The following is a 57,671-nucleotide window of genomic DNA, read 5'->3' as shown; positions in this document are numbered from 1 at the left end:
CTGTCCAGGAGAAGAAAGGCGAAGCATGATCTCGCCCATTGTTACTACTTTAGCCATTTGTTTTTGATAAATTAATTATTTAAGAATGTTTTTGCCTAATTTTTCGTTTACAAAATTACAGTTTTACACCCATCCACACAAATAAAAATTGAAAAAATTGCGATTTTGTCAAAAATGAGCTTTAAAATAAGGTATATTTAAATTATTCTTCTTATTTTTGCAAATGAACAATCAAAAAAGTAGTTGACTAAGACCTCATTTATAATGACAGAAAAGGTTAGGATAAAAGATATAGCTGAAAAGTCTGGCGTATCGGTCGGAACTGTTGACCGAGTGCTTCACAACCGTCCAAACGTATCAAAAAAAGCACGTGAGAAAGTAGAAAAAGTGCTAAAAGAAATAAACTACCAGCCCAACATGTATGCAAGCGCTCTTGCATACAACAAATCATATCAGTTTTACTGTATTATCCCCCAACATGAATCAGAAGCATATTGGGAGGAAATTGAAGACGGAACAGCAAAAGCCTGTGAAACGAGGCGGGATTTCCATATAAGCACGGAAATTATGTATTACCAACGTTATGACATCAAGTCATTTGTCCAGACAACGAAAGAATGCCTGGAGAAGAAACCGAATGGGGTAATTGTCGTGCCTGCTGATATCAAGGTCACAAAACATTTCTGCGAGATGTTGCATGAAAGGAAAATTCCGTTTATTCTGCTCGATTCTTATATTCCCGACGTCAACCCCCTGACATTTTTTGGCCAGGATTCATTCTCGAGCGGCAAATTCGCTGCCAAGATGCTGATGCTCCTGGCTGTTAATGATAAAGAGATAATGCTTTTCAAACGCATGAAAAACGGCAAAGTGGCAAGCCGTCAGCAGGAGAACCGTGAATTGGGATTCCGTCATTATATGAATGAACATTTTCCGAATGTCAGGATTGCCGAGCTTGACGTACCCGTTGAAGGAAGTCCAGAGAGCAACGAGAAGAAACTGGAACAGTTCTTCTCTGCCCATCCCGGAATTAGAAACTGCATCACCCTCGGCTCAAAGGCCCATATCGTTGGTGAGTTTCTACTCAAGACCAATAGAAGAAGTGTACAGATAATGGGATATGATATGGTAGAAAAAAACGCTCAATGCCTGAGGAAAGGCTCCATTTCGTTTTTGATAGCCCAGCATGCTTACATGCAAGGTTACCACTGCGTTGATTCTCTTTTCAAGGCAATAGTGCTTCACAAGAAGGTGGATCCGACCAACTACATGCCAATAGAGCTGTTGTCGAAAGAAAACGTTGATTTCTACAGAAGAACTCAGTTGTAAGCCTGATGTAATGCATACTGAATCGACATCATTATGTGAACTGTTAAAAGACGGAAATTCAATTATAAAAACAAAATAATACAAATCAAAAAAAACATCATGAATATTTCAGCATTCATCAAAATCAACCCTGCAGACTCTGTAGTGGTTTGTCTGCGCCCTATTGATAAAGGTGAGACAATCAATGTAGATGGAAAGGAGATAACCGTGCTCCAGAATACGCCTGCCGGCCACAAAATTCTGATCAAGGATACGCCTGCTAACGTGAACATCATTAAATATGGTTATCCTATCGGTCATGCTAAGGAGGACCTGAAGCAAGGCCAATGGGTAAACGAGAACAACCTGAAAACAAACCTTTCAGGTACGCTTACATATGAATATTGCCCCGTAAATGAGAAACTCGACATAAAGAAAGACAATCGCACGTTCCAAGGCTACGTTAGAAAGAACGGAGAAGTGGGCGTAAGAAACGAAATTTGGGTTGTGCCGACCGTGGGATGTGTCAACGGCATTGCCGAGCGCCTCGCCAACATGATTGAAAAGGAAACAAACTTAGAGGGAATCGACGCTGTTCATGCCTGGCATCACAACTTCGGTTGCTCACAGTTGAGCGAAGACCACGAAAACACCCGCAAGGTGCTGCGTGACATCGTTCTCCATCCTAATGCGGGAGCAGTGCTTGTCTTGGGTCTCGGATGTGAGAACAACCAGCCTGACCAGTTTGAAAAACTACTTGGCGACTACGACAAGGAGCGAATAAAGTTCATGGTTGTACAGAACGTGAAGGGAGACGAAATAGAAGAAGGCATGAAAATTCTACGCTCGCTTTACAAAGTCGCCAAGGAGGACAAGCGTACAGACTGCCCGCTGAATGAACTCCGCATCGGACTCAAGTGCGGAGGAAGTGATGGCTTCAGCGGAATCACGGCAAACCCACTTGTTGGTGAACTGTCCGATTATATCGTAGCACAGGGTGGTACGTCAATTCTTACTGAGGTGCCAGAAATGTTTGGTGCAGAAACTATACTGATGAACCGTTGTGAGAATGAAAATTTGTTTGAGCAAACTGTAAAACTCGTAAACGATTTCAAGGAATACTTCCTCAGCCATGGCGAACCTGTTGGTGAGAATCCTTCACCAGGCAACAAGGCTGGTGGAATATCCACTCTCGAGGATAAAGCTCTTGGGTGCACACAGAAATGCGGACGCGCACCTGTTAGCGGAGTACTCGGATATGGCGACAGACTTCAGGTTAAGGGGCTGAATCTCCTTTCAGCACCAGGCAATGACCTTGTGGCAGCAACGGCTCTTGCAGCTTCCGGTTGCCAGATAGTTCTCTTCACGACAGGTCGCGGTACGCCTTTCGGCACATTCATCCCGACAATGAAGATTTCGACAAACAGCAACCTGGCCAATAACAAGCCTAACTGGATAGACTTCAACGCTGGCGAACTTGTAGAAGGTACAGACATGCCTACATTGCTTGATAAATTCATTGACAAAGTGATTGCTGTGGCAAGTGGAGAAAAGGCCAACAACGAGAAGAATGGTTATCGAGAGATAGCAATTTTCAAGAATGGCGTTACGCTGTAACGAAAGATTATCCATCCGTTTTTGTAGCTTTGCATTGACTGGATGAGAGATTACGAATAAGAAGGAGTCAACAGAGCGTCAAGTTCTTGACTCCTTCTTGTAAGTATATAATCAAGGCGGATATCAACAACAGGTCCCTGAACCTACAGTCAATTCGGAAGCAAAATGCAATTGGCCACACCATTCAAGAAATTGTTATGCTCCAATTATAATCCTACGGATTTCAATGCTTAAAGCAGCTGCTTGCAAACAAAAAACAGCGGGGTTTTAATACCTAACTCTATGAGTTGTAAATTCAAAGCGGCTGTTCACTATTTTCAAATAACAGAATAGTTCAGATTCTATAGTTAAGGAGTATTTGGAATGAACATGTTATAATAAAGTTTAACCATTAATATAAAAGAAGATATTTCCTAAAAGTCATAATAAGAATGCAAAACGAGAATTTAAACCATAAGAAAGGGCTTTTGGCGTTGTCACCGCTTATTCTCTTCGTGATAGTTTATTTCGTGTCGTCATTAATAGCAGGCGACTTCTACAAGATGCCTATCACTATTGCTTTCATGACAGCCTGCATATATGCAATAGCCGTGTCGAGAGGCAAAGCCTTCAAGCAGAGAATAGATTCCTTCTGCATCGGAGCTGGGGCAAAAGACATTATGCTTATGGCATGTATATTCATTATGGCCGGCGCTTTCGCAAATTCGGCCAAGACAGCTGGATGTATTGACGATACTGTGAATTTCACATTGAGCGTCCTTCCTGACAACATGATAATGCCAGGCCTCTTCATTGCGGCTTGCTTCATTTCGCTTTCCATCGGAACAAGCGTAGGAACAATAGTGGCTCTCACTCCTATCGCTGCAGGACTCGCCCACTCCACCGGCACGAGCGTCCCGTTAATGGTGGCAGTCATAGTCGGTGGGTCGTTCTTTGGCGACAATCTCTCGTTCATATCCGACACGACTATTGTTGCAACCAATACTCAGGTATGCAAACAAAGCGACAAATTCCTTGTGAATTCATATACCACAATTCCTGTCGCGATAATAGTAATGGTGGTATATATGTTTGTTGGCCAGGGAGTGAACTCACCAACCAACATCCCTTCGGCAAATATAATAAAAATCATACCTTATCTGATTGTCATCATATCAGCCATCTGTGGACTAAATGTTCTGATAGTTCTTACGTTAGGCATACTTTCCACAGGTGTTGTGGGCATGGCATTCAATGCGTTTGACTTCTTTGGCTGGTGTCAGTCGATGGGCGACGGCATTACGGCGATGGGAGATCTCATAGTAGTTGCCCTGTTAGCGGGAGGATTGCTCAAAACGCTGAGCGACAATGGCGCACTTGACTATCTGATACGCTTGATAACAAACAAGATAAGCAACAGAAGAAGTTGCGAGCTTACAATTGCTTCGCTCGTAAGCATAGTGAACGTGTGCACGGCAAATAATACTGTAGCCATTCTGACCGTTGGCTCCATATCAAAGGATATTGGCGACAAGTTCGGTGTAGACAACAGAAAAAGCGCCAGCATACTTGACACATTTTCCTGCTGCATACAGAGCATACTGCCATACGGCGCACAGATACTTATGGCTACAGGACTCGCAGCCGTGAGTCCGATGGATATCATCAGCCATCTATATTATCCATTCGTACTTTTTGCCGTTTCTGTAGGTTCGATATTGTTCAGATACCCTAAAAAATACAGTTAACATGAATACCGTACTTGATAATCTCATATCATTGTTGGACGATGGCGCATTCGGATCAAGACACGAGATTGAGCCAATGACAGCATTCAAATGGGGAGTTCTTTATAAAATATCAGTCATTGAAGACGTTGTCCCAATCGTCTTCAAGGCGATTGTTGCCCACGAAAGTGACAAGCATCTCGACATGCCATACGAAATAAAAGTACTATTCGCCAAAGGCACATTCTCTGAAAAAGACGGGGTGTGCTCGGATTTTGACTTTGAAGACCTTGAAATGCAAAACCTTAACTATATCGTCAAGAAGTATGTACTGAAAGACATCGTCTACAAGGAAAGACATAGCATTGACACGTCGAAGATATCTCTGGATTTTCTCGGTTTGATACTTCAAAACTCGAATATCATACTGCGTCATGGGATACGTTTGAGAGGCATGATAGAGTTAGGGGTGTTTCTAAAGACAAAGGGACAGCTCGTTGACTTTGTGAAAGTGGAAAGCTGGATCCAGCGTCTGAAACTTAAGAAAATGGCAAGTCTCCAAGCAAGCGTATTGACGGAATTGTTTTCGTTCGAGACAGACGAGTTCCCATATATAAAGAAGTTTGACAAGCGTGCACGACTGTTGACAGACCAATCGCTTATGAGAACATACAAGGCAAACAAGTTTGGTCGCTCGTTCGGTAAATATAACATCACCAATTGCGTAAGATTCTATAGCTATTCACATTCTGAATCCTTATGCAAAATAATGTCGAACATATCAAAAAGTCTTTCAGAAATAGAGGAATAACTAATTAAGTTTAATTTATTTTGTCAAGCCTGAAGAATGAAGTAACTTTGCAAATCATGAAAATATTCAAAGAAATTAAGATTCTGACGTTGGGCATAATTTCATTCTGTTCCACTTCAGTCAGTGCGCAATCATATGAATCATACGTGCAATGTGAAGACACATGCCGCCACATACATGGTATAGACTTGAGCCACTATCAAGGAGAGGTGTTTTGGGAAGCAGTTGGTGACAACAGCAAAATGGCATACGTTTATCTGAAAGCTACAGAGGGCGGGACACGTATAGACCCTACATACAAAAAGAACATCGAATTGGCTCATCGTTATGGGCTGAAGGTTGGTTCATACCATTTCTTTCGTCCAAAGGTGGATCTGGTTCAACAGATGGAAAACTTCAAATCTCAATGTAGACCAGGCGATCAGGATCTTCTACCGATGATTGACATAGAAACGACAAGCGGACTTGGTACAGAAGAATTCTGCGACTCGCTTATGAAGTTTCTGATTCTCGTTGAAAAGGAATACAGACAAAAACCGCTATTATATACTGGTACGAACTTCTACAACAAGCATCTGAAGGGAAAGATAGACGGCTACAAGTTGATGATAGCCCAATACTCCTCAAGAGAACCCAAACTTGCTGACAACAGAGATTTCGACATGTGGCAATACACAGCTAAAGGAAGGATAAACGGAATCAACACGTATGTAGACAAAAGCCGGTTCATGGGACGTCATAGCATGAGAGAAATACGTTTCAGGCATCATTAACGGCAGTACACAGAAATAATCCGATTATTGGGAGTATTAATAACAAAACATAGAAATATTCATTAAATAACAATAAATCATCATGGCTATTATAAAATGTCCAGAATGCGGCCATCAAATCAGTGACATGGCTGCCAGTTGTCCCAATTGTGGTATCAGAATACAGGGCAATATTCAGAGATGCCCACATTGTGGAAGCGTATATATCAAAGGACAACCAGTTTGTCCTGTATGCCATATGGCTCCAGACACTCCGGCAAGCCAAGGCAACACTGCTTTCACTCCGCAAGGCAACCAAGCCTATCCACGACAAAACAATACAACCCAGGGGAATGTTCCAGCTAATCAAGAAGCTATAGTTACGCCACAGCCAACACAAAGCAATAAAAAGAATATGATTATTGCTATTGTTATAGGTTTGATAGTGATACTCGGAGCAGGAATCTGGTATGCCTCTTCTATGAATACTCTTCATGGAGATGAGCAGGAGGCATATCTTAATGCGATGGAAAGTTCTGACCCGGCGGTGCTACAAGATTATCTTGACAGCTTCAGAGACGCTCCTCAGGAACACAGGGACTCCATTGAAGCGCACTTGAAGATTCTACAAATGAATGACGCAGAGTGGACTAACGCATTGTTGAGCAATTCCAAGAGTGCGATTCAGGCATATCTTGAAAAGCATCCTGACACTATGCACAAAGCAGAAGCTGAGCATAAGATAGACTCTATAGACTGGGCAACCTGTGTAAGACAGAATACTCCGGAAGCATTCCAGGCTTATCTCTCTGAACATAATGACGGAGAGCACGCTGTTGAAGCACAAGAAAAGCTGGACAAACTGGATGCCACAACTGTTAATGGTGAGGATAAGCAGTTGATTACTAGCATATTCCGACAGTTTTTCAACGGTATTAACAGTAATGATGAGATGGGACTGACGTCTGCTGTGAGCAGCACACTGCATTTCCTCAATAATGCTAACGCTACAAAGAATGATGTAATAACGTTCCTCCACAAACTCTACAAGGATGAAGTGAGGAGTCTTACATGGCGTCCTAACGGAGACTACAAAATAAAGAAAAAGGATATGGGCAACAACACATATGAGTATGACGTTGAATTCACGGTAGACGAATCTGTAAGTAATATCGATTCATCAAAAGACAAATTCAACCAATATAAAGTTGTAGGCCACATCGATTCAGACGGTAAGATATCAAGCCTGCAGTTAATCAAAATCGGATAAAGCCGCAATGTATCCCCACTGCAGGAAAACAGAATATGCCTGATGTAATAATAAAAATTATACAGACTGGTGACATTCACGGTTGCTTCTTTTCCTATGATTTCATAAAGCGGAAAGAAGCAACCGCTTGTTTATCACGCATTTCATCATATATAGCTGGCGAAAGGCAGAAACTTGGCGACAAACTTATTTTGCTCGACCTCGGAGATATACTGCAAGGTCACCCTACATGTTATTACTCATCATTCGTAAATCGCTCTCATTCATGTCTTGCAGCCAGAGTTCTTAATCATTTAGGCTATGATGCCGTATGCATTGGCAACCATGATATAGAGACAGGTCATGCGGTTTACGACAAATGGATAGCAGAGACACAAGCTCCAATACTTTCAGCCAATTATATCCAGAAGAAAGATAATAAACCTTATTTCAAACCTTACACCATTATTATAAGAGATGGCATACGCATAGCTGTGTTAGGAATAACTACAACGGCTATTCCATATTGGCTCAGCAGTTCGTTATGGCATGGCATAAGCCTTGAAAATCCTATTGAAAGTGCCAGACGTTGGATTAACACTATTAGAGAAGAAGAACCAGACCTCATTGTCGGTCTCTTTCATACAGGATGGACTGGTGGCATCAACGATGGTGATATGATTGAAAACGCATCCAGAGCCATTGCTGAAGAGGTTGATGGCTTCGACATCATCTTTTTCGGACACGACCACAAAAGCTGCAAAAAATGGATACGCAATAGAGAAGGGCGTGAAGTGCTATGCCTCAATGCCTCAAGCGACGCAATACAATTCAATGAAGTGGAAGTGACATTCAGTTCGGATGAAAAGAACTCAAGCGTGAAACATAAATGGTGTAAAGAACTCATACAGGAACGACAATTATTCTCAGAGAATTATCCTGTCAACAGTGATTTTGAAAAGCTTTTCAAAATTGATATCAACGAAGCGAAAGCACTCCTCGACGAAAGAATAGCTAATATTGATATACCATTACGCACTAGAGATTGTTTCTTCGGTGCAGCACCTCTGTCCTCGCTTATCCATAAAGTACAATTAGAAACAACAGGTGCTGAAATATCATTTGCCGCTCCGCTTGCCTTTGATGAGGAGATAGGACCGGGTGATGTGAGAATAGCTGACATTTTCAACATATACAAATACGAGAATTCTATATTCGTATTGAAAATGACAGGAAAAGAAATCAAAAGATACCTTGAATACAGCTATGACTTATGGATAGAAACCATGTCGTCACCCTCTGACCACATAATGAAGATAAAGACATACGAATACGAAGGCAAGTCGTTTACATTCTTCAAAAACTTAGTTTACAACTTCGAGACGGCTGCAGGCATCAACTATACTGTTGATGTTACCAAGAACTATGGCAATCGGATAAATATAAGAAGCCTTTCTTCTGGCAAATCCTTTCGCTTTGACACATATTACCTCGTGGCAATGCATAGCTATCGTGGCAATGGCGGAAACGAATTTTTGCTCAAGGGAGCAGGAATTTCTCATGAACAACTTAAAAGGAGAAAAGTTGCCGAGAGTAAGGAATGTGAAAGAAATTATCTGATAAAAGAATTCAGGAAGAAACTCGTTTCTAATGATATATCATTCACAGCCAACTGGCACTTCGTCCCATTCGAATGGACTAGAGCAGCCATTGAACGGGACAAAAGATTATTATTTCCTGATGAATCATCTGAATGATATAAGATGTTACATTTTCTCAACTATATCCTGCAATGCGCTGCGGGCAATCTTGCCGGTAGCAGTCATAGGAATCTTGTCAATTACGACATAGCGTTTGGGTTGCCAATACATGGGCAAAGTGGCTTCTATCTGTTCTCTGATGTTAGGTAAATCCGCTTCTGTAAATGGCCTCTGTATTACCATCACAACAATTTCTCCGAACTTCTTATCCGATTTTTTTGTTATGGCAAAGGGAGGGGCAATAATGGGCTCTAACATCTTTTCCACCTCCTCAATATGTATTTTGACACCACCGCTAATTATTACATTGTCTATCCTGCCAAGGACTTTAAATCGGTGTCCTTCAGAATCAAACTTCACAATATCATTGGTTTGCAACACTTCCGGACATATCTTCGGGGCATCTATGCAGAGACACCCCATTTCATTTACAGACAAATGAATTCCATCAAGTGGAATGTAATATTCAGAAGCAGTGGGGCCATTCAAACGCCTCATGGCTATATGCGACAAAGTTTCAGTCATGCCATAAGTACTCCACACGGCATTAGGGAAATGCTGAAGTTTACTGTATAGAAGATCATTGACTGGACCACCACCAATAATCAGGTTCTTTATTCTTTTCAGTTTGTCAGCCTCTTCAGGAACAGACAACGAGTTGAACACCTGCATAGGTACCATTGCGGCAAATGTGGGAATATCTTCCAGATCTTTAAGCGGATGACTTGTTGGAGGGATGGAAATCAGTCTCATGCCAGAAACAAGAGTCCTCACAACTACCATCTTGCCGGCTATATACCGCAACGGCATACAAAGCAAAGCAGAATCGTCAGAAGTAAGCCCAAGGAAAGAGCATGTCATCTTAGCACTTTCAATCATCCGTGACTTCTCGACTCTCATTGATTTCGGTTTTCCTGTAGACCCACTCGTGTTCACTATAACTGTGGACAATGCGCTATTCCATTCTTTATAAAACTCATCAAGAGTCATTTCTTTCCTGTCATCCATATCTTGTCTCCACGTATCTCCGTCTGTGATGGCAGGTTGTCGGCAAACAAGGCACCTGTTCCGAGCCCCTGGGCCATCGTTATGTCATTACCGTAAATGTCGGATGTGAGCTGAGCTATGGCACTCAGACCAACACTGCTCTCCAATGCACTTGTTATCCAACTACCTACATTCCTTAATCGAGACTTTTCTATCCACTCACGTGTACCCTTCATTCCACCATGCAATGTGGGTTTCAGCACAATATATTGTGGCTTGATAAAATCAAGAAGATCATCCTTCATCTTTGGAATATTTACACCTATAAGTTCTTCGTCAAGAGCAATTGGCACTGGAGTATTTGCACACAGGTACGACATCTCATGCCATTGCTTCTGTCGTATAGGTTGTTCGATTGAATGAATATCGTATTTCGATAGCTCTTCTAGACGTGACATTGCATCATCAGCAGTGAATCCTCCATTGGCATCTACCCTTAGCTCAATGGCAGACTTCGAATATCTCTTCCTGATACTCTTTATCAGTGTCATTTCACTATCAAAGTCGATTGCCCCGATTTTTAGTTTTATACATCTGAAGCCTTCTGATAATTTGTCCTCTATACGCTTGTTCATCTCATCGAATGATCCCATCCATACGAGTCCGTTGATAGGAATACCAATCTCTCCTCGCGAAAATGGTGTATCGAAAAGCTTATCTCCATTCTCAAGATTCAGAAGAGCTGTTTCCAATCCAAACAAAGCCGACGGATAGGGTCGCATGAGGGAATAATCAATCCTGCCATTCTGCTTGAAAATTGAGCACAATTCCAGCAATCTTTCATCAAAATCGTCTGAAGCATCACAACTAAGATCAGGAAGCGGAGCACATTCTCCGATTCCCAATCTTCCTGGAATTTTATCGGAAGCAAGCTTTATCAGCCATATATCTCGTGTGGTGTAAATGCCACGAGATGTGCCAGCAGGCTGTTTGAAATGTAATCTCTTCTTCTCAATACTAATCTTATACATATCTACTGATAGCTTTAACTTCTAAAGTTTAAAATCAAAAGTATAGAAGTATGTATTAAAAAAATGGATACTCACTAATACTTGTAAATCAAGGCAGTTTAGGATACTTCCCAAAATCAGGCTTACGCTTCTCCAAGAATGCCTTGCCACCTTCCTGTGCCTCATCAAGGAAATAATAAAGCATGGTTGCATCACCCGCTAACTCCTGAATACCTGCCTGTCCATCGAGCTCCGCATTAAGTCCTGCCTTTATCATTCTCAGAGCCAATGGACTACGTTCCATCATTGTGTGGGCCCACTCCATACATTCGTCCTCAAGACTATCGAAAGGCACTACCTTGTTTACCATTCCCATTCTCTCTGCCTCTTCCGCAGAATATTGTCTACACAAGAACCATATCTCTCTAGCCTTCTTCTGCCCAACGATGCGAGCTAAATAAGAAGCTCCGAAACCTGCATCAAATGATCCCACCTTTGGACCTGTTTGCCCAAAAATGGCGTTTTCGCTGGCTATCGTCAGGTCACACATCAAGTGAAGCACGTGTCCTCCTCCTATCGCATATCCGTTTACCATAGCGATAACAGGTTTTGGCAAGGAGCGAATCTGCTTCTGTACATCGAGCACATTCAGACGTGGCACTCCGTCATTACCTACATATCCGCCCCTTCCTTTAACATTCATGTCGCCACCAGAACAGAAGGCTTTGTCGCCTGCTCCTGTGAGCAATACGACAGAGATATTCTGAGCCTCTCTACAGTAAGCGAAGGCAAGGCTCATCTCATGTGTGGTAAGTGGAGTGAAGGCATTTCTATATCGTGGGCGATTTATAGTGATTTTTGCCACGCCTTCACACTCTTCGAACAATATCTCCTTAAAATCGAATCCTTCGATTTTGTTCCAAATTCTATTTGCCATATATTTTTAAAATTTACTTTTTATCATTTTTTTCAATCCAACGAAAGCTTGCCGATCATCATCTGGAGATGTAAACACCTCAAGCACTATTGGACGATTTGTTTTTTCAATCAAGAAATGTGCCATTGAAATGCGCAGTTCCTCCTCATCTCGCACAGCCATGTATCCTATGTCATTTTGTTCGCATATACCCTTGGCCGTAGCGGTGTGTCTTCCCTCAACATACTTCATGATGTCATCTGGAATATTTAAGCCTTTCAACTGGGAGAATATTCCTCCACAATTATTATTAAGGATCATCACTCTAAAATTACCTTTCAGGTGATTATTCCAAAGTGCGTTCTGATCATAGAAAAAGCTCAAGTCGCCAGTAATGCAGAACACCATCGAGGATGTAGTAAGTGAGAAGCCAGCAGCAGTAGACACACTGCCCTCTATACCATTCACCCCTCTGTTACACCATATGTAATGCGGTGAATACAGGCATCCTATGCGTATTTCCATGCTATTTGCATAATGAACTTCACTTTCATACTCCATGTCTTCTAGAGACTGCTCGAAACAACGTATCGCAAGCATTTGAGAATAAACAGGCACATAATCATCTATACACATTTCAATATGTGTTATAGCTTTATCCCAATGCGTCTTCAGAATGTCTTGTGAAATTTCATTGTCAGCATTTCCTGTTTTTTCTGTTTGCTTTTCTTTGTAATTCTCTTTTGTCAAACGCAGTAGTGCTTTAAGGAAAAGTTTACAAGAACAGTCAATAATGCCAGTCTGACTCATAAACGTGTCGTGTATTATTCCATTATCGTTGATTTCCCAAAGAGATGATATTTTCTTAGTACGCAAATACCTCTTGGTATTTTTGCTCACCAAGGTATTGCCAAGAGAGAGCACCATATCAATATTCTCTATGGCGGAATTATCTTCGAATATATCTACTATGGCGTCAATCGGTTCAGCAGAAGCCGTGGACAATTGCTCACACATAACGATATAATACATCTTCAATTCTTTGACAATCATGTCGATTTCTTCATCATGGTATGGTAGTTGTCCAATGACAATAATCTTCCTTTCCGAAAGGATAAAATCTTTGATTATCTCCATTGCCCTGTATGGCAACACTTTTTCAGCTTGTAAAAATTCTATATCTTTTTTCACTGGCAAAGAAGTCTTGTTAAAAACAAATAATGGCTCATGCAGATGAATATTGATATGAACTGGCCCCCTATTGTCTCTAAGTGCTGCATTCAGAGCATTATTAATCAGTAGAGAAGAATAATTTTCTGCCTCGCCATTACTAATGTCATTTACATCAACCTCAGAATTGAAGAGACCATATGTCGGACCACATTGAACCATGGTCTGTCCATCATTTCTCTCTATCCATTCTTGCGGACGGTCTGCTGATATGAGGATTATAGGAACTTGCCTGTAATGTGCTTCTGCAATGGCAGGTAGTGTATTAAGAAAAGCGGAGCCTGAAGTAACGCACACTATGGTGGGTGTCCCTGTAGCTAACGACACACCAAGAGCATAGAAAGCTGCACTTCTTTCATCAATCACAGAGATGCATTCTATCTCCTTGACAGTTCTGAGATTACTTATAATAGGTATATTCCTTGAACCAGGACATACTACGGCTTTTTTGATTCCTTTTGCAATCAAAAGAGATGTTAGCAAATTGACTATGTTTTTGTCAGAATACATGTATTTTTAGTGTTTAATTCAATTAACAGGTCGTTGCAACCTGTCTCAGATACAGTCCATCATTGTCTTCATTTTCAGTTCCGTTTCTCTCCATTCTTCCTCCATATTGCTTTCGGCAAGGATTCCGCCTCCTGCATATAGTTTATAACAATCGGAGAAAATTTCCATACATCTCAAGGTAACAAACAAATGACTGTCTCCATCTGTATCCACTACTCCACAGAATCCGCTGTAATATCGACGGTCATTATGTTCTTTGCTATTGATAAGACTGTATGACTCACCTGCAGGAACACCGCAAACTGCCGGCGTTGGATGTAATTGCCGTACTATATCACCAGGGCTTATTCTTGCAATACTATCTACTTCTGCGAAAAAATCACTTCTTAAATGCACTACATTGCCTGCAGATACTGTCGTAGGTCCAAGTTCTTCTATTTCAGAAAAAAAATAGGATAACCGTTTTTTTATATAAGAAGAAACGTATTGTTGTTCCCAGATGTTCTTGTTGCTCCAACAGGATATATCTATATCTGAAATCTTGCCAATCGCTTTTGATTCGTTATCGGATATAACCAGTCGTTTGTCCATCGTTCCGGCAAGTGCTATGGTGTGAAAGACATTTCCACAACGTTCTAAAAGAACTTCAGGCGTTGCTACAAGCCATACTCCAGTTTGGTCTGACGAAATGAGAACGATGTATGAATCCGAATTGTTCTCACATGCTTTCAGAAACATTCTTATCACATTCTTCTTGTTGTCGTCCTTTAAAACTAGACTTCTAGACAGAACGGCCTTATCAATCCTCTTCTCCCTAATCGCAGCTTTGAAACAGTTGAAATCTTCTTCGTATGATTTTCTATCATAGAGTTTTCCATTGTATGGCTTAAGTCTTTCATTTAGAACGCAACAGTTGCCATTATACATTACCTCTCTGAGGATATTATCATAATCAAGCTCCGTCACACGGCGGATAGGACTATCGAAAAGCACAGCCGGAGTGTCTTCTGTTATACAGAATGGTGCAAATACGAAACCATCAGCCTTTCCCAATTCTGAAAAGGAATGCAGCTTCTTGAGAGAACTTTCATCTTGTTTCACAATAACACATTTGTTCCCTGCTGAAGGGTAACGATATATCACAAAAGCGTCTTTCACGATAATTAGTCTTGAGAGTCTTTAGGAGTTAATACATAATTTGTGACATGAACGGTGGAAATCAGTTCCCCATGAGAGTTCACTATCGAAACCTCCCACACGTGAAGTTTATGTCCTTTGCTCACTAGGCGAGCGTTAGCAGTAACTGTGTCGCCTTCCTGCACTGCTCTCACATGTTCTCCACTTACGCTAATGCCGACACATATTTTGTCCGGACATATTGAGCATGAGCCAACGCCAGCCAGATTCTCCGCCAACGCCAAGGATGCGCCACCACTCAAGAACCCGAATGGCTGACGGTTACGCTCATCAACTTTCATTGTAGCCTTGCATGTGTCCTGTTCTGGAGTAGAAATGAAATTCATCCCGAGAGCAGTGGAGAGGTTAGGCTTACGCTCTATTATCTTTTTTACATTTTCTATATCCATTATCTGATTGCAATATATATACAAAGGTAATGGAATTATGTTGAACCTACAAAAAAAGGTGTGCAAATAATGCACACCAATTCATATAATGTAGAATAATGAATCGTCATATTCTATAAAAAGACAAATCCGGCCTGTCTTTATTTCTCTATGGCAGCAACTCCAGGGAGCTCCTTACCCTCGATGGCTTCGAGCAAAGCACCACCACCAGTTGATATATAAGACACCTTATCGGCAAGACCGAACTTATTTACACAAGCTACAGAATCTCCACCTCCAATCAGAGAGAAAGCACCTTCTGCGGTTGCCTTTGCGATAGCTTCACCAATAGCGCGTGAACCAGCTGTAAATTCATCACACTCGAAACATCCTGCAGGACCGTTCCAAAGAATAGTCTTCGCTCCTTCGATGGCTGCAGCAAACTTGGCACGACTATCCGGACCAGCATCAAGACCATCCCAACCATTCTCAATCGCATTTGAAGGGAACACCTTGACCTGAGCGCCATCCTTGACTGAGAACGTCTTGAAATCATAGCCAGTGCAACATACAGAATCTGTAGCGAGCACAAGCTCTACACCGTTCTCCTTTGCCATTTTCTCCACGTTGAGTGCGACATCCAGTTTGTCAAGTTCAACAATAGAGTCACCTATCTCACCACCATGAGCCTTAGAGAATGTATATGTCATACCACCGCAAAGGATGAGCTTGTCAACCTTGCCAAGTAGGTTCTCGATGATGCCAATCTTAGACGAAACCTTTGAACCTCCCATAATGGCAACGAAAGGACGTTTTATATCCTTCAGCACATTGTCAACAGCATGAACTTCCTTCTCCATCAGATATCCAAGCATCTTATTGTCCTTGCTGAAGAATTCATCAATTACAGCTGTTGATGCGTGCTTACGATGTGCTGTACCGAATGCGTCCATTACATAACAGTCTGCATAAGAAGCCAATTTCTTGGCAAACTCTTTCTGCTTGTCTTTCATCTCAGCTTTTGCCTGAGCGTAGGCTGGATCTTCCTTGTCAATACCTACAGGCTTGCCCTCTTCCTCTGCGTAGAAACGGAGATTCTCGAGTAGCAAAGCTTCACCGGTCTTCAGTCCTGCAACTTCCTTGTCTGCATTAGCACAATCTGGAGCAAACTTCACGTCAACGCCAAGAGCTTCTGAAACGTTCTTGACAATCTGGCTGAGAGAGAGCTTTGGATTAACTTTACCTTTGGGCTTACCCATATGGCTCATCATGATGAGACTACCACCATCAGAAAGGACTTTCTTCAGTGTTGGGAGCGCACCACGGATACGAGTGTCGTCTGTCACATGTCCGTTCTCATCCAATGGAACATTGAAATCTACACGAACGATAGCCTTTTTACCTGCAAAGTTAAAATCTTCGATTTTCATAACTGTTTGTTTATCTATTAAAATTAAACTAAGTACCTTTGAATCAAGTCAGGACTTTACACTCGCACAATTGTGCATCAGTCCTTTCATACTGCAAAAATAATAAAAAATGATTGTTTAGAGAAACGTATCTGTGATTATTTTTCCTTTTTAATAGGCAACGAATTGTATTTGCAATATCGACCTTGCAAATACAAAGAAACGGAAAAGCCTGGCAAAGACCATTCCATCTCTATGTTGTCTTATAAATATTTGTTCTCAGTAGACATCATATCATTCCACGTTTCCGCTTTTCAACTGGTTGTCAACCAAATTTGTCAACTCTACGAATTGCAGTATCGTCAGTTGTTCAGGACGTTTTGTCATTAGTTCATGAGTAAAGAATTCATCATCATTCTTCAATTTTGAGAATATTTGCCTCAGAGAAACGCGTAACATCTTGCGCCGCTGATTGAAAACGGTTTTTACTACACGTTTGAAAAGATTCTCATCGCAACCGATATTCTGAACGTCGTTACGCGTCATCCTTATAACAGCACTTTTTACCTTTGGTGGAGGGTTGAACACATTTTCGTCTACTGTGAAAAGATACTCAACATTATACCATGCCTGAATAAGCACACTAAGTATACCATATTGTTTGTTTCCTGGCTGCGAAGCAATTCGCAGTGCTACTTCGCGCTGTATCATTCCTGTGCAGCATGGGATAATGTCGCGATTGTCAAGCATTTTGAAGAAAATCTGTGACGATATATCGTAGGGATAATTGCCTGTCAATACGAAAGGGCTGCCAGAGAATACGGTATGCAAATCCATTTTGAGGAAATCTTCACCGATTATGTTATCTCTCAGCATTGGATACGCTTCATTGAGGTATTCCACTGATTCCCTGTCTATTTCCACCACCTTGACTTCTCTTCCCTTTTGTGTGAGATATTGTGTGAGGACTCCCATTCCCGGGCCAACTTCAAGGATCGGAATATCCGGACAAGCGTCAACTGTGTCTGCTATCGCCTTTGCCACATTTAGATCCGTAAGGAAATGTTGTCCTAAATTTTTCTTTGGTCTTACAGCTTTCATCAATCAGTTTCGTTTCTATTTCAATTGTATTGTGATGCAGGAGAGGTCATTTCAGTCTAGATTCTCAAATGATAACGGCATCAGATTCTTAATCGATTCAATCACATATATAGCATTCTCACCATAAAGCACAATATGCAGTGGCTGTTGATATCTCTTTTCTATCTCTACCATCACCTGCCGGCATGATCCACATGGTGATATTGGCTGTTTAGTGAATCCGTTTTCGGTTCTTGCCGCTATGGCAATGGCCAGAATAGCCTTTCCCGGTTGTTGTGCCTGGGCGGCGAATATTGCAGAACGCTCAGCACATAGAGTGACACCGAAGGCGGCATTCTCCTGATTGGCACCGATGATGGTGCTGTCGTCAGACAATCTTATTGCTGCTCCGACTCTGAAGTGGGAATATGGCGAATAAGAATTGGCCGTAGCCTGTTTTGCCAAATCCACAAGTGCTTTGTCCTGTTCGTTGAGCTCATCATATACGCAAGACAATATCTCGATTTTTACATTGATATTTTCCATGATGTCTGTTCATTTTATGGTTTCATTTTATTCTTGTTCTTTAACTGGCTCCACATATTCATAACATCCCAAGTCTGGTTCATCGTCCCTCTTTCGTCCTTCTCTGTCAGTAGGCATGTAATAATTGTCTTCCTTGGTGCCCTTCCCGATGGCTTTGGAAACATTGCTCAGATGAAAATCAAAATGCTGTTTGTTAATATCCACCAGTTTGAAGTTTTTCTCTCCACCATAAACCGTGTCGGTAGCTACGGAATCAGCATCCTCCCATATCACATTTTTGATGTTATCTCCATTGTCGATGGAGTCAGTCCTGAGAATACAGTTCTGGAACTTGTATGTATAAGAAATTGTGGAGTCTGCGACAGAACCCATCACTACGTCATCAGCATATCCTGTCACGATGGAGTTGATGCAATCCATTTGATACAATGGGTATTTGTGGAGTGTTTCCCCGTCATTTTCACCATTGCTGAATCTTAAGGCAGCACCTCTGTTGGAGTCGAACGGATAGAATTGTGCTATGGTACAGTTCAGAAGCAATGCCCCTCCACCATGTATGGCAACGCAATCATTGAGAGTATTTGTCAACTGGCTGTTTCTCACATCGACTACACTGTTTACAGAACGTAGTCCGTAGCCTTGACAGTTATGCACTATGCTGTTATAAAATTTCAGCTTTAGTCTGCTGACATCAGAAGAGTCGCAGACGATGCCATTGAAAGTACTGTGCACATCGGTAAAGTTCATAACGTTTTCGTATGATGACGAATGGAAACGGATACCGTTCCATTGTCCGCTTACCATGTCATAGGGCAGATAGTCGAACATACGGTCGGTACGGTCGCCTCTGAACACAATGTTTTTTTCCGGAGTGCCTTCTGCCACGAGTCTGCCATAGACGTCAAGCCCGGCTTTTGAATGGAAATACAACGTTGTTCCTGGTGCTATGGTTGCAGTTGCAAGGCTATCGATGCGCATGTTGCCGTAGACTACAATCGGTCTGTCCGAAGATATCAACGTATCGTGGCTTACTTTGAGATCTTTCAATATCTCGGCATCCCACGAATATGCGTTGAGATTGATCTTCTGCTCCACGCCGCTTTCAAGTCTGAACACAAGATTGTCTTCTATTAGCTGAGGGTCAAGCTTGTTTGTCATAGGGGATGTCAGTTCCACATTGACAAAAACACTGTCCTTGTTTCTTATTTCCAGATTTGCAGTCTGAAATCCGGATTCCTTGCCGAGATATGTACCGTCGACGTTCACACGGAAACCAGACTGGTTCCCATTAGCGAGTCTGACGTTAGAGCATCTGATGCCATCGCCCGATTTGTTATATACCCAGAAAAACCTTCTGCTTGTGGGCACTCTCGAGAAGACTGTGTCCATGCTTATAGTGTCTGTAGAGAACGTGAGAAGGTGGTCTGGCGACGTCGTGAAGGAGTCGTCGTCAGTACATGCGGACATAATGACTGTCGCTGCAAATGCTAATAAGAATTTGTTAACAGAATATTTCATTAAATACATTAACGATTATTACTCTGAATTATTGTATTTTCTTTCAATAATTGCATTATTGCATAGTATGCAAAGCCTCACGCCATCCTTTTGCTTTATGAGGTCAGGGCTTTGCCTTTCGGCAAAGTCCTATATGGAAAGCTTACAAACTATCTATTTCCTGCAGCCAGAGGCTGGAATCTGCATCTGACGGCATTCTCCAATCGCCTCGCGGACTAAGACTCACGCTGCCCACTTTGGGACCATCTGGAAGACAGGAACGTTTGAACTGTTGATTGAAGAAGCGTCTTGCAAATATTGACAGCCAATGCTTTATGGTATCATCGCTGTATGTTTCCACTCTATTGTCAGTTCCATCAAATGCCTTCTTGGCAAGCAGGAATATTCTTGACGGCCGATAGCCATAGCGGAGGAAATAGTAGATGAAGAAATCATGTAATTCATAAGGACCGACAAGGTCTTCTGTCTTCTGTGCGATGTTTCCTGCCTCATCGGCTGGTGTCAATTCCGGGCTGATAGGTGTGTCGATGATGTCGAGGAGTGTATCACGCGTATTTTCATCCACCTCATTTTCTGCCACATGGCGCACCATATGCTTTATCAGAGTTTTAGGAATACTTCCATTGACACCATACATGCTCATGTGGTCTCCATTATAAGTAGCCCATCCCAATGCCAGTTCGGAAAGGTCGCCAGTGCCAATCACCATACCTGACAGCTTGTTGCTTAGGTCCATGAGTATCTGAGTGCGTTCTCTGGCCTGTGAATTTTCGTATGTCACGTCATGTATGTTAATATCCTGGCCGATGTCAGAGAAGTGTTGTTTCACTGAATCGGCGATGCCGATTTCCCGTATCGTAATTCCGAGTCCTTCCATCAGGGACATGGCATTAGAATAAGTCCTGTCAGTAGTTCCGAATCCAGGCATTGTAACTCCTACTATGCCTTTGCGGGATAACCCAAGTTTATCAAATGTCTTCACGCATACCAGCAGAGCCAATGTGCTGTCGAGTCCTCCACTTATACCGACTACCACGGTTTTGCTGTGGGTATGCACGAGACGTTTGGCAAGTCCCATCACCTGTATAGAAAATATCTCGTCACAACTATCGAACATATCATCTGTTAACGGGATGAAAGGCAATGGATTGATTTTTCTGATGAGCTCGAAATCTTTCTCTGCCACGGGTTGTGCATCTATTATTTCAGCCATATGGTCGCGTTGAGCGTTGGCATAAGTACTGTTTGAACGACGCTCATTGCGCAATTTCTCCACATCGATCTGAGAAATGACGGTCTGTGGGTCAAGGCTGAAGCGTTGGCCTTGAGTCAGAATGTTTCCGTTCTCGCAGATGAGGGCATTACCGCCATACACCACGTCTTGTGTGCTTTCGCCAAAGCCACAGCTACTGTAGACATACCCCGTTATCGTACGGGCGCTCTGTTGCGAGAGCAACTTTTCCAGATAGCTATGCTTTCCTATAAGGTCGTCGCTTGCCGAGAGATTGAATATCAGTTCTGCTCCAGAAAGGGCGAGTTCGTTGCTCGGCGGATTTGGCGACCATACATCTTCGCATATTTCCACGCCGAAAGTGACACCGTCGTATGTACGGAATACTTTATGGCTTGCCGATAGTTTCACCGTCCTGCCTGCAAAACGTATTTCTGTGGGCTTCAGGTCTTGCGAAGACGAGAACCATCTTTTCTCATAAAACTCGCTGTAGTTAGGCAGAAATGTTTTCACTACCACCCCCAGGATAGTTCCTTTTTGAATAACCATGCCGCAATTGAGCAGCAAGTCACCAGCCACGATTGGTACACCAACTATGCTTATGATGTCCAGACTGCGAGTGAAGTCAAGGAGTTTCATCACCGAAAGCTCAGCCTGTTCAATAAGGAGCCGCTGGCGGAAAAGATCCTGACAGGTGTATCCTGTAATTGAAAGTTCCGGGAACACGATTATCTCGACGCCCTTGCCTTCTGCCAGGGCTATGGCATTCTCTATCTGCTGCACATTGTATTGGCAGTTGGCAACCTTTACCGACGGTATGGATGCTGCCACTTTGATAAAGCCGTTTTGCATGTCTCTTGGTATTTTTATGAAAGAATCATCAGTGGATGGTTACCTGTGTGGCTCCGTATCCGTACTCCTGGAATGAAGCGTCCTGATATGTATACTTTTTGTACTTGTATCTTAATTCTCTGATTATGGCATTTCGCAACACGCCTTCGCCCTTGCCGTGGATGAAGATGATTTTGAAACCTTTCTTTTGCTTGAAACTTTCCAAAGTCTCACGGAACTTGTCAAGCTGAAAATTCAGCATGTCTGTATGCGACATGCCCGCTGTAGTGTCGAGAAGTTCATCGATATGTAGGTCAACGACAAGCGGCTCATTGTCATTTCTCTTGTGGGCAGTCCGGGCAGGAGCGGTAATCTCGATGCGTTGCTTTTCTATTATCTTTTCCTTCAGGTCGTCTGCCTCAATGGTGAGCGCCTTCATCGGTACTCCGTTCTCGACGACAGACATCACGAGAGCGTCTTCATCAAAGAAGTCGTTTTCTCTGAATGTGTGGAGCTTATAAAACTTTACAGGGTCTACTTTCAGTTTCACATCTAAACTTGGCTGAAGCTTGAATGGCTTGTCCGTTTTATACGCGTTGATTTGAATAGCTCCATTCTGGAAATCCTGCACATCATCTAATGTAAGCTTTGATATGAGCAGTTTGGTATTAGGTTCCAGGACGTTATGCGCAAGGAGTTTGTAGTCGTCTCCCTGCTGAAGTGAATATGTGAACGAGAGGAAAAAATTGCAGTCATTGATGAGATACATGAAGAATTCCGTCTTACTGATATTTTGCTTGTCTTTTGGAACAAAACCCAAATACAAGTTTATCTGGTCTGAATTCTCACGCTCATACACGTGTAGAGCTTTGGGAACGTTGCAATTTTGGGCAACAGGAGCGTTTGCCATGGCATTGGCGTGTGACGCCGGAATGTCTGGTTCCTGAAATTTCGGTGTTGTGGCTCCTGATAGCATTTTCGCCTGTTTGTCGTCGTTCACCACTACAAGGTCTTGCACCTGAGTCGGCACCTGGAATCCGTCTTCGTCTTCCACAATAGCAATGTTGTTGTTTTGAAAGCCAACGACAACTCCACCGCCTTTCTCACTGATGAATCTTACTTTGTCTCCTATTTTCATTTTTATTGTTTTCTTTTTTCGTTATGGTATTAATAAAGAGCTGTCGCCATAGCTCAGGAATCTGAACTCGTGTGACAATGCATAATCGTAGATTGATTTCCAATCGCCGTTGACGAATGCGCTGACAAGCAGCAGCAGAGTGCTTTGGGGCTGATGGAAATTGGTGACAAGCATCTTGACAATCTTGTAATCGTAACCCGGTACGATAATTATCTGGGTGGAGAAATGAATGGTGCTTATCCTCTTTGCTGACATATAGTCAAGAATCGCGTTTATCGCCTCTTGTGGTTTGAGTTTCGGCAGGTTCTCGTCGTAAGGTTCCCATTGTCCTATGTGAAGCTTGGACTCTTCAATTTCTTTATCCGCGTGTAACTTTAGTCCCAGATAATATAGGCTTTCAATGGTTCTTACGCTCGTTGTACCCACGGCAATAGTCTTGCAGTCGTGACTTATGAGCTTTTCGAGTGTACTCCTATGCACACAGATGAACTCAGAATGCATATCATGGCCTCCTATTTCTTCGGATTTTACAGGTTTGAACGTGCCGGCTCCTACGTGCAGCGTGATTTCCTCACGGTCGATGCCATGGTTGTCGAGATCGGAGAGCACAGAGTCTGTGAAATGCAGTCCTGCGGTCGGCGCAGCCACACTTCCCTTTATCTTGGAATATACCGTCTGATATGTGGTTTTGTCACTCTCCTGTGTCTCGCGGTTGAGATAAGGCGGTATAGGCAGTTCACCCATCGCCTCAAGTATATCTGCAAACGAGACCTTGTCGCCGTCCCAGGAGAAACGTATGAGATGCGAGGTATGATGTTCCTCAACATAGTTGGCGCGTAATGTCACGCAGATTCCCTTGATGTTAACCTCACGCTTCAATTCCTGTCCTTTCCATTTTTTCAGGTTTCCAACGATGCATAGCCATGAGCACTCTCTCGTGGTCTGAAACATCTGTTCATAGTCAGCGGGAGTATGGGGCTCAAGAAGAAATATTTCGATGAGAGCTCCTGTATCCTTTCTGAAGTGGAGGCGTGCCTGTATCACTTTCGTGTTGTTGAACACCATCATAGCACCCTTTGGCAAATGGCTTGATATGTTGTGGAAAATGTCTTCCTCTATCTTTCCGTGGTTGTATATCAACAACTTGCTTTCGTCTCTCTTTGCCAATGGGAATTTTGCAATCTTCTCATCTGGCAAAGGATAATTGTAATCGCTGATTCTTATCTGTTTTACGTCCATTTCCATATTTGATAAATTCTTTAAATTTGCTTTTATAACTTGGTGGATGCCATGTCTTGATGGTATAACCAAACTGTCTACATCAGGTAAATAGGTGGTTTGCATCAGACAAATAGGTTGATTACATGCAATAAACAGGCGGCTTATACCAGACAAACGTTATGTTTCCGACCTGCAAACTGGCTATTCTAACTTATAAACGATCTTAGTATGGCATAGAGAAACAAGAGTGACATTGTGAGCAATACAATGTCGATAGTAATTATTGTATAGCCTTTAGAAGTATACTGGCTGGAAATGAATTCCACATCGGGAAACATCCTGTCGTAGACCTTGAGATATACTAAATATAAAAGTAGTCCAACAAGCGCTCCCCAAGCTATGCCTACCAACACGTCGAAAGGATAATGCATTCCGAGGTACAGCCTTGTGTAGCAATTAATCAGAGCCCATGCCGTCATTGCGACAGTAAATTTCCTGTTTCTCACCAACAGTGAGAAGAACATTGTCAAGCTGGTGGTGTTTGCTGCGTGTGACGAGAAGAAACTGAAGTCTTTGTTGCTCATATCCCCTACTGTATATATTATTCCGTCAAGCATGTCATCGTTGATAGGTCGTGTCCTTCCTATCATAGGCTTGATGATAAAGTCACAGATTCCTCCAGAGAACATCACGCAACCGATTCCACACAGTATTATCAGCATTATCTTGGTCATGTTGTCATTGTTGCTTATCACGAGATAAAGCAATGCGATATAGAGCGGTATCCATGTGAACCCGGAAGTCAACGTAACCATCAGTCCGTCGAGGAACGATGATTCGCTGCCGTTGACCATCTGCAATATGGCTAAATCTATATTCCCTGTCATTTTCGATATTTAGATTTTCTGAATTTGAGAAGAATGAAGCCATCCCTCCCTATTGTCACCTAGCTTTACGTGTTTCCAGTCTTTCATCGAGTCATCTATGATGTCAACACGTGTTCCTTCATGTATTACTGTAACACTTTTCCCTTTATCATCAGGCACGTCTTTCAGCTGCAACGATGGCACTACCACGATTGCTCCTCTCCGATTCTGATACTGGCTCTTTTGTTGATATGCACAAATCTGGGAAAGTACGAACAGAACGGCGAAAAACATTCCTGCAAAGAAGCCAACTTTGCGTCTCGTTACCTTGACCGAAAGTAGATATAAAGTGAAGAATGCCAGAGTGAGCACGAGAGAAAAAATTGACAATGCCGCCCATGAGTCGATACCCATAAGATTGACCAGCGACTTATACCATTGCACCAGGAACATCTCTGCTTCCGGTGTGATCTTGTCTATCGTCTTTGACTGTGCTATCTGCAGATTCAGCTTGATGTCGTCGTCGCTCGGCGACAACAATAGTGCACGCTCATAGCTGAGTATGGCAAAAGTAATGTTGTCTGTACGGTAATAGGCATTGCCAAGGTTATAATACAAATCAGCACTCTTCGTGGTCTTCAGCAACTCGTTATAATCTTTTATTGCCTGCTGATAGTTGCCTTTTTTGTACTCGTTGTCAGCATTCTCCTTTGTTATTGCGGATGCAGGCAATGCTGTCAGTACGAGAAACATGAGGACGAGAATCAGTTTACTTGATTTTTTCTTGCTGTCCTTCAGTGAATCTTCTATCTGTGTTATCGTATTCATTGCATCTTCGAAAATAGTATTCATGTCATTCGACATAGAAGACTGTGAATATCGTTCCAGCTCACAGGCATCAATGATTCCGATGAACTTCGTTGACAATTCTTCTCCTACACCGTTGGCAAGCAAAACACTCTCCACGTTGTTCCTGTTGAGCTCTCCGGCTGAAAGATTAAACTTCTCTTCGGCATACCCCCACATGGCTTTCAGTATATCCTCATAGAATGTGGAACTATTTCCTTTCAGCATTGAGTCATTAGCTGCCTTCAAGCGCTTCAGGGCAAGCCTGTTTGCAAGACGACGCTTGCTTCTCACGGTGTCCTTGCCCAAAGAGATGTATTTTCTCGAGGCAACGGTCAGCAGTGAGAATGTCAGGATTATCATGGTGATGAGTACCCAATATCCTGTAGAACAGAAGAACATGTCGTCGAAATCATGCGAACTCTCGAAACCTTCGTGTATTGGTTGTATATCCTTGTTGCGCAGATCTGACTGATAGTCGCTCACGGACGTTCCGCTTCCATCACCTTTGCCTACTTTAATGGTGAATGGTTGGGTCTTTATTGTCTTGTATGAATTCGTGTTAGTGTCAAAATATGTGAACTCAATGGCCGGAATCGTATACTCGCCCTGATTTCTCGGCACAGCGATGAAATCGTATATCATGTTGCCTTCAAGTCCGTTGGCTGTCACCTTTGTCTTGTCGGTTATCTTTGGGTCATATTTATCGAAATCTTTAGGGAAGTTGACAACTGGAGTCTTGATGAGCTTCAAATTGCCCTTTCCGCTTACCACTACACGCAATGTGAACGGATCGTTGGCCTTGATATCAGACTTGTTTAGTTGCGCACTTATGTTGAATACGCCGACTCCTCCAGAGAACGTTGCCGGTTTGGCGGGCAGAGGCAACACATTTAGCGTTATTCCAGGTGCCACAATGTCGCGTTTCACTTCAACATAAGCCGATCCACCATTGAAAAAGGCTTCCACTGGGTCTACGTCTCTATTCTGCTGAACTACTGATCCCTTGAACACTATGCTTGGTATCTTCAATGCTCCGGACATCTGAGGATACATTATGTACTGGCTCCATGTTACGCAACGGTATGGTCTGCCATTGTGGTTTTCGATATGAAAGGATTTCTGTTGTGGCAATGGCACTTCAAGCGTGTGGAAGCCTGTAAGGTCAGGCATGTCACCCTTAAGTGCGTTGAGATCTACCAGCGTATATACTTTGTATGTCAGTATCATAGGCTCCTGTTCATATACCTTGTTCTTGCTTGCACTTACCTTTATGAAGAGATCTGAATTGCGGATTTCAGATCCTGCAGTCCTCATACGTGGTTGGTCGTCAGCTCCATTGTGCATCCTTGGCGTGCCATTTGCCGACATGCTCTTGCCCGTCACCTTTATTTGTACAGAACGTGAAGCGAATTTTCGCCCGTTAGCCACTACTGTGGCAGAAGGAATTCTATACGAGCCAGCTTTCGTGGCACACAGAATATATGTGAATGTCGTAGAGGATGAACTGCTTGCATGTCCGTTTATCACCTGATAGCTCGACTGAGACGAACGGTATGGACCCGTTATCACCTCGAGTGCTCCAGGTATGCCGCCGAGATGCAGGTCACCAACGTCTTGCGTGTCAATCACATAAGTCAGTCGGAAATTCTCTCCCGTTTGCACGTGGGAGGGAACTGAGACATGCAGCCCCTGGGCGTGACACAATGATATGGCAAATGCCAATAGTATATTCAGTATAACTTTCTTCATTTTATATGATATAAGTATTTCTGGCGTATAATATAATTATCTCTGGATCACCAATTCTTCTCCAGCCTCCTGGTCTGTTGTTGTTGGCGACTGCGGTTCAACCTTTCTTGAGTCTCACGTTCCTGCTGCATAGCTGCATTAAGAAGCTGTTCAGCGTTGTCCTTGCTCATCTGAGGTTGATTCTGTTGCGGCTTATCTTGCTTCTGGTGCTTATCTTTCTGCTTTTCCTGCTTGTCTTTATTGCCTTTATCCTTGTTTTTGTCGCTCTGGTTCTGCTGTTTGTTCTTGTCGTTCTGCTTGTTGTCCTTCTGAAGCTTCTTACAGAGTACAAGGTTATAACGAGTTTCATTGTCTGAAGGGTTGTTGCGCAAAGACTCAGAATAAGCTTTTATGGCATCTGGATACATCTTACTGCCCTGACAGATGACGCCTATGTTATGATAAGACTTTGACTTTCTGAACTTGTTCTTCTCAGTGCTTGCTGCCTTTTGGAAGAATTTTACGGCTTCCGACATCTTGTTCTGCATCATGAGGGCACATCCAAGGTTATAAAGGGCTTGCGGGTTTTCGTGATTGATTGACAAAGCCTTCCTGTATCTCACTTCCGACTCAGGATATTGCTTGGCTTTGTAAGCCTTGTTGCCCTGCCGGATATAGTCTCGGTCGGTCTGTGCTGATGCAATCACAGGAATCAGCAGGAGCAATGCTATTATGTATTTTCTTATTATCATCATCATTGGTCTCATGTTACATACTGGATGTTATTTCTTGAACAGTTTGATATTTCTGAACAGTGGGTTTTTCACTTCCAGCGTGAGTGCTTCGATTATTATAAGGAAAAGTGCCAGAAGTACAAAAGTCTGATACTGCTCGTCATATTCACTGTATACGGCATTCAACAGGTCGCCCTTCTGTAACTTGGCAAGTTCTTCGTCAAGTAACTCCTGTGCGCTGTTGGTGTTGTCAACATGGATATAAGAACCTCCGCCAGCTTTTGCTATCTGGCGACACATATCCTCGTTGAGTACAGACACGACTTCATTGCCGTGGTTGTCACGCATATATCCGCCATGCCCGTCTGGAATAAGTCCGCCTTTAGGCTGTCCGATTCCTAACACAAATACGTTAATACCCATTTTCTTTGCCTTCTTGGCAGCCTCTATGGCGCCTCCCTCGTGGTCTTCGCCATCGGTTATAAGCACTATGGCCCTTCCCAGATTGTTTTTCTTGGTAAAGCTGCTGCAGCACATATTGATGGCTCCACCTATGTCTGTTCCTTGTGTAGCAATAAGCCCGGGGGTAAGACTCTGAAGAAACATCTTTGCAGACACGAAGTCGGTTGTTATAGGCAATTGTATGAATGAACTACCCGCAAAGACCACAAGACCAACCTTGTCGTCTTTGAACCCATCGATCATATTTTCTATCAGCATCTTGCTGCGGTCTAATCTAGATGGGGCCACATCTTCAGCGAGCATGGAGTTGCTTATGTCCAATGCGACCATTGCCTCGATTCCGGCTCGCTTCTCATTGCTTATCTTTATGCCTGCCTGCGGACGGGCAGCAGCAATTATAAGCAATGCCAATGCCGTGAGCGTCATATAGAACTTTACAAGCGGCCTGTACTTTGAGCGTCCTGGCATCAACCCTTCTTGTAGTGCTTTGTCTACTATGCCGTTTATTTGTTTCCTCTTCCTTCTCGTCTGCACTGTCCAGATTATCATCAGAACCGGTATGACAAGCAGAAGATATAAATATTCCGGATTTGCGAATCTCAACATAATGTTTATGTTTTTTGCTTATATGCTATTTCCTGATTGTATGATGTTGACTCTCAAACTTCTAACGCAGTCTACTAAACTCAGAAAGTTTGTTGTCTCTATCGTTTTCTTGTTTATGTCCCTACGGTTTTAAGGAAGACGCCTGAATACTGTCAACCTCAGCAACATGTCGATTATCAAAATCAATACAGCCGCTATGGCGAATGGGACAAAAGCTTCAGAACGCTTGGAGAAGTTTTTCGTATTCAAACGAGTCTTTTCCAATTTGTCGATGTCCTTGTATATTTTTTTCAGTTCTGCAGTATTTGTAGCTCTGTAGAACTGACCGTCTGAAGTATTGGCAATACGCTGCAAGGTCTGTGTGTCTATATCTGCACGCATGTTAACGTATTTTACAGTTCCGCCCACATTGATTGGATAAGGAGCAAGGGATTTGCTTCCGATGGCGATAGTGTATACGCGGATATTGTAGCTTTTGGCAATCTGAGCCGCCGTTAGTGGTGATATGTCACCCATGTTGTTACTACCGTCTGTAAGCAAGATAACGACTTTGCTTTTCGTCTTGCTGTCTTTCAGACGGGCTACTGCGTTGGCGAGTCCCATTCCTATTGCCGTTCCATCCTGTATCAGAGAACGTTCGGCCAAGTCTGTTCGCACATTCACAAGCATATTCAACAACGATTGGTGGTCGGTTGTCATTGGACATTGAGTGAAAGCCTCACCGGCAAATATAGTAAGACCGATATTGTCGTTCTCACGGTCCGATATGAAATCAGCCGCAACGGCCTTTGCTGCTTCTATTCGGTTTGGCTTGAGGTCCTGTGCGAGCATACTTGTCGATACGTCCATCGCCAACATGATATCGATTCCCTCAGTCTCTTTTTCGCCCCAACTGTTGCGTGTCTGCGGACGAGCAAGGACAATCACTATCAACACGAACACCAAGACGCGCAGCAGATGAGGCAATTCTATAAGCCGCAACCTGAGACTCTTGTGAACATTCTGATAGGCAAAGGTATCAGCCATTCGGAATGTTGGTTCGTATTTCTTCCTGTAGAGCAGACACCATAATATATATGGTATCAGCAGAAGGAGTAAAAACAAATATTCTATGTTTGCAAATTCCATGAAACTTTCTCTACACGATTAAATAAACCTTATATATCACTACAATCAACGCAAAAAGTGCAGCTGCCGTCAACACGACTATAGCCAGCTTCAATGTCCTGCGCTGACTCTTGACTTTCTTTTCTACTTCATTCTCTTCAACGACTAACTTTACAGGTTTCTCTTCCTCTTTCTTGGTGTCATTGATGAACGATAGAGCATTGACGAGATTTTGGTCGTTCTCGTTGGCCAATACAGAATACTTTGCGAATTTCACGAGGTCTGCAGTACGGAAAAGACTAACCATCTCTTCAATCGCGCCCTCATTTTCATCCCGGAGCCTTTCTATAATTTCTGAGCTTGTCATTTCCATAGCATCGAAATTGAAGCGCTCAGCTATATACTGGCGAAGGATCATTGTCAGGCGGGTGTAATAACTCTTCTGATCTTCTGAAACAGCCGCCTTCTCTTCTTTTAGCTTTTCTATCTCAGTGATTGCCTTCTGATGGGCAGATACTTTCTTGATGAATTTTATCGGTTTTATTACAGACTTGTTGGTATTTAGTCTGTTTATCAGATATGCAAGCAGTATTAGCAATAATACAAACAATATTGAATATCCGAAGACCGTTGCCCATTCGCCCCAGCTGAAAGGATTGTCCTGCACGTCCTTCGGACCGTAGAACTTCTCTGTGTGTACTGTATCCACAGGCATCGTCATTACTTTCAATGCGAGATCCTTAGTCTGATACGACTTTCCGTCTACCTTTATGCTCTGTGATGGAATGCAATATAATTTCTCGTCGAATGAAGTAAGCGTATAAGACTTGCTGTATTTTATGAGATTATCTTCAACTCCTAATGTGTCGATATTACTGCACTCCAGTACTTCCACTCCTGGGGTGATATATTGCGATCTTTCGAACTTAGGGAATGACACCTTATGATGCTTCTCATCAAGGGTGACACTAAGGGTCAACTTGGTCTGTTCACCTATCAATATCTGCATAGTGTCGATCTTCTGGTCTATGGTCACCTGCGACCATATCGACATTGTGAGCGACACAAACAATATAGATAGAAATAATCGTTTCATCTTTGTTATAAAATCTTATGAATAAAGTATTTACGACCTCAGCTTAAAGAGTTGTATGAGGCTCTTCACATAGTCTTCATTCGTAGCAATTGAGATATTGTCAGTATTGGTCTTGCTGAACAGTCTATCGAGTGACGCCCTCCTCTCCTGCCAATATTGGCGATGCGCCTGACGTAGCTTCTTGTCACTCGTGTCGATATACATCTCATGTGAAGTCTCGGCATCACATATCTTGATGAGCCCCACATCGGGCAACTCTCTTGCGAACTGGTCGTATAGTTGTATAGCCACGACATCATGCTTCTTGCAGCACACTATCATCTGCTTCTCATAATCACCTCTGTAATAGAAGTCACTAAGAATGAAAGCGGTACAACGATGCTTCACGGCACTGTAAAGGAACTGAAGAGCACAGGATATATCTGTGCGCTTGCTCTCAGGATGAAAGTCAAGCATCTCGTGGATTATATACAATATGTGTTTTCTTCCTTTCTTGGGCGGAATATACTTTTCTATCTTGTCAGAAAAGAACACTACTCCAATCTTATCGTTATTCTGTATCGCACTGAAAGCCAATGTTGCCGCAATCTCCGTTGCCTTGTCACGCTTTGTCTGCATGCGGGTGCCGAAGTCAAGAGATGCGCTGACGTCGATAAGCAGCATTACAGTAAGTTCTCGCTCTTCTTCATACACCTTCACATATGGTGAATTCATCCTTGCTGTGACATTCCAGTCTATATCACGCACGTCATCGCCATACTGATATGCACGCACTTCGCTAAAGGCCATTCCTCGTCCTTTGAAGGCCGAGTGATATTGACCAGCAAATATATTATTGCTAAGTCCGCGAGAATGGATTTCAATCTTGCGGACCTTCTTCAACAAATCCTGAGCTTCCATCAAGGAACCTCCACTTTATTTAATATTTTACTTATGATCTCCTCTCCTGTCACGTTGTCTGCCTCAGCCTCGTAAGAAAGTCCAATGCGGTGACGCAATACGTCATATGCTACGGAACGTACATCCTCTGGTACCACATATCCTCTGTGATTGATAAATGCATACGCTCTGGCAGCTTTGGCCAGATTGATGCTGGCACGAGGGCTTCCTCCAAAGGTTATCAGAGGTTTGATATTCTCCAATCCATAACGCTCAGGATAACGTGTCGCAAACACGATATCTGCGATATACTGCTCAATCTTTTCGTCGAGATATACTTGATTTACTATTTTCCTGGCATTGAGTATCTCAGACGCTTCAACAACTGGTTTGATATCTGCCTTCAGACCATTGAGATTCTCCCTGATAATCTGCTTTTCCTCTTCGATAGTGGGATAATCAATTATCACTTTCAACATAAAACGGTCTACCTGCGCCTCTGGCAACTGATATGTTCCCTCCTGCTCTATAGGATTCTGAGTTGCCATTACTAGGAAAGGACTTGGCAGGTCAAATGTTGTACTACCGATTGTCACTTGATGTTCCTGCATAGCCTCGAGCAATGCGCTCTGAACCTTTGCCGGAGCACGGTTTATCTCATCTGCAAGAATGAAGTTTGAGAAGACCGGACCTTTCTTCACTTGGAAGCTCTCGGTCTTCTGTGAATATATCAATGTACCAATAACGTCGGCCGGCAACAGGTCTGGTGTGAATTGTATGCGACTGAATTCCGTGTTGACGAGTTGTGCAAGGGTCTTGATGGCAAGGGTCTTTGCCAATCCCGGTACACCTTCCAACAATATATGTCCATCGCTCAGCAGGCCAATAAGCAGGCTGTCCACCAAGTGTTTTTGTCCCACAATGACACCTTCCATGCCACGCTTGATGCTTGTTATAAAAGAACTTTGCTGTTCAATCAGAATGTTTAGCTCTCTAATGTCTATAACTTCTGCCATGATTTTCGTTGTATATTTTGTTAAAATAAATGTTCCAAATCTCTTTATACCGCAAAAGTAATAATTTTAAATTCGGTTATAAGAGATTTAGAACATAAATAATATTAAAATGAGTTGACAGGCGCTTAATTTTAAGAAACTTTGTTATTCGCAGCTTTCTTCTTGAGTTTAAGTTTAGGAATATTTATAGTTTCCCCAACTTTAACCTCAGATTTGCCGTTATGCACCTGAAGGTAACATTCCATTCCCTCTCCAAGATAACGGCGTGCGAGCACCTTCATCGTTTGACCATCCTTCACTTTCACAGTTCTGTCGGTACCTTCTATCACATATGCCCCTGTCTTGACCATTCTTTTTGCACTTTGGATTTCAGAATTCTCAGTTTCTGAAATATGATCTTGTACATCTTTTATTTCAGCCTTCCCCCCTTTCTCAACATTGTCTTCCCCTGCAATATTCACCTTTGCGGCTATGGTGTCGGCAGCCTTTGATACTGCAGCCTTATGATAACCGCTTTTCTTTGATGGATAAGCCTTTTTGACAACCACAACTTTACTGGCAGGAACACTTCTTTCGTTTTTGCCTCCAAGATACAAACCCGCAACAAAAGCCGATGCAATGCTTGCCAACGCAAGCAACGACAAAAGAACAAGTTTCACATTTCCTGCTTTCTTATGCGCCTTTCTTGTGTCACCTTCAGGAATTCCTGAAGCAACATAAGCCATTTGAGATTGTCCTTGTGCATTTCGCCTCTCTGTTTCATCGCTAACCACGAATGGATCTTGTGACTTTTCCTTGTTGTCCAGGGCATTATTGTCGGAGTCAGGAAATGTCTCGTTGACAACATTCGCGCTATCACCAGCCTGCAGGGCTGACGGTGATGGCTGATTATCACTTGGATCCTTTTCCGTTTCTGATTCTGAATCTGGAGTTTCTCCAGAAACCAACGATAGTTCATCTTCAGTCTTGAAGGAAATGCGAGATTCTGCTTCATTATCAGCATGCACCAGAGCGTCTGTGTTGCCTGATTGTGAATTATGAGAGTCAAGAGTGTCGGTTGAATTATTCAATATTACTTCTTCTTCAGTAGCAGCTTCAGATTCGGCTTCAACGATCCCGTCATCCGCCCCAACTTCTTTCGCAATGTCTAATTCAGACCCGCAATGGCCATCATTCCCATAATCAACTGATAATCTGGAGTTTTCTCCACTAACCGAAGTGTTATCGACTGTTGAATTATTCTCAGATTCACTATCCTTATTACCTATATTCCCGTTTTCTGCTTCTACGTTTTCGTTTGGCATACTTCCAAACTCAACTCCATCGTTCAGCTCAACGGTTTCGAACTGTGAAAATGGCTTGTTCACCATTTCCTTCAGCGAATTCTCGGGTGTGAAAGTAATTTTCGTATGACCATCGATCAGCACCCTCTCGCCAGTATTCACGTCAACGCTCTCGCGGTCTCTGACTTCTATAAGCTTGAAAGTGCCAAATCCCTTTATCTTCACAAGTTTGTCAGCCTTTAGGCCATCATGGATTACGGCAAAGAAGGCATCAAGATAGTTCTCTGCTTCTGAAATTCGTATGTTCTTCTTTTTCGCGAGCTGACTGGCTATGTCTTTCATCAATATCTTGCCCATTTATTGAAGTCCTCCATTTTTTATTTTTTCTTTTATAGTGGACGAGGGCTTGAAGGAAAGTACCAATTTCGGTGGGACGAGCATTCTCTTCTTTGTGTTCGGCGAGACCATTATACGCTCCATACGTTTCTTGACTTCAAAAGAACCGAAGTTGCTGAATGATACAACGTCACCTTTTTGAAAACACTCGTTCATTACATCTACGAGCGTGTATGCAAACATCTGAGCATCCTCAGAATCCATGCCCGTACGATTAGCCACTTCAGAAATGAAACTTTTGTTGTTCATATAGTTTCTCCTTATACACATTTATGCCCTTCCCAATACGGTGGCATATACATCAAACTCTTCAGAACCGGTGATTTCGACAATATAGAATCCTCCGATTTCCAATTCCATCCCGTCATGGGCCTCGATAAGAACCTCCGGGTCAACCTCTGGTGAGGAGTATTCGCTGCGCGCAATGTAATAATCACCTTCCCTGCGGTCTACAATAACTTTCAGTTCTTTTCCGATTTTCTCAGCTTCGAGCTCAGCACTTATACGCTCCTGCACACGCATAAGTCTGTCAAGACGGCATTGTTTCACGTCGTATGGAACGTCATCTTTATAATGCTCTGCACTATATGTACCTTCTTCCTCAGAATATGCAAAGGCTCCCATTCGTTCGAATCTTGCCCATTTCACGAACTTCACCAGCTCGTCAAAATCCTCATCGGTCTCGCCTGGGAATCCCACCATCAACGTAGTACGGATGCAAATCCCTGGAACAGCCTCTCTGAGTTTCTCAATCAGTTTGTATGTTTCCTGGCTTGACGTGTTGCGCCGCATCGCAGTCAGCATATGGTCAGAGACGTGCTGCAAAGCGATGTCGAGGTAATTGCAGACATTATCGTGGCTTCTAATTACATCCAACAATTCAAACGGGAAGTTGTTAGGATAGGCATAATGCAATCGTATCCATTCCACTCCCTCAACATTTGCCATTCTCTCCACTAGTTCAGCGATGCTTTGCCTGCCATAGAGGTCCACTCCATAATACGTAAGTTCCTGAGCGATAATCTGGAACTCTTTCACACCCTCCTTGACGAGAGTCTCCATCTCTGCAATTATATCTTCCATTGGGCGGCTCTTGTGCTTTCCTGTGATGATAGGTATGGCACAATACGCACAATGACGGTCACATCCCTCACTGATTTTTATGTATGAATAATGAGCTGGTGTGGTCTTTTGTTTAAATGATCCGTCCGCACATGACGATACGGTTGCTTTCTCGCAGACAAATCCCTTTGCGGCTCCCAAATCATCAATCAGATCCTTGAAGTCGAATTTGCCATAAAACTTGTCCACCTGTGGAATTTCCGCAGACAATTCTTCTCTGTAACGCTGTGACAAGCAACCCATTACAAACAATTTATCAAGCAAGCCTTCATCCTTAGCTTGAGCGAATCGGAGAATCATCTCTATGCTCTCCTCTTTTGCGTCGCCTATAAATCCGCATGTATTTATTATAGCAATCTCTCCCTCAGGATGGTCGCAGTCATGGGTACATGTGTAACCGATTCTCTTGAACCGTCGCATCAGGGACTCCGTATCAACAAGATTTTTGGAGCACCCCATGGTTATGAAATCTATCTGATTGCGTATCACTTGTCTGTATCGAATAATGAGTCTACGAATTGTTTCTTGTCAAAAATCTGAAGGTCGTCAACACCCTCTCCGAGTCCTATGTATTTCACTGGCACTTTGAGCTGGTCTGATATTCCTATCACTACGCCGCCCTTTGCAGTACCATCGAGTTTCGTTATGGCCAGGCTCGTAATCTGAGTAACGGCAGCAAACTGTTTTGCCTGCTCAAAGGCGTTCTGTCCTGTAGAGCCGTCGAGCACGAGCATCACCTCGTCCGGTGCGGTCGGTATGAGTTTCTTCAGCACATCCTTTATTTTCTTCAGCTCGTTCATTAGTCCCACCTTGTTGTGTAGCCTTCCTGCCGTGTCAATAAGCACCACGTCAGCATCATTAGCCATAGCAGAGCTTAACGTGTCGTAAGCTACGCTTGCAGGGTCTGCACCCATCTGTTGTTTTACTACAGGCACTCCGACTCTCTCTCCCCAGATGCACAACTGCTCTACGGCAGCAGCCCTGAACGTGTCGGCCGCTCCGAGATAGACTTTCTTTCCTGCGTTTTTGAACTGTTTTGCGAGTTTTCCGATTGTCGTGGTCTTCCCCACTCCATTCACTCCGACAACGAGCACGACGTATGGTTTGCGACCCTCCGGCAGGTTCCAGTCCGTCACATCATTGCTGTCATCGAGGAGCTTTGATATTTCATCTCTCAGAATACCGTTCAGCTCAGAGGTGGAGACATACTTGTCTCTTGCCACACGCTCCTCTATACTGTTTATTATTTTGATGGTAGTGTCTACCCCCACGTCGGAAGTTATCAACACTTCCTCCAGGTCGTCAAGCACTTCGTCATCAACCTTAGATTTGCCTGCCACCACATGAGCGAGTTTTGAGAACACGCTCTGTTTTGTTTTTTCGAGTCCTTTGTCAAGGGTCTCTTTATTTTTCTTTGTGAATAGTCCGAAAAATCCCATAATGATATTTTATATTATGCTACAAAATTACGCAAAAAAGCTCATTTCCACAAATAAAAAACCAACAAGCTAACGAAAAAAGGGCTGCAACCTGTAATTGCAGCCCTTAATATCATTTAAGAGATAGATTTATTTGAAGAAATCTTTCACAGCCTCATTGGGAACCATACGCTCATCGAAACAATAGGCACCTGTCTTGGGGCTCTTTACCATCTTTATAACCTTTGTATATGCGCGACCATCGTTTGAACCATCACGAAGGGTGGCGACTGCTTTCTTTGCCATTTTCTAATGTATTTTATTAGATTATTTAATTTCTTTGTGGAGAGTCATTCTCTTGAGAATAGGATTGTATTTCTTCAGCTCCATTCTCTCAGGAGTGTTCTTGCGGTTCTTGGTCGTTACGTAACGACTTGTTCCCGGCATTCCGCTCTCTTTCATCTCAGTGCATTCAAGGATTACCTGAACGCGGTTGCCTTTAGCCTTCTTTGCCATTGTATTATTCTCCTATAACTTTTATATCTTTCCAATCACAATAGCCCTTAGATACAGCCATCTTGAGAGCTGCATCGAGACCAGCCTTGTTAATCAGACGAAGACCTGCAGCACTAATCTTCAGACTAATCCAGCACTGCTCTTCTACATAATAGAATTTCTTATTAAACAGATTTACGTCAAAGCTGCGCTTTGTGCGATGCTTTGAGTGGGATACGTTATTACCCATCTGGGCTTTCTTTCCCGTGATTTGACAAATTTTAGACATTTCTATCTACGTTTTTTGTTGTTTCCTTTTGATACTTATTCCAAACAGGGTGCAAAATTACAAACTTTTTCCGATTTAGCAAAGTTTTCCTACTTCACAGTTATTAAATTAAGTTTTTTTTACGTTTAAACGCTGCTAATCCATAACTATTCAAGTTATCAAGCGATTATAACCATCTGACCGGAATAGTGTCATCAAAATATAATGGACAAAGTATATGTCAATATCAGTAGATTGCAGCGCTCCAACTTACTCTTTCAAGCCTGTGCATCACAGGCAAGGAGAATTACACCTCTACCGCGGATATCGTAACGTCGGTAAACTGGTCCATATAATCTATGACGCGTAGTTTGTCGTTCGACCCACGCTTTACTTTAAGGTGAAGGTTTGCCTCTAGGAATTCTCCCTGTGATGTACGCCGCTCCTTTATCTCATACGACCTCACGTCCATGCCGTCGTGCCGCATTTTTGCTATAAGCTGTCGGATGCTTTCTATCGAAGGTGCGGAAAAGGACAGATCAACCACCGTAGAGCCGAGTTGCGGAATCAGGGCATTTATCACTTCGAGACCGAACAACACCATTACCGTGGCAATGGTGGCGGCCAGATACATTCCCGTACCACAAGCCAGTCCTATGGCCGCCGTCACCCACAAGCCGGCTGCCGTTGTGAGTCCGCGCACCACGTTTTTCTGAAAGATGATTGTTCCTGCTCCAAGGAATCCGATGCCCGACACGACCTGCGCCGCCACACGTGATGAATCCTTCAGGTCGAAGCCGAAACCGAACTGCGACACCACGCAAAACAGCGCACTACCCAACGCCACGAGGAAATGGGTGCGGAATCCTGCCTCCTTGGCTCTATACTCCCGCTCTATGCCTATCGCTCCTCCCAGCACAAGGGCGAGCGAAAGACGGATGGTCAAATCTACATATGAAGCTTCCATAGCTAATATCAAGAGTTTATCAAATCAAAGCCTGCCACAATCGACATGGCGAGCATCCAGATGCAAATTTACTAATAATCGGGAACAATACAAACTTTCATGACGTGAAAAAGAACGACACGGTCGAAAAGCGAATCGAAAAAAATGCGTTTCCATCGGCAGGCTGCCAGAGGTTGCTGTTGTCAGAATACCCGATGAAATCAAGCAAAAGCCAATATGTGGCCGAGCATCAAGCATAACCGCATATTGGCTTAAACCATTATATTTCACAATTGTCTGCAGGATTTCGCCTGCAAGTATTGTTCTGTCAATCCAGTCCGAGAGATTTCTTGATTGCCTCTATCTTTTCGTCGGCAGCCTTGCTGCAGCGCTGGTAGCATCCAGCACACTTCATCGTGTCTTTAACTTCAAGATAGAATTTGATTTTAGGCTCTGTGCCGGAAGGACGGACGCTGACCTTTGTCTTGTCGTCGCAGAACCACTGGAGCACGTTGCTTGTGGTCGGCATATCGAGTTTCTCCACGGTTCCGTCTGCCTTCTTTGCCTCCAGTGTCTTGTAGTCTTTCCAGAGCACCACCTTGCTACCTCCGAGCTCTTTAGGAGGATTGTTGCGGAAGTTCTCCATCATCTGCTTGATTTCATCGGCTCCGCTCTTTCCCGGGCGAACCACATTGACTGTGAATTCCTTTGAGAATCCGTATTCGAGATATATCTGCATGAGCAGGTCGTAGAGCGTCTTGCCCTGGTCTTTTGCCCATGCTGCGATTTCACAGATGAGGCATATTGAAGCAGGAGCGTCCTTGTCTCTCACCTTGTCGTAAGGCAGGAATCCGAAGCTTTCCTCTCCTCCTCCGATATAGTCTTGCTTGCCCTCAGAGATGGCTATTTCGCGTGCAATCCACTTGAATCCGGTGTAGCAGTCTCTGAGTTCCACATTGTTCTTCTTTGCTATCTCGGCGATGACTTCTGTCGTCACAATAGTCTTCACGAGATAGTCTGTAGGCTTCAGCTTGCCCAGTTTCTTCTTGTTTTCTATGATGTAGTAGCAGAACATCATGCAAGTCTGGTTTCCGTTGATGATCACCCACTCTCCCTTGTCGTCGCGGCATACTATAGCGAGGCGGTCGGCATCAGGGTCGGTGGCCACCACGAGGTCGGCATTGAGCTTTGTTCCGAGTTTCATTCCTAGAGTCATGGCCTCGGAATTCTCCGGGTTTGGCGACACTACAGTGGGGAAGTTTCCGTCTACCACCATCTGCTCCGGCACGACGTTGATATTCTGGAATCCCCATGAGCGCAGGCAGAGAGGCACAATCACCCTACCCGTTCCGTGCATTGGCGAGTATACGATATTGAGGTCTTTCTGTCGGTTGATGACGTCCTGGTCAATCATTGCCGTGTGAACAGCCTGCATGTAGTCATAGTCCATTTCTCCGCCGATTATCTTGATGAGATCTTTGTTGGCTTCTGCCTTCACGTCTTCCATCTTCACTTTGTTCACCTCTTCGATGATTCCTGTGTCGTGTGGCGAGAGCACCTGTGCTCCGTCGCTCCAGTAAGCCTTGTATCCGTTGTACTCTTTAGGGTTGTGGGATGCTGTCACATTCACTCCTGCCTTAGCTCCGAGCTTTCTTATGGCGAAAGATATTTCCGGTGTCGGGCGCAGGCTTTCGAAGAGGTAAACCTTTATACCGTTGGCTGAGAATATTGCCGCCACGGTCTCGGCAAAGAGTCTGGAATTGTTTCTGCAGTCGTGGCCTACCACCACGCTCAGTCCCTCTTCGCCGGGGAATGCTTTCAGGATATAGTTTGCGAATCCCTGTGTCGCCATTCCTACAATATACTTGTTCATGCGGTTTGTTCCGGCTCCCATGATGCCTCTCAGCCCGCCTGTACCGAATTCCAGGTTCTGATAGAAAGCGTCAATCAGCGCCGATTTGTCTTCAGCGTCGAGCATAGCCTTGACTTCTGTGCGTGTTTCTTCGTCGAAAGCCGGAGAAAGCCACTGCTTGGCTCTCTCTTCACACAATGCGATGAGTTCTTTGCTATTTTCCATAATTGCTATTTTGTTTTAGATTATTGTTTTTAGACTGTCTGAAAGTTGCCGTCTCCGAAGAGTGGCGGTAAACATGCCCATTGCAAAGATAGTGCATTTTATCCAAGTAGAAAAACAATTATGCATGCAATATTAAAAAAAAATGCAAAAAGAAAGGGCGCCCCGCATTTCTGCGAAACACCCGGGATGCATCATAGTATATAAAGGTTAGTTTCGTTAAGGCAGCCCAACGCTTGTCCTTGGGGCGTCGTCATACGATTCCCTGTTCCGTCATCGCCTTTGCCACCTTCAGGAAAACCAGCCGTTCGATGATATTGGGCCTGTCGAACTCAGGACGCTTGTTATATGCTTGGTTACTGAAAAAAATCTCACTTATATATATGTAGTCATGTTTTTTATAGTGCAAAGATACACTAAATACCCAAAACACCAAACATTCTTCAAGTATTTCATGGCAATCAACATGAAAGCGTAAGTATATTTGACTGATTTGATAAATTAATTTACAAAGTGCCTTGACAACGTGCCATTTTTCAACTAACCGACGCTAAGAGAAACAGAATAAACTGATTTGACATACAAACAGACGGGGTAAACAAACTGGCGGGAATCAAGACATGAAAAACGCCAGAGAGAGAATAACCAGAGGGCAATGGATAGAAGTAGCCAAGAGACCACCGTAGAGCAGGGACCAGCAGACAACTGACAGAAGAAATAAACAAGCTGGGGGAGAGGACCAGCCAAAGGGGTATTTACGAAAAAAGGACGAGGGGCAAAATAAACGCCCTTCGTCCTTATAGCAAATATCAATTTTCCATGACAGACCCCACTGTCGCTTGCGCCTGCATGGCACGTCTGTCAGAATCCTTTATCATTCTTACAGAATAGTCTTCACAGCCTCGAGCATACCCTTCTCCTGGATGAGGTCGAGGTCTTTCTTCACGAGCTCTGCAAGTCCTGGAACTGTCTTGTTCAGGTCCTCATGCCAGATGTAGTCGAATGCGAGCACGCCTTCAGCCACCTTCTGTGTGTCACCAGTAGCCCAGAGCTCCTGCAGCTTCTCGATTATCTTAGCGTCATCGTTTGGCTTGATTTCTGCTCCGTCTTCGCGCACTCCACCTTTATAATATGTGATGATGGCAGCCAGACCGAACACGAGTCCCTGTGGGAGTTCTCCCTTTCGTTCGAGGTAAACCTTCACTCCTGGCAGGTCGCGTGTCTCATACTTAGGGAATGAGTTAAGCATGATGCTTGTCACCTGGTGGTCAACGAATGGATTCTCAAAGCGCTCCAGCACGTCAGATGCGAACTGCTGCAGCTCGTCCATAGGCAGGTTTAGAGTCTGCATGAGTTCTTCAAACTGCACTTTGTGTATATACTTGCCGAGCACAGGATGCTCGCAAGCGTCGCGCACGATATTCACTCCGCTCAGATAAGTTACAGGGCTCAACACGGTGTGAGGGCCGTTGAGCAATGTCACCTTGCGCTCGTGGTATGGTTTCTCGTTGTCTGTGATGAGCACGTGGAGTCCAGCCTTGTCTGCCGGGAATTCTTCCTTCATCTGCTCCACGGTCATGTTCTCTGCCTTCTCGATTACCCAGAGGTGGAAGCTCTCAGCCTTCACCACGAGGTTGTCCTTGTAGCAAACCTTCTGCTGGATTTCGTTGATGGTATCGCGTGGGAAACCAGGCACGATACGGTCTACGAGTGTTGCGCATACGAAGCAATGGTCGGTAAACCAAGCTTTGAATCCCTCGTAGTCTGCACCCATGTCCTCTTTCCAGAGTTCGATATACTGGTAGATGCATTCCTTGAGATGGTGTCCGTTGAGGAAGATGAGCTCGCAAGGCATGAGAATCATTCCCTTTGATGGGTCTCCGTCGAAGAACTTATATCTGTGGAAGAGCAGCTGCACGAGCTTGCCTGGATATGAAGATGCAGGAGCGTCGGTGAATTTGCAGCTGTCGTCGAAGGCTATACCTGCCTCTGTGGTGTTCGAGATGATGAATCTCATCTCCGGCTGCTCAGCGAGAGCCATGAAAGCCTGGTTCTGTGAGTATGGGTTGAGGGCGCGACTGATCACGTCGATGCGCTCGAGTGTGTTTACCGGCTGTCCGTTTTCCTTTCCCTGAAGGTTCACGTGATAGAGGCAGTCCTGACCGTTGAGCCAGTCCACCATGCCGCCTGCCAATGGCTGAACCACTACTACAGAGCCGTTGAAGTCTGTCTTCTGGTTCATCTTCCATACGATCCAATCAACAAACGCACGGAGGAAGTTTCCTTCGCCGAACTGGATGATTTTCTCTGGCATTACACTTTTTGGTGCAGTCCTTTTGTTTAAAGCTTGCAATTTCTTCATGATTTGTATTTAGTTAATTGATTATTAGTTTCAGATTAATTGCCGGTTTCAGCTATTCTTCTTTGAAATCCTTTGCAAATTTAATGTTTTTATAATTGAGCCGACATGGATTTGCAATCTTTTCGTCGAAAAAAATACGAAAAGGTTTGCGCAATCCATGCCGGTCGGCCTTGTCGTTACATGGCAAACACGTTGAAGCCTCCGTCTACCACGGCTACCGTGCCCGTGACGAACTTCGCCGCATCGCTCATCAGATAGTGTATCGTGCCGCAGAGCTCCTCGGGGTCGCCCATTCTTCCGAATGGAGTCTGATGTATCACGTCTCTGCCTCGCTGCGTGTATGTTCCGTCGGGATTGGTGAGCAGGTTGCGGTTCTGCTCCGTGATGAAGAATCCCGGGGCTATGGCGTTCACTCGTATTCCCTCTCCGAATTTCTTTGCGCATTCAGTTGCCATGAATTCGGTGAAGTTGCTGATACCCGCCTTTGCAGCTGCATATCCGCAGACGCGTGTGATTGGTCTGAAGGCTGCCATCGACGAGAAGTTGATGATGGAGCCCTTTCCCTGCTTCACCATCGGCTCGAGGAACACCTGTGTAGGTATGACGGTTCCCGTGAGGTTCAGTTCCAGCACTTTCTGGAAGTCTTCCACCTCGAGGTCGAAGAAGTTTCCTTCTGGCGCTATCACGGCTCCTGCCATGTTTCCTCCTGCGGCATTGAGCAGCGTGTCGATCCTTCCGTATTTTTCGAGGATGTCCTTGCAGTTCTGCTTCACGGTCTGCTGACACATCACGTCGGTCTTCATGAATTCACAATGTCCTCCCTCTGCCGTAATGTCGGCAACGATTTCGGCTCCCACATTTTCCTTTCTGCCGAGGATTATCACTTTCGCGCCTTCTTTGGCGAGATATTTTGCTATGGTGCGTCCGAGCACTCCCGTGCCTCCTGTTATGACCACCACATAGTCTTTGATGTCAAATAGTTTGTTCATGCCTTTGTCGTATTTTATGCTCCAGGCGCCATTACGGCCGGTCTGGAGCTTGATTTGATATAATGATAAGAAATGTCTTAGTTTCCGCTGCTGCGGTTTACCACAATCCCGGCTGTCGGTATTCCTTCCCGAGCTCTCTGTCAACGGTTGCTATGATTCCCTGCACCTGTCCCATGGCGAACATCCGTCCCAGGAAGCTGTATCCGGCGTTGTAGCCCCGGTTTTCGTCACCGAGCATCGTCATTCCGTGGTCCACTCTCATCGGCAGCTTCCCGATGTTCGGGTTGCCGGAGCGTCTTGTCTCCTCTTTCTCGAAGATGCGCGCCAGTTCTATCAGGTCTGCGCGGCCTCCCAGATGCGAGGCTTCGGTAAAGTCGCCGTTGTCGAACACGTGGCATGAGCGCAGATGTACGAACCACGTGCGTGAACAGTATTTCCTTGCCAGTTCCACCACGTCGTTGTGTTGTCCTGCCGAGAGCGACCCTGCACAGAAGGTGAGCCCGTTGTGAGGATTGTCCACCGCCTCGAGAAACCACCTGATGTCCTCGTCAGAGGTCACGATTCTTGGCAGTCCGAGTATCGGGAATGGAGGGTCGTCGGGATGCACACACATATACATGTCATACTCCTCGCATGTTGGCATTATGGCATTGAGGAAGTATTTCATGTTCTCTCTGAGCTGCTCTTTGGTGATTCCCTTATACAGGTCGAGCAGCTGGCGGAAGAGCTCCACGGGATGTTCGTCGTCCTCCTTTATGTTTCCGCTCACGAAGCCCTGTGTCTTCACTATGATGTTCTCCACGAGCTTGTGGTTGTCTTCAGCGGTCATGGTCTGCTTCATCTTCTCCACCTCTGCCGCCACGTCCTGCCAGTCCTTCTCTGCCCCCTGGCGTTTCAGTATGCAGATGTCGAAGTAAGCAAATTCCGCCCTTGAGAAGAAGAGGTTCGTGGTGCCGTTAGGGTTGGGGTGGCTGAGGTCGGTCCTCGCCCAGTCGAGCACGGGCATGAAGTTGTAGCAGATAGTATGTATGCCCTCGAGCGAGAGGTTCTTCAGGCTCTCCTTGTAGTTTTCTATCAGCCGGTCGCGGTCATCTCCCGCATACTTTATGCTTTCCGACACAGGCAGGCTTTCCACCACCGACCACCTCATGCCGTAGCTTTCGATATATTCTCTGAGGTCTCTGATTTTCTCTCTTGTCCACACCTCTCCGTTTGGCACGTCATGAAGCGCGGTGACGATTCCTTCCACTCCTATCTGCCTGAGCATGTCGAGTGTTATCTTGTCGTTCTTGCCGAACCATCTCCAAGTTCTTTCCATTTTTTGATTATGTTTTAAATTTGCTGAATAGCTATTTTAATATTGGTCAAATAGCGTTTGTGTAAACCATGCCTGACATGGCTGATTATGCATTGCAAAGATAGTGCTTTATTTTCCAACTCCGCCCCGCGAGCCGTTAATAATAGTAAAAATAATGTATAAACTTTGTTCTCTCGAAAAGAAAAGATACCTTTGCATTACAAAACAATAATTCATTTAACAATAAAAACATTTAAAGAGATGAAAAAGCTATTGTTCACAACGATAATGTTGTTTGCGCTTGTCGCCACCGCCTTTGCCCAGAGCGACGCCAGAATAAGTTTTGATGCCACCACCTTCAACTTCGGCACGTTTCCCGAGTCAAAGCTGCAGACCCACGTGTTCACGTTCAAGAACACGGGCACGGCTCCACTCATCGTGAACCAGGCCGTGGCAAGCTGCGGATGCACCGTCGCCACATACACCAAGAAGCCCGTAGCTCCGGGCGAGAAAGGCGAGGTGAAGGTGACCTACAACGGCAAGGGCAAGTTTGAGGGCCACTTCAAGAAGAGCATCACCGTGAGGACAAACGGCACTCCGGAGCTGGTGCGCCTCTACATCGAGGGCAACATGACCACCGACGGAGCGAAATAACCCCCTCCGAAAGAGCAAACGCAAGCATACGATTACTTTTTTATGAATATCAGACACATCATTCTCCTTCTCTTCCTCGCCACCTGTGTGGGAGCTTCTGCCCAACACCCCTTCAAGACGAGAAAGAGCAAGGCGAAAGACACCCTTATAGTGAAAAGCTACGCCGACTCGCTGCTCTCGGCCAGGGAGAGGATATATGCCGCCCCCGACAGCTGCACAGAAGCCGACGGACGTCTCTTCCGCCTCTTCTCCCCCACAACATTCTATCATTCCGTGGCGGGCGACTATCTCGGCAGCACCCCCGTTGACGACCGCGACATGGCTATCGACATGGCGCTGATGAACGTCTACCTTAACAAGCCCCGGTTGGTCACAAAGAGTGAACGCTCGCTCAGGCGCATGGGCGAGATACACGAGGAGATGAAGACTCCAATAAGAAAAAAGGAGATGCTCGTGAGCAGAGCCGACGACGACGTGATAGACAACGCCGGCTTAGACCTTCCGCTGGAGATAATCGTGAAGAAACCGAACTTCTGGAAGTATCAGGGCGAATACTACCTGCAGATGCTCCAGAACTACGTGTCGTCAAACTGGTATAAGGGCGGCGAGAGCAACTACTCCATGGTGGCAAGCGCAATAATGCAGGCCAACTACAACAACAAGCAGAAAGTGAAGTTTGACAACAAGCTGGAGATGAAACTGGGCTTCCAGACATCGCGCGGCGACACTCTCCACAGCTTCAAGACCTCGGAAGACCTCATACGCTACACCGGACGACTCGGATTGCAGGCATCCAAGAAATGGTATTACTCACTGCAGCTCATCGCCTACACACAGTTCGCACGCGGATTCAAGAGCAACGACGCCACGGTATATTCCGACATCCTCTCGCCTCTCAACGTCAACGTGTCTGTCGGTATGGACTACAACGTGGTGTGGCTCAACAAACGCCTCACCGGAACCATACAGATGGCTCCGCTGGCATACAACTTCCGCTACGTGGGACGCAAGGCGCTCGCCACACGCTACGGACTGAAAGAGGGAGACCACACGCTCAACGACTTCGGTTCGGAATGCACGATAGACCTCACATGGGCTTTCGCGCCGAACGTCAAGTGGAAGACCCGCCTCTACGGCTACACCACCTACAAGCGAGCCGAACTGGAATGGGAAAACACGCTGATGTTCCAGTTCAACAAATACATATCCTCAAACGTCTTCGTCTATCCCCGTTTTGACGACGGCGCCAAGCGCGACAAAGACCACGGATACTGGCAGCTGAAAGAATATGCATCAATAGGATTCACGTATTCGTTCTGACAAAACGGGCTTGTGAGAGAAGAGGTTACACCCATCTGACAAGTTCCGGATACAACGGCACAGAAAGAGAAGACCCAATCGAGTAGGAGGTAAACACTTATCATAGGTGTTTATCTCCTACTCTCGTGTTTACCGGCCTTTCACACCACCGCACATGCGGTTCCGCATACGGCGGTTCCTATTTAGTGGTAAAATTTTCAATCCGGAAGAATATCCGGAACACAGAGCTACGACAACTGCATGAAAGGAAACAAGGGAGGAATCACTATCGCCACTTTCTTCCAGATGGCAAGAGATCTGGCAAATGTTGACCTCAAGGAGATGGCAAGGGAAAGAGGGAAAAGAGAGGAAGAAAGTACCAAAAGTACCAAAGTACCAAAGTACCATAAGAACAATATAAAATGTAATAAAAAAGATAATATATTGATATATAACGACTTAGACAAAAGTACCATACTCCATTGGAACTTTGGTACTTTGGGACTTTTGGGACTTTCTTGTAAAAACTTTTCCAACGGCTATACATTCTCCGACAAGTTGGATACGGAAGACCTCCCTCCCATACTCAAGAGAATCATGCAGCTACACGACGACGTGGTGAGCCGCGACAAGATGATAATCGGAACGCTGAACATCGTTTCGGGGATCATCGGAGCGGCAAGCGGAACGCCGGACATGCCCTCGGGAGTTTACGGACTATACGACGGCAGGAAAGTGTATGCTCCGTTATACAACATTCTCTTTGCCAATGCAGGTTCGTCAAAGGGCGACCTGAACTTCTGCCGACAGCTCGCCAAACCGCTGAAAGACGAGATGCGACGGGAATATGAGGGAAAGAAAATGGAATACGAAAGGCTGATGGCGGCATACGAGGCGAAACGGAAGCAGAAAGCGGCGGAACAGAAGCGCAAAACGGCGGGACAGAGAATGCAAACAACAGATTGGCTGGCCACAAAACACCTCTTTTTATATGAACAACAACAGCAGACGCCCCTACAAGTCATGCTAAACAAGAATTAACTAACCGACGGGGAATATATTTGTTTTTCTCAAAAATTATGCTTATCTTTGCATTATATAAAGAGCTGCAGAAAGCAGACCGGCGCCACGAGGCTGCACTTGTCATCCCACAACACCTCCAAAGCCCTGTATGCCATAGGAATACAGGAAGACAGGCAATCTCGATGGCTCAGGCATACAAACAACATTTCAAACATATTCCAATAAGCAATATGGACAATAATATAGTCAACAACGAAATCAACAACGAAACCGGCAACGGATTCCCCACCAGAAGGCACAGAAGAGCCCAAGGCAGGGGCAAGTTCTTCATGCTCAGAAACATCCTCAACATAATTTTCATCATAGGGGCAGTGGTCGGAATGCTCTGCTATTTCTTCAAGAACGAAGAGATTGGAATCGTGATCGTACTCGGAGCCATGGCCTTCAAAATGTGTGAATGCGTAATCAGACTGGTGAAATGAAATTGAAAAGAATACTCCCCGCACTTCTGCTCTCGTGCGCCTTCCTGACGGCACAGGCGCAAGATCTGCACAGGATAACTGACAACGACAACGCCACGGACGACCCGGCATACAACTTCGGAGGAAGGAAGGACTCGACGAAAGTGAAGGACAAGATAGTGCCCAAGGGACTGAGCGTGTGGACCGTGGACGAGAGATTCGGCGACAGGACTTCCTGCACGCCCGACACCGCCTCACACATGTTCATGAACACCATCTTCACCTCAGGACTCCGTGGCGAATACAACACCACGGGCAACCTGGGAGCCCCCCGCTACAACCGTATCTTCATAGACAACCCAACGGCAGGACAGTTCCTCTTCACACAGCCTTACAGCTTCTTCAACAAGCCCGTGGGCCAGTTCCTCTTCACCAACACCCTATCCCCCATCACAAACATCAGCTACAACGAGTGCGGCGACAGGTCGAACGGAGAAGATCACCTCAAGGCTCTCTTTGCCGTGAATGCCGGAAAAGACTTCGGGGCAGGCTTTAAGTTCGACTATATATACGGCCGCGGCTACTACCAGAACCAGAGTACCTCACACTTCAACTACTCCATGTATGCCTCATACCTCGGAGAGAGATACAACGCACACCTGCTCTTCTCGCTCAACCACCAGAAAGTGACGGAAAACGGAGGAATCACAGACGACCGCTATATAACCCATCCGGAGATGTTCGACGACGACTTCAGCGAGAACGAGATACCGACCGTGCTCGAGCAGAACTGGAACAGAAACGACAACCAGCACATCTTCTTCTCCCACCGCTACAACGTGGGCTTCAGCCGCAAGGTGAAAATGACCGAAAGCGAGATTCAGGCAAGGAAATTCGCCATCGAATCGAAGAAGGAAAACGAAGAAAGGGAAAACAACGGAGCTAAGGACGGCAGACTCTCACAAGGCAGGAGCAATGACGACAAGACATTCGGACGCCCCGAAAACTCCACCATAGCAGGCGACGAGCCCTACGAGGAGAAAAAAGGCAACCCGGCGGCTGACAGAATCACCGTGGACGGGAAGGCGGCAGCCGACAGTCTGGCAGCTCTGGAGGCTAAGAGGCGGCAGGAGGAGCAATGGATGAAAGATGAATACGTGCCTGTAACGAGCTTCATCCACACACTCAGCTTCGACAACTACAGGAGGATTTACCAGGCTTACCAGACACCAACAGACTTCTATGCCGACACCTATGACATGGACCTCAGACTGGGCGGCGACTCCATCTACGACAAGACGCGCCACTACTCGCTGAAGAACACCCTGGCGATTGCAATGCTCGAGGGATTCAACAAATGGGCAAAGGCAGGACTCAAGATATTCGCCACCTCGGAACTGCGCCATTTCTCGCTCCCCGCACCCACAATGGGCACCGACTCATACAACGAGCACAACCTGAGCATAGGGGCGCAGATGAACAAGACACATGGCAGCTTCCGCTTCAACGCCACGGCTGAGGCAACGCTCACAGGAACAGACGCAGGACAACTCAAGCTCAACGGACAGACCGACCTGAGGCTGCCGCTACTGGGCGACACGCTAAGAATCGACGCCAAGGCAGGAATGGAAAGACTTGTGCCCACGTTCTACTACAGGCACTATCACTCAAGACACCTGTGGTGGGACAAGACGCTTGACAAGGAAACGAGGGCCAACCTCGAGGGTGTGCTCACCTTCAGCCGCACAAAGACAAGGCTCAGAGTGGCGTTCAGCGACATCAAGAACTACACGTATTTCGCACAGCGATACACGATAACCGAAGGCTACGGACGCACGGGAAACACCGTGGAGCCGCTGCAGCACGCAGGAAACATAACGCTGCTCACCTTGCAGCTCGACCAGAACTTCAGGTTCGGACCCGTGTTCTGGGAGAACAACGTGACCTACCAGAAGTCGAGCAACCAGAACGTGCTGCCCGTGCCGGAGCTAAACCTCTACACCAACCTATATCTGAGATTCAAGATAGCGAAGGTGTTGAAGGTGGACCTCGGAGCTGACATGAGATATTTCACCAAATATTTCGCACCAGACTACAGTCCGGCACTCGGACAATTCACCATTCAGGACAACGGAGAGCAGAACGTGAAGACAGGCTCCTACCCCATCGTGAACGTTTATGCCAACATGCACCTGAAGCAGACTCGCTTCTTCATAATGATGAGCCACGTGAACGCAACTGACGGAAACGCCTTCCTCACACCACACTACCCCATCAACAAGAGGGTGCTGAGATTCGGACTCTCGTGGAACTTCTTCAACTAAGGAGTCTTGTAGTACTTCTTCAAACAAGAAGCCATGTGGAACTCACCTCAACCGGAATGTCCCGGTGAACGCCTCCAACCGGGAAGCTATACCCACACAGACACAATACGATAAAGAACAATAGAACAAAACAATACAACAAATGCCACAAATATCAGAACGCGGACTGGAAATGCCTGAGTCGCCAATCAGAAAGCTGGCGCCCCTGGCAGCAGACGCAAAAAAAAGAGGAATCAAAGTATACCACCTGAACATCGGACAGCCAGACCTGCCTACACCGCAAGTGGCAATCGACGCGATAAAACACGTGGACAGGAAGATACTGGAATACTCGCCCTCGCAGGGCTACCGAAGCTACAGGGAGAAACTCGTGGGCTACTACAGGAAATACGGCATCAGCGTGACGGCAGACGACATAATAGTGACCTGCGGAGGAAGCGAAGCCGTGCTGTTCGCCTTCATGTCGTGTCTGAACCCAGGCGACGAGATAATAGTGCCAGAACCGGCTTATGCCAATTACATGGCGTTCGCAATATCGGCAGGAGCCAAAATCAGAACCATAACCACCACAATAGAAGAAGGGTTCTGCCTGCCGAAAGTGGAGAAATTCGAAGAGCTCATAAACCCCAAGACAAGGGCAATACTGATCTGCAACCCCAACAACCCCACAGGCTATCTATACACACGCCGCGAAATGAACCAGATCAGAGACATGGTGAAGAAACACGACCTCTATCTCTTCTCCGACGAGGTGTACAGAGAATATATCTACACAGGGTCGCCATACATCAGCGCCTGCCATCTGGAGGGCATAGAGCAGAATGTGGTGCTGATAGACTCCGTGAGCAAGAGATACAGCGAGTGTGGCATCAGGATAGGAGCGCTGATAACGAAAAACAAGGAGGTGAGAAAGGCTGTGATGAAATTCTGTCAGGCGCGCCTCTCTCCGCCGCTGATAGGACAGATAGCGGCAGAAGCCTCGCTCGACGCGCCGGAGGAATACAGCCGCGACGTCTACGACGAATACGTGGAAAGGAGGAAATGCCTTATCGACGGACTGAATAGAATACCGGGAGTGTATTCTCCGATACCGATGGGAGCATTCTATACTGTGGCGAAACTGCCCGTGGACGACAGCGAGAAATTCTGCCGCTGGTGTCTGGAGGAGTTCAGCTACGAGAACGAAACCGTGATGATGGCTCCTGCAAGCGGATTCTACACCACACCCGGAGCCGGCAGAAACCAAGTGAGAATAGCTTACGTGCTCAACAAGGAGGACCTGAGAAAAGCATTGATATTATTACGCAAGGCACTGGAGCAATATCCGGGCCGGGCAGAAGATGATTGAAACAAGAAAGAAAAAGAATAAAGAATGAATTTCCCGTTATTCATAGCCAGAAGGCTATACTCTGAAAGAGGCGAAAACAACAAGGTGAGCAAGCCTGCTCTCTATATCGCCACGACCGGTGTCGCTCTGGGACTGGCCGTGATGATAATCAGCGTGTGCGTCATCCTGGGCTTCAAACACACCATCCGAGACAAAGTGACAGGACTGGGAGCCCACGCCACGGTGGCAAACTTCGTCTCCCTGCATGGCAGCGAGCAAAGACCGATAGATTATTCTGACAGCATCAGAAACGTGCTGAAGAAAACACCGGGGCTGAAATCCATGCAGAGCTTCGCCATGACGCAGGGAATACTGAAGACGGACAGCGACTTCATGGGAGTGGCATACAAGGGAATTGCAGCCGACTACGACACGGCGTTCATTCACTCCTGCATGACCGAAGGGAGCATACCCAGATTCAGCGACAAGTCGAGCGGGAACAAAATTCTGATTTCCAAAAACATAGCCACAAAACTCAGGCTCAAGACCGGCGACAGGGTGTTCTCTTATTTCATAAACAACGGAGACATAAGGGTGAGAAGATATACCGTGGCTGGTATCTATCAGACCAACATGACGAAGTTTGACGAATCGCTCTGCTTCTGCGACCTCTATTCTGCCGTAAAGCTCAACGGATGGAGCCAGGGGCAGGTGTCGGGAGTGGAACTGCAGCTACACGATATAGCCAACGTGCCGATAGCAGCCAGATATCTGGTGAAGAACGTGAACAGGCAGGGCGACAAATACGGAGAGACATATTCGTCGGAAACCGTATATGAAATGTATCCGCAGATCTTCTCATGGCTCGACCTGCTAGACCTCAACGTGTGGATAATCCTCGGACTCATGATCTGCGTGTCGGGCATCACGATAATTTCCGGACTCCTCATCATCATACTCGAGCGCACACGCATGATAGGCACACTGAAAGCTATGGGATGCAGAAACAGGTCGGTGAGAAACATCTTCATCTGGTTTGCAGCCCTCGTCATCGGGCGAGGACTCATTCTGGGAGACATCATCGCTCTGGGACTCGTGGCGCTGCAGAAATACACCAAATTCGTGAGCCTCGACGCATCAGTCTATTACGTGGACTACGTGCCCGTGGAAATCAACGCGCCATTGATCCTGCTCATAAACGCGGCAACCCTGGCAATATGCCTCCTCGTGTTCATAGGACCTAGCTACATAGTGTCGCACATAAACCCCGTGAAGACGATAAAATACGAATAAGCAAAACGTTTGGTCAATACTGATAAACAAAACGAATAAATACTGATTCAATCAATATGAAAGCACGGACAAGAAATTTCATAATCCTATGCAGTCTGCTCTCATTGGCTGCACAGCCTTCTGACGCACAGGTTAAAAGGCGCCAGAAGCCCAAACCGGCGCAGGAGCAGAACGCGCTGGCGGTAGCTGACTTCTATCCGTCGGCAGCAAAGCTGATGGTGATAGACAGCGTGGTGGTAGACAAGGAAAACTTCGCAAAGCATATTCCGCTCAGAAAAGAATACGGACAGATAGGGAAATATACAGACATCCTCAATTCTGCCACGCAGACAAGCCATACATCATCAGCATTCCTCAACGGATTCGATGACTTGTGCATCTACAACAAGAGCGTGGCAAAGGACTCCACGCTGCTATTCATGGCAGAGAAAATCGGAAACGAATGGAAGGCAGGAAGAGCGATAGAGGAATTCGCTGATGATTTCAAAGACGTGGACTATCCTTATCTTATGCCAGACGGCGTGACGCTCTATTTCAGTGCCATAAACAAGAAAAACGGGTTCGGAAAGAGAGACATCTTCATCTCAAGGCTCAACACGGAGACGCAGACATTCTACAAGCCCGAAAACCTGGGACTGCCCTACAACTCGGAATTCAACGATTATATGTGTGTGGTAGACGACATCGACTCCCTGGGGTGGCTCGTGACCGACCGACATCAGGAGAGCGGCAAAGTGTGCATCTATACCTTCATACCGTCGGACGAAAGATGGAGCGACGATGAAAACATCTCTGAAGAGAAACTGAAATCCGTGGCTACGCTACGCAGCATAAAAGACACACAATACGACAGGAAACTGCTCGACGAAAGCCTCAGGAGAATGAACACCCACACCTCAAGCGACAAAGCGAGACACGGCTTCAGATTCGTTATAAACGACGATGCCGTATATACTGACATAAACGACTTCAAGTCGGACACGGCAAGAGGACTGTTCCTGAAACTCATGCAGCTGAATGACAGACAGGCTGATATAGAGAAGAAACTTCCTACCCTCAGAAAAGGCTACAGGAGCAAAGGAAAAGGTGTTGACCGCAAGACGATTCTGAAAATGGAAGAAGATTTAGAGAATATTATGATTCAGAAAAAAAATCTTGAGAAGAAAATTCGAAATGCAGAAAATCTGTAGTAAATTTGCATCATATACAGATTGCATGGCAATCCTGCAGAATATGCAGAGATGACAGATGTAAGTATAACTTAAAGCGATTTTATCATGAAAAAGTATTATCCAGAATCAGAACTCATAATCAATAGCGACGGAAGCGTATTCCATCTGCACCTCAAGCCGGAATTCCTGGCAGACAAAGTAATACTCGTGGGCGACCCCGGAAGAGTGGCACTAGTGGCAAGCCATTTCGACGAAAAAGAATGCGACGTGGAAAGCAGAGAATTCCACACCATAACCGGAAGCTACAAAGGAAAACGAATAACCGTTCTCTCTACGGGCATCGGATGCGACAACATCGACATCGTGGTGAACGAGCTGGACGCGCTCGCCAACATCGACTTTGAAACAAGAACCGACAAGGATGAATTCAGACAGCTGACAATGGTCAGAATAGGCACCTGTGGCGGACTGCAGGAGAACACGCCTGCCGGAACTTTCATCTGCTCAAAGAAATCCATGGGATTCGACGGACTGCTGAACTTCTATGCCGGAAGAAATGCGGTGTGTGACCTGCAGATAGAAAAAGCATTCCTCAACCACATGGGATGGACAGGAAACATGTGTCAGCCTGCGCCATACGTGGTTGAAGCCGACAAAGAACTCGTGGACAGAATAGCCGGCGAAGACATGGTGAGAGGAATAACGATTGCCTGCGGAGGATTCTTCGGACCGCAGGGAAGACAACTAAGACTCCCTCTGGCTGACCCCAACCAGAACAGGAAGATAGAAGAATTTGAATACGACGGTGACAGAATAACAAACTTCGAGATGGAGAGTTCAGCACTTGCCGGACTGTCAAAACTGATGGGACACAAGGCTACGACTTGCTGCATGGTGATTGCAAACCGCAGGGCACAGAAGGCTGACACCGGATACAAGTCGCACATAGACGACTTGATAAAGACCGTACTCGACAGAATTTGAAAAATATAATCATGGCAAAATCATTTATTTCACAAAAAAAGTATATCCTGTCTGCATTGGGATGCCTCCTGATAATAATAGGATTGGTTTACTATTTCTTCTTTTCTGCGCTGTCGGTAAAATCCTCAACACAGTATGTATATATTGACGACGACGACAACATCGACTCCGTATACACGAAAGTGAAGGAAATCTCAACGGACAGAGGCTACATGGCTTTCACCACACTTGCCCGCCATTGGGACCTCGCCGAAAAGATACGGCCTGGAAGGTATGAAGTGACTACAGGCAATGGAGCATTTACCGTGTTCCGCAAGCTCAAGAACGGACTGCAGTCGCCTGTAAACCTCACAATCCCCTCGGTAAGGACTCTCGACAAACTGGCCGACGAGGTTTCAAAGAAACTGATGTTCTCAAAGGATGATTTCCTGAAAGCCGTTTCCGACACGGCAACATGCAGGAAATACGGCTACACTCCGGAGAGCATCGCAGCTATGTTCATACCAAACACCTACTCCGTGTACTGGAACATTTCCGTAGACAAGTTTCTCGACAAGATGCAGAAGGAGAACAAGAAGTTCTGGTCGTTTGAAAGAGAAAACAAGGCGAAAGCCATGGGTCTCTCCCCTATCGAAGTAATCACAATGGCAAGCATCGTGGACGAGGAAACCGCCAACGACCAGGAAAAGCCGATGATCGCCGGAATGTATTACAACAGGCTGAAGGGAGACATGCCTCTGCAGGCT

At 45.1% G+C, this 57,671-nt stretch carries 51 protein-coding genes and 1 pseudogene (2 of these 52 running past the window's edge); 18 read left to right on the top strand and 34 right to left on the bottom strand.

The features are described from left to right. Nucleotides 1–57 carry the 5' portion of a sugar kinase gene (locus tag ST42_RS04050; protein ID WP_022316452.1) on the bottom strand. The gene continues 969 nt to the left of window position 1, outside the view, so only the first 57 of its 1,026 coding nucleotides appear in the window; the start codon lies at nt 55–57; its stop codon lies beyond the left edge, outside the window. Nucleotides 58–264: 207 nt separating this feature from the next. Between ST42_RS04050 and ST42_RS04045 the strand changes: the two genes are divergently transcribed. From ST42_RS04045 to ST42_RS04015, 8 genes and pseudogenes are all read left to right on the top strand, one after another. Beyond that, a complete protein-coding gene (locus tag ST42_RS04045) occupies nt 265–1,329 on the top strand; it encodes a LacI family DNA-binding transcriptional regulator (protein ID WP_044072434.1) in 1,065 nt (354 codons plus the stop codon). A gap of 99 nt (nt 1,330–1,428) precedes the next feature. Continuing rightward, nucleotides 1,429–2,925, top strand: coding sequence for a UxaA family hydrolase (locus tag ST42_RS04040; protein ID WP_022316454.1), 1,497 nt, complete (start codon nt 1,429–1,431; stop codon nt 2,923–2,925). A 431-nt stretch (nt 2,926–3,356) separates the two neighbouring features. Further along, nucleotides 3,357–4,652: a Na+/H+ antiporter NhaC family protein gene (locus ST42_RS04035; protein ID WP_044072414.1), complete on the top strand. Its 1,296-nt coding sequence runs from the start codon at nt 3,357–3,359 to the stop codon at nt 4,650–4,652. A gap of 1 nt (nt 4,653) precedes the next feature. Then, the gene (locus ST42_RS04030) at nt 4,654–5,442 is read left to right on the top strand and encodes a hypothetical protein (protein WP_044072413.1); all 789 of its coding nucleotides are present in this window, start codon (nt 4,654–4,656) and stop codon (nt 5,440–5,442) included. A 56-nt stretch (nt 5,443–5,498) separates the two neighbouring features. Continuing rightward, complete coding sequence (locus ST42_RS04025) at nt 5,499–6,215, top strand: glycoside hydrolase family 25 protein (RefSeq protein ID WP_042519637.1); 717 nt, start codon at nt 5,499–5,501, stop codon at nt 6,213–6,215. 82 nt (nt 6,216–6,297) lie between these two features. Then, a pseudogene (locus tag ST42_RS14555) lies at nt 6,298–6,438 on the top strand (zinc-ribbon domain-containing protein); the annotation flags it as partial. Between the two features lie 171 nt (nt 6,439–6,609). Continuing rightward, nucleotides 6,610–7,464 carry a hypothetical protein gene (locus tag ST42_RS04020; protein WP_052484626.1) on the top strand — a complete coding sequence of 285 codons (855 nt, stop codon included), beginning with the start codon at nt 6,610–6,612 and terminating at the stop codon, nt 7,462–7,464. A gap of 35 nt (nt 7,465–7,499) precedes the next feature. Continuing rightward, nucleotides 7,500–9,200, top strand: coding sequence for a bifunctional metallophosphatase/5'-nucleotidase (locus ST42_RS04015; RefSeq protein WP_052488219.1), 1,701 nt, complete (start codon nt 7,500–7,502; stop codon nt 9,198–9,200). Nucleotides 9,201–9,209: 9 nt separating this feature from the next. Here ST42_RS04015 and ST42_RS04010 read toward each other — a convergent pair whose 3' ends face one another. The 33 genes from ST42_RS04010 to uxuA form a co-directional block, all read right to left on the bottom strand. Beyond that, nucleotides 9,210–10,211, bottom strand: a complete 1,002-nt coding sequence (locus tag ST42_RS04010; protein WP_316931823.1) for an AMP-binding protein — start codon at nt 10,209–10,211, stop codon at nt 9,210–9,212. Beyond that, entirely contained in the window at nt 10,190–11,221 is a 1,032-nt protein-coding gene (locus tag ST42_RS04005) for an o-succinylbenzoate synthase (protein WP_044072407.1), read from the bottom strand. Before ST42_RS04005 ends, ST42_RS04010 begins: the two co-directional genes overlap by 22 nt. Nucleotides 11,222–11,309: 88 nt before the next feature. Next, nucleotides 11,310–12,137, bottom strand: a complete 828-nt coding sequence (gene menB / locus ST42_RS04000) for a 1,4-dihydroxy-2-naphthoyl-CoA synthase (RefSeq protein WP_022316462.1) — start codon at nt 12,135–12,137, stop codon at nt 11,310–11,312. A 6-nt stretch (nt 12,138–12,143) separates the two neighbouring features. Continuing rightward, nucleotides 12,144–13,856 carry a 2-succinyl-5-enolpyruvyl-6-hydroxy-3-cyclohexene-1-carboxylic-acid synthase gene (menD, locus tag ST42_RS03995; RefSeq protein ID WP_044072405.1) on the bottom strand — a complete coding sequence of 571 codons (1,713 nt, stop codon included), beginning with the start codon at nt 13,854–13,856 and terminating at the stop codon, nt 12,144–12,146. 45 nt (nt 13,857–13,901) lie between these two features. Next, the gene (locus ST42_RS03990; protein WP_156139289.1) at nt 13,902–14,957 is read right to left on the bottom strand and encodes an isochorismate synthase; all 1,056 of its coding nucleotides are present in this window, start codon (nt 14,955–14,957) and stop codon (nt 13,902–13,904) included. Nucleotides 14,958–15,019: 62 nt separating this feature from the next. Next, nucleotides 15,020–15,442, bottom strand: coding sequence for a PaaI family thioesterase (locus tag ST42_RS03985; RefSeq protein WP_022316465.1), 423 nt, complete (start codon nt 15,440–15,442; stop codon nt 15,020–15,022). A gap of 140 nt (nt 15,443–15,582) precedes the next feature. Further along, nucleotides 15,583–16,851 carry a phosphoglycerate kinase gene (locus ST42_RS03980; RefSeq protein ID WP_022316466.1) on the bottom strand — a complete coding sequence of 423 codons (1,269 nt, stop codon included), beginning with the start codon at nt 16,849–16,851 and terminating at the stop codon, nt 15,583–15,585. Nucleotides 16,852–17,124: 273 nt separating this feature from the next. Continuing rightward, a complete protein-coding gene (rsmA, locus tag ST42_RS03975) occupies nt 17,125–17,931 on the bottom strand; it encodes a 16S rRNA (adenine(1518)-N(6)/adenine(1519)-N(6))-dimethyltransferase RsmA (protein WP_022316467.1) in 807 nt (268 codons plus the stop codon). A 51-nt stretch (nt 17,932–17,982) separates the two neighbouring features. Next, on the bottom strand, nt 17,983–18,456 hold the full coding sequence (gene cdd, locus ST42_RS03970) for a cytidine deaminase (protein WP_022316468.1): 474 nt from the start codon (nt 18,454–18,456) through the stop codon (nt 17,983–17,985). Nucleotides 18,457–18,483: 27 nt separating this feature from the next. After that, the gene (locus ST42_RS03965) at nt 18,484–19,923 is read right to left on the bottom strand and encodes a right-handed parallel beta-helix repeat-containing protein (protein ID WP_231556900.1); all 1,440 of its coding nucleotides are present in this window, start codon (nt 19,921–19,923) and stop codon (nt 18,484–18,486) included. 193 nt (nt 19,924–20,116) lie between these two features. Then, a complete protein-coding gene (locus ST42_RS03960) occupies nt 20,117–22,057 on the bottom strand; it encodes an NAD(+) synthase (protein ID WP_044072401.1) in 1,941 nt (646 codons plus the stop codon). A 28-nt stretch (nt 22,058–22,085) separates the two neighbouring features. After that, entirely contained in the window at nt 22,086–23,174 is a 1,089-nt protein-coding gene (locus ST42_RS03955) for a DUF2027 domain-containing protein (RefSeq protein ID WP_044064827.1), read from the bottom strand. Between the two features lie 21 nt (nt 23,175–23,195). Continuing rightward, nucleotides 23,196–24,413: an S-adenosylmethionine:tRNA ribosyltransferase-isomerase gene (locus ST42_RS03950; RefSeq protein WP_044072433.1), complete on the bottom strand. Its 1,218-nt coding sequence runs from the start codon at nt 24,411–24,413 to the stop codon at nt 23,196–23,198. A gap of 188 nt (nt 24,414–24,601) precedes the next feature. Then, nucleotides 24,602–25,282 carry a phosphatase PAP2 family protein gene (locus ST42_RS03945; RefSeq protein ID WP_042519647.1) on the bottom strand — a complete coding sequence of 227 codons (681 nt, stop codon included), beginning with the start codon at nt 25,280–25,282 and terminating at the stop codon, nt 24,602–24,604. 9 nt (nt 25,283–25,291) lie between these two features. After that, nucleotides 25,292–27,859, bottom strand: coding sequence for a BatD family protein (locus tag ST42_RS03940; RefSeq protein WP_044072399.1), 2,568 nt, complete (start codon nt 27,857–27,859; stop codon nt 25,292–25,294). Between the two features lie 47 nt (nt 27,860–27,906). Next, nucleotides 27,907–28,596 (bottom strand): tetratricopeptide repeat protein, encoded by a 690-nt coding sequence (locus ST42_RS03935; RefSeq protein WP_156132542.1) that lies wholly within the window; start codon nt 28,594–28,596, stop codon nt 27,907–27,909. Between the two features lie 24 nt (nt 28,597–28,620). After that, nucleotides 28,621–29,640 (bottom strand): vWA domain-containing protein, encoded by a 1,020-nt coding sequence (locus tag ST42_RS03930; RefSeq protein WP_022316476.1) that lies wholly within the window; start codon nt 29,638–29,640, stop codon nt 28,621–28,623. Between the two features lie 129 nt (nt 29,641–29,769). Then, a complete protein-coding gene (locus ST42_RS03925; protein WP_042519651.1) occupies nt 29,770–30,768 on the bottom strand; it encodes a vWA domain-containing protein in 999 nt (332 codons plus the stop codon). Nucleotides 30,769–30,778: 10 nt separating this feature from the next. Beyond that, nucleotides 30,779–31,843: a hypothetical protein gene (locus ST42_RS03920; RefSeq protein WP_042519652.1), complete on the bottom strand. Its 1,065-nt coding sequence runs from the start codon at nt 31,841–31,843 to the stop codon at nt 30,779–30,781. Between the two features lie 30 nt (nt 31,844–31,873). Then, on the bottom strand, nt 31,874–32,743 hold the full coding sequence (locus ST42_RS03915; RefSeq protein WP_042519654.1) for a DUF58 domain-containing protein: 870 nt from the start codon (nt 32,741–32,743) through the stop codon (nt 31,874–31,876). Beyond that, complete coding sequence (locus tag ST42_RS03910; RefSeq protein ID WP_044072398.1) at nt 32,743–33,738, bottom strand: AAA family ATPase; 996 nt, start codon at nt 33,736–33,738, stop codon at nt 32,743–32,745. The genes ST42_RS03915 and ST42_RS03910 overlap by 1 nt, the downstream gene beginning before the upstream one ends. Before the next feature lie 131 nt (nt 33,739–33,869). Continuing rightward, nucleotides 33,870–35,378, bottom strand: a complete 1,509-nt coding sequence (locus tag ST42_RS03905) for an HU family DNA-binding protein (RefSeq protein ID WP_044064833.1) — start codon at nt 35,376–35,378, stop codon at nt 33,870–33,872. Next, a complete protein-coding gene (locus ST42_RS03900) occupies nt 35,379–35,666 on the bottom strand; it encodes an HU family DNA-binding protein (RefSeq protein WP_044064836.1) in 288 nt (95 codons plus the stop codon). Nucleotides 35,667–35,687: 21 nt separating this feature from the next. After that, a complete protein-coding gene (gene rimO, locus ST42_RS03895) occupies nt 35,688–37,028 on the bottom strand; it encodes a 30S ribosomal protein S12 methylthiotransferase RimO (RefSeq protein ID WP_044072396.1) in 1,341 nt (446 codons plus the stop codon). Further along, entirely contained in the window at nt 37,025–37,978 is a 954-nt protein-coding gene (gene ftsY / locus ST42_RS03890) for a signal recognition particle-docking protein FtsY (protein ID WP_022316483.1), read from the bottom strand. The genes rimO and ftsY overlap by 4 nt, the downstream gene beginning before the upstream one ends. A gap of 129 nt (nt 37,979–38,107) precedes the next feature. Then, nucleotides 38,108–38,263 carry a DUF4295 domain-containing protein gene (locus tag ST42_RS13425; protein ID WP_022316484.1) on the bottom strand — a complete coding sequence of 52 codons (156 nt, stop codon included), beginning with the start codon at nt 38,261–38,263 and terminating at the stop codon, nt 38,108–38,110. A 21-nt stretch (nt 38,264–38,284) separates the two neighbouring features. Then, nucleotides 38,285–38,473, bottom strand: a complete 189-nt coding sequence (gene rpmG / locus ST42_RS03885) for a 50S ribosomal protein L33 (RefSeq protein WP_022316485.1) — start codon at nt 38,471–38,473, stop codon at nt 38,285–38,287. A gap of 4 nt (nt 38,474–38,477) precedes the next feature. Next, a complete protein-coding gene (gene rpmB / locus ST42_RS03880) occupies nt 38,478–38,741 on the bottom strand; it encodes a 50S ribosomal protein L28 (RefSeq protein WP_022316486.1) in 264 nt (87 codons plus the stop codon). Between the two features lie 286 nt (nt 38,742–39,027). Further along, complete coding sequence (locus tag ST42_RS03875; protein ID WP_022316487.1) at nt 39,028–39,687, bottom strand: MgtC/SapB family protein; 660 nt, start codon at nt 39,685–39,687, stop codon at nt 39,028–39,030. A gap of 307 nt (nt 39,688–39,994) precedes the next feature. Continuing rightward, entirely contained in the window at nt 39,995–41,743 is a 1,749-nt protein-coding gene (locus tag ST42_RS03870) for a phospho-sugar mutase (RefSeq protein ID WP_042519658.1), read from the bottom strand. A gap of 877 nt (nt 41,744–42,620) precedes the next feature. Then, nucleotides 42,621–44,102, bottom strand: a complete 1,482-nt coding sequence (locus ST42_RS03865) for a tagaturonate reductase (protein ID WP_022316490.1) — start codon at nt 44,100–44,102, stop codon at nt 42,621–42,623. Nucleotides 44,103–44,278: 176 nt separating this feature from the next. Then, a complete protein-coding gene (locus ST42_RS03860) occupies nt 44,279–45,091 on the bottom strand; it encodes an SDR family oxidoreductase (protein WP_022316491.1) in 813 nt (270 codons plus the stop codon). 97 nt (nt 45,092–45,188) lie between these two features. Beyond that, nucleotides 45,189–46,409: a mannonate dehydratase gene (gene uxuA, locus ST42_RS03855; RefSeq protein WP_022316492.1), complete on the bottom strand. Its 1,221-nt coding sequence runs from the start codon at nt 46,407–46,409 to the stop codon at nt 45,189–45,191. A gap of 240 nt (nt 46,410–46,649) precedes the next feature. On the opposite strand from uxuA, the gene ST42_RS03850 reads away from it, so the two are divergent. The 10 genes from ST42_RS03850 to mltG form a co-directional block, all read left to right on the top strand. Continuing rightward, the gene (locus tag ST42_RS03850) at nt 46,650–47,042 is read left to right on the top strand and encodes a DUF1573 domain-containing protein (protein ID WP_022316493.1); all 393 of its coding nucleotides are present in this window, start codon (nt 46,650–46,652) and stop codon (nt 47,040–47,042) included. 42 nt (nt 47,043–47,084) lie between these two features. Continuing rightward, a complete protein-coding gene (locus tag ST42_RS03845) occupies nt 47,085–48,362 on the top strand; it encodes a DUF3078 domain-containing protein (protein WP_044072394.1) in 1,278 nt (425 codons plus the stop codon). A 240-nt stretch (nt 48,363–48,602) separates the two neighbouring features. Further along, on the top strand, nt 48,603–49,382 hold the full coding sequence (locus ST42_RS03840) for a DUF3987 domain-containing protein (RefSeq protein WP_044072392.1): 780 nt from the start codon (nt 48,603–48,605) through the stop codon (nt 49,380–49,382). A 212-nt stretch (nt 49,383–49,594) separates the two neighbouring features. Continuing rightward, a complete protein-coding gene (locus tag ST42_RS03835) occupies nt 49,595–49,846 on the top strand; it encodes a hypothetical protein (protein WP_022316997.1) in 252 nt (83 codons plus the stop codon). Then, on the top strand, nt 49,843–52,149 hold the full coding sequence (locus ST42_RS03830; protein WP_044072390.1) for a putative porin: 2,307 nt from the start codon (nt 49,843–49,845) through the stop codon (nt 52,147–52,149). The genes ST42_RS03835 and ST42_RS03830 overlap by 4 nt, the downstream gene beginning before the upstream one ends. A gap of 142 nt (nt 52,150–52,291) precedes the next feature. Next, a complete protein-coding gene (locus tag ST42_RS03825) occupies nt 52,292–53,497 on the top strand; it encodes a pyridoxal phosphate-dependent aminotransferase (protein ID WP_044072389.1) in 1,206 nt (401 codons plus the stop codon). A 24-nt stretch (nt 53,498–53,521) separates the two neighbouring features. Further along, nucleotides 53,522–54,769: an ABC transporter permease gene (locus ST42_RS03820; protein ID WP_022316994.1), complete on the top strand. Its 1,248-nt coding sequence runs from the start codon at nt 53,522–53,524 to the stop codon at nt 54,767–54,769. A gap of 56 nt (nt 54,770–54,825) precedes the next feature. Further along, on the top strand, nt 54,826–55,959 hold the full coding sequence (locus ST42_RS03815) for a hypothetical protein (RefSeq protein WP_156139288.1): 1,134 nt from the start codon (nt 54,826–54,828) through the stop codon (nt 55,957–55,959). 87 nt (nt 55,960–56,046) lie between these two features. After that, entirely contained in the window at nt 56,047–56,925 is an 879-nt protein-coding gene (locus ST42_RS03810; protein ID WP_042517450.1) for a nucleoside phosphorylase, read from the top strand. An 11-nt stretch (nt 56,926–56,936) separates the two neighbouring features. Then, on the top strand, nt 56,937–57,671 hold the 5' portion of the coding sequence (mltG, locus tag ST42_RS03805) for an endolytic transglycosylase MltG (RefSeq protein ID WP_044072385.1). The gene runs 297 nt beyond the window's last position; 735 of the gene's 1,032 nt are visible here — the first part of the coding sequence; the start codon lies at nt 56,937–56,939; its stop codon lies off the right edge, out of view.

It is taken from the genome of Prevotella pectinovora (assembly GCF_000834015.1).
Lineage (GTDB): Bacteria > Bacteroidota > Bacteroidia > Bacteroidales > Bacteroidaceae > Prevotella > Prevotella pectinovora.
This window is presented reverse-complemented; position numbering and strand designations above follow the sequence as displayed.

Excerpts from the sequence above, each read along its gene's own strand:
- ST42_RS03910 (WP_044072398.1), bottom strand. The coding sequence starts at position 33,738 with ATGGCAGAAGTTATAGACATTAGAGAGCTAAACATTCTGATTGAACAG.
- ST42_RS04030 (WP_044072413.1), top strand. The coding sequence starts at position 4,654 with ATGAATACCGTACTTGATAATCTCATATCATTGTTGGACGATGGCGCA.
- ST42_RS03870 (WP_042519658.1), bottom strand. The coding sequence starts at position 41,743 with ATGGAAAATAGCAAAGAACTCATCGCATTGTGTGAAGAGAGAGCCAAG.
- ST42_RS03830 (WP_044072390.1), top strand. The coding sequence starts at position 49,843 with ATGAAATTGAAAAGAATACTCCCCGCACTTCTGCTCTCGTGCGCCTTC.
- ST42_RS03810 (WP_042517450.1), top strand. The coding sequence starts at position 56,047 with ATGAAAAAGTATTATCCAGAATCAGAACTCATAATCAATAGCGACGGA.
- ST42_RS03815 (WP_156139288.1), top strand. The coding sequence starts at position 54,826 with ATGAAAGCACGGACAAGAAATTTCATAATCCTATGCAGTCTGCTCTCA.
- ST42_RS03835 (WP_022316997.1), top strand. The coding sequence starts at position 49,595 with ATGGACAATAATATAGTCAACAACGAAATCAACAACGAAACCGGCAAC.
- rpmB (WP_022316486.1), bottom strand. The coding sequence starts at position 38,741 with ATGTCTAAAATTTGTCAAATCACGGGAAAGAAAGCCCAGATGGGTAAT.
- ST42_RS03960 (WP_044072401.1), bottom strand. The coding sequence starts at position 22,057 with ATGCAAAACGGCTTTATCAAAGTGGCAGCATCCATACCGTCGGTAAAG.
- menD (WP_044072405.1), bottom strand. The coding sequence starts at position 13,856 with ATGTATTCTGACAAAAACATAGTCAATTTGCTAACATCTCTTTTGATT.
- ST42_RS03940 (WP_044072399.1), bottom strand. The coding sequence starts at position 27,859 with ATGAAGAAAGTTATACTGAATATACTATTGGCATTTGCCATATCATTG.
- ST42_RS03840 (WP_044072392.1), top strand. The coding sequence starts at position 48,603 with ATGAAAGGAAACAAGGGAGGAATCACTATCGCCACTTTCTTCCAGATG.
- ST42_RS03985 (WP_022316465.1), bottom strand. The coding sequence starts at position 15,442 with ATGGATATAGAAAATGTAAAAAAGATAATAGAGCGTAAGCCTAACCTC.
- ST42_RS03850 (WP_022316493.1), top strand. The coding sequence starts at position 46,650 with ATGAAAAAGCTATTGTTCACAACGATAATGTTGTTTGCGCTTGTCGCC.
- ST42_RS04005 (WP_044072407.1), bottom strand. The coding sequence starts at position 11,221 with ATGTATAAGATTAGTATTGAGAAGAAGAGATTACATTTCAAACAGCCT.
- ST42_RS03950 (WP_044072433.1), bottom strand. The coding sequence starts at position 24,413 with ATGGACGTAAAACAGATAAGAATCAGCGATTACAATTATCCTTTGCCA.
- ST42_RS04020 (WP_052484626.1), top strand. The coding sequence starts at position 6,610 with ATGATTATTGCTATTGTTATAGGTTTGATAGTGATACTCGGAGCAGGA.
- ST42_RS03865 (WP_022316490.1), bottom strand. The coding sequence starts at position 44,102 with ATGAAGAAATTGCAAGCTTTAAACAAAAGGACTGCACCAAAAAGTGTA.
- rsmA (WP_022316467.1), bottom strand. The coding sequence starts at position 17,931 with ATGAAAGCTGTAAGACCAAAGAAAAATTTAGGACAACATTTCCTTACG.
- cdd (WP_022316468.1), bottom strand. The coding sequence starts at position 18,456 with ATGGAAAATATCAATGTAAAAATCGAGATATTGTCTTGCGTATATGAT.
- menB (WP_022316462.1), bottom strand. The coding sequence starts at position 12,137 with ATGGCAAATAGAATTTGGAACAAAATCGAAGGATTCGATTTTAAGGAG.
- ST42_RS03845 (WP_044072394.1), top strand. The coding sequence starts at position 47,085 with ATGAATATCAGACACATCATTCTCCTTCTCTTCCTCGCCACCTGTGTG.
- ST42_RS04025 (WP_042519637.1), top strand. The coding sequence starts at position 5,499 with ATGAAAATATTCAAAGAAATTAAGATTCTGACGTTGGGCATAATTTCA.
- ST42_RS03980 (WP_022316466.1), bottom strand. The coding sequence starts at position 16,851 with ATGAAAATCGAAGATTTTAACTTTGCAGGTAAAAAGGCTATCGTTCGT.
- ST42_RS03965 (WP_231556900.1), bottom strand. The coding sequence starts at position 19,923 with ATGTCCGCATGTACTGACGACGACTCCTTCACGACGTCGCCAGACCAC.
- ST42_RS03875 (WP_022316487.1), bottom strand. The coding sequence starts at position 39,687 with ATGGAAGCTTCATATGTAGATTTGACCATCCGTCTTTCGCTCGCCCTT.
- uxuA (WP_022316492.1), bottom strand. The coding sequence starts at position 46,409 with ATGGAAAGAACTTGGAGATGGTTCGGCAAGAACGACAAGATAACACTC.
- ST42_RS03900 (WP_044064836.1), bottom strand. The coding sequence starts at position 35,666 with ATGAACAACAAAAGTTTCATTTCTGAAGTGGCTAATCGTACGGGCATG.
- ST42_RS03825 (WP_044072389.1), top strand. The coding sequence starts at position 52,292 with ATGCCACAAATATCAGAACGCGGACTGGAAATGCCTGAGTCGCCAATC.
- ST42_RS03925 (WP_042519651.1), bottom strand. The coding sequence starts at position 30,768 with ATGGAATTTGCAAACATAGAATATTTGTTTTTACTCCTTCTGCTGATA.
- ST42_RS03820 (WP_022316994.1), top strand. The coding sequence starts at position 53,522 with ATGAATTTCCCGTTATTCATAGCCAGAAGGCTATACTCTGAAAGAGGC.
- ST42_RS03955 (WP_044064827.1), bottom strand. The coding sequence starts at position 23,174 with ATGAAAATAGGAGACAAAGTAAGATTCATCAGTGAGAAAGGCGGTGGA.
- rpmG (WP_022316485.1), bottom strand. The coding sequence starts at position 38,473 with ATGGCAAAGAAGGCTAAAGGCAACCGCGTTCAGGTAATCCTTGAATGC.
- ST42_RS03930 (WP_022316476.1), bottom strand. The coding sequence starts at position 29,640 with ATGTTGAGATTCGCAAATCCGGAATATTTATATCTTCTGCTTGTCATA.
- ST42_RS03860 (WP_022316491.1), bottom strand. The coding sequence starts at position 45,091 with ATGAACAAACTATTTGACATCAAAGACTATGTGGTGGTCATAACAGGA.
- ST42_RS04010 (WP_316931823.1), bottom strand. The coding sequence starts at position 10,211 with ATGGATGACAGGAAAGAAATGACTCTTGATGAGTTTTATAAAGAATGG.
- ST42_RS03920 (WP_042519652.1), bottom strand. The coding sequence starts at position 31,843 with ATGAAACGATTATTTCTATCTATATTGTTTGTGTCGCTCACAATGTCG.
- ST42_RS04040 (WP_022316454.1), top strand. The coding sequence starts at position 1,429 with ATGAATATTTCAGCATTCATCAAAATCAACCCTGCAGACTCTGTAGTG.
- ST42_RS04045 (WP_044072434.1), top strand. The coding sequence starts at position 265 with ATGACAGAAAAGGTTAGGATAAAAGATATAGCTGAAAAGTCTGGCGTA.
- ST42_RS03945 (WP_042519647.1), bottom strand. The coding sequence starts at position 25,282 with ATGACAGGGAATATAGATTTAGCCATATTGCAGATGGTCAACGGCAGC.
- ST42_RS13425 (WP_022316484.1), bottom strand. The coding sequence starts at position 38,263 with ATGGCAAAGAAAGCAGTCGCCACCCTTCGTGATGGTTCAAACGATGGT.
- ST42_RS03935 (WP_156132542.1), bottom strand. The coding sequence starts at position 28,596 with ATGATGATGATAATAAGAAAATACATAATAGCATTGCTCCTGCTGATT.
- ST42_RS03915 (WP_042519654.1), bottom strand. The coding sequence starts at position 32,743 with ATGGAAGCTCAGGATTTGTTGAAGAAGGTCCGCAAGATTGAAATCCAT.
- ST42_RS04035 (WP_044072414.1), top strand. The coding sequence starts at position 3,357 with ATGCAAAACGAGAATTTAAACCATAAGAAAGGGCTTTTGGCGTTGTCA.
- ftsY (WP_022316483.1), bottom strand. The coding sequence starts at position 37,978 with ATGGGATTTTTCGGACTATTCACAAAGAAAAATAAAGAGACCCTTGAC.
- ST42_RS04015 (WP_052488219.1), top strand. The coding sequence starts at position 7,500 with ATGCCTGATGTAATAATAAAAATTATACAGACTGGTGACATTCACGGT.
- ST42_RS03905 (WP_044064833.1), bottom strand. The coding sequence starts at position 35,378 with ATGGGCAAGATATTGATGAAAGACATAGCCAGTCAGCTCGCGAAAAAG.